The sequence below is a fragment of the Nocardia sp. NPDC050799 genome (assembly GCF_040654015.1).
Taxonomy (GTDB): Bacteria; Actinomycetota; Actinomycetes; order Mycobacteriales; family Mycobacteriaceae; genus Nocardia.
The window spans coordinates 114,957-171,285 of record NZ_JBFAHF010000009.1; the positions used below are offsets into that span (position 1 = coordinate 114,957).

Consider the following 56,329-nt stretch of genomic DNA (forward strand, 5'->3'; position numbering starts at 1 on the left):
GAGCGAAGGTATCGAACTGCCGTCGCTGTACTACGCGCACCGGCGCCCGGTGGTGCAGCGCGACGGCATGCTGCTGGCGCACACCAGGTTCCTGGCCCTGCTCGACGGCGAGGAACCCCAGGAGGCGCTGGTGCGCTTCCGCACCGTGGGTGATGCCACCTGCACCGGCTGTGTGGAATCGACCGCCGCCACCCCCGCCGAGGTCGTCGAGGAAGTGGCGACCGCGCGGGTCACCGAACGCGGCGCGACCCGTGCCGACGACCGGATCTCCGAGGCCGGGATGGAAGACCGTAAACGAGAGGGCTACTTCTGATGAGCACCCTGCTGCGCCTGGCCACCGCGGGCAGCGTCGACGACGGTAAGTCCACGCTGATCGGACGGCTCCTCTTCGATTCCAAGACCCTGTTCACCGACCAGCTCGACGCGGTGGAACGCACCAGCCGTGAACGCGGCCAGGACTACCCCGATCTCGCACTGCTCACCGACGGACTGCGCGCCGAACGCGAACAGGGCATCACCATCGATGTCGCGCACCGTTATTTCGCGACACCACGGCGCAAATTCATCATCGCCGACACCCCGGGGCATGTGCAGTACACCCGCAATATGGTCACCGGCGCCTCCACCGCCGACCTCGCGCTCATCCTGGTCGACGCCCGGCACGGGGTGGTCGAACAGACCCGGCGGCACGCGTTCCTGGCCGCACTGCTGGGCGTCCCGCACCTGGTGCTGTGTGTGAACAAGATGGACCTGGTGGACTACTCGGCGCAGCGGTTCGCCGAGATCCGGGAGGAATTCGCCGGTTTCGCCTCCCGGCTGCAGATCGCGGACCTGACCTTCATCCCGATGTCGGCGCTGCACGGCGACAATATCGTGCACCGCAGCGCCACCATGGACTGGTATGAGGGCACTCCGCTGCTGCACCACCTCGAAGAGGTGCATATCGCCTCGGACCGTAATCTCATCGACGCGCGACTGCCGGTGCAGTATGTGATCCGCAGCCACACACCGGATTTCCGCGGGTACGCGGGCACCGTCGCCAGCGGCGTCTGGTCGGCCGGCGACGAGATCACCGTGCTGCCCTCGGGTCTCACGACCACGGTCACCGGGATCTGGGGTCCGGGCGGCGTACCGCTCGAGCAGGCGTTCCCCCCGCAGGCGGTCACGGTCGCCCTCGCCGACCAGCTCGATATCGGCCGCGGCGATATGCTCTGCCGTCCTGCCAACCGCCCGCAGGTCGGCCGTGATCTGGACACCATGGTGTGCTGGTTCAGCGATGAGGCCCAGCTGCGCCCCGGCGCGTCCTATACCGTTCGCCACACCACCCGCAGTATGCCCGCGCAGATCCGCTCGCTGGACTACCGCCTCGATGTGAACACGCTGCACCGGGACGAGGACGCGACCGCACTGTCGCTCAACGAGATCGGCCGAGTGCAGTTGCGCACCCGGCAGCCGCTGCAGTTCGACCCGTATCGCCGCAATCGCACCACGGGCAGTTTCCTGCTGGTCGACGACACCACCGGCGATACCGTGGGCGCCGGGATGATCACCGGGCCGAGCCTGCCCTCGTCCCGGGTGGTGTGGCATGCGAGCGCGGTCGAGCGGTCCGAGCGCGCCACCCGGGGACTGACCGTCTGGCTCACCGGACTGTCGGGGTCCGGGAAATCCTCGGTGGCGGTGGAGCTCGAGCGCCGCCTGGTGGCCGCGGGGCGTCCGGCGTTCCTGCTCGACGGCGACAATCTGCGCCACGGCCTGAACTCGGATCTGGGCTTCGGCGCGGCCGATCGCACCGAGAACATCCGCCGGGTGGGCGAGGTCGCCCGCCTGTTCGCCGAATCCGGGACCATTGCCATCGTCTCGCTCATCAGCCCCTACCGGGCCGATCGCGACCGCGCCCACGCGACCCACGACACGGCCGGCATCCCCTTCGTCGAGGTCTTCGTGGACACCCCGTTGGAGGTGTGCGAGGCCCGCGACCCCAAGGGCCTCTACGCGAAGGCCCGGGCCGGGGAGGTTCGTGGTTTCACCGGTATCGACGACCCCTACGAGGCGCCCACAGCACCGGCGCTGGTGCTGCGCCCGGCGGACGGCGATCCGGCCGCGATGGCCGCCGCGATCCTGGCGCTGCTCGCCCGGGCGGACAGCGCCTGACGCATACCGACGGCGGACGCAGCCGGATCAGCGTCCGCCGGCCGACGACACCCTCGGCCGTCAGGTGGCGACCGATAGCATGCCCGATGTCGGCGTCGAGAAGCTGCACAGCATCATTTCCACTCGAATCGTTGCTGGTAGTCGGCGATGAACCGGCACTCCGACGCGTGAGAATCAGTTCGAGAGATTGATGGTTTCGGCCGATTTCTCCAGCGATATGGGGCACGACGGTCCCGAAGCCGGATCATTCGACCGGCACGGCCACCAGCAGCGCCGGACCCGCGGTATCGGCGATCTCCCGGAGTCGCTCCGCGGGGGTACCCAATCGGCTGAGCTGGATGAGCCCCTGGGCCATCACCACCACACCGGCGCAGTGTGCGGAGAGGGTCGCCGCGTCGATATCGATCCCCGGACGCGCCGCGAGCCCTTCGGCGACGCCGGCCTCCATGGCCGCGGTCGTGCGACTGCCGATGGCGACGACCTCCGGCATCCGCCGGCCCAATTGCGCGATGCTGTTGAGCATCAGGCAACCGCGCCGGTCCGGCTGCCCGGCGCAGTCGTCGATCACCGCGTGCAGCAGCGCGCGGACCGCGTCGCGGGCGGAACCGGGGGCGGCGACGATCGCGTCGCGGACGAACCGGGCCCGCCGGTCGCAGTACTGCTCGAACGCCGCGAGGAATAGCCCGCGTTTGCTGCCGTAGGCCGCGTAGATGCTCCCGTTGCCGACGCCGGTCGCCCCCGAGACGTCGCCCACCGAGGTGTCGTCGAACCCCCGCGACCAGAACAGTTCCGTGGCCGCTTCCAGGAGGCGCGGCTCGTCGAACTGTCGCGGCCGTCCCATGCGCTCACCGTACCAATCGTGCTGCGAGATCGCCCACATCCCTTGTTCTGGAGTCGTGGCTCCATAATACTCACGCCCATGGTTCCTGACGCGGCGGACTCCCCTCGGAGGCGTATATGCATGCTGGTCTTCGACGGGGTGAAAGCCCTCGACTTCGTGGGTCCGGCGGAGGTGTTCATCGAAGCCGACCAGGCCGTGCCCGGGTACGAGGTGGTACTGGTCTCCCCGGACGGCGAGAGCGTGCAGACCTCGCTGGGCGCGCGGATCGAGGTGAGCGCCGCGGCCGCCGACGCCGGCCGCTTCGACACCGTGGTCATCCCCGGTAGCGAACTTCCGCCGTCGAGGTTCGTGACGCCCGAGGTGCTCACGGCGGCCCGCCGACTGTCCTGGCACACCCGGCGCCTCGCCTCCATCTGCAGCGGCGCCTTCGTGCTGGCCGAACTCGGGGTTCTCGATGGCCGCCGGGCCACCACCCACTGGAAGTACACGGCCGATCTGGCCCGGCGATATCCCGCGGCCACGGTGGAACCGGACGCGATCTTCGTCCGCGACGGGAATATGTACAGCTCGGCCGGCGTCGCGGCGGGTATCGATCTGGCGCTGGCGCTCGTGGAGGAGGACCACGGCGCGGATATCGCCCGCCGGATCGCCCAGCTCATGGTGGTACCGATGCAGCGCGCGGGCGGCCAATCGCAGTTCTCGGCCTCACTCAGCGGGCCGCTGCCCCGAAGTCCACTGGTGCGCACCGTCGTCGACCTGATCTGCGCGGATCCTGCCTTCCCGCACACCGTCCGCACCCTGGCCGGCCACGCCCGGGTCAGCGTCCGCCACCTGACCCGGCTCTTCCGCGCCGAACTCGAGCACTCCCCCGCCGAATACGTGGCCTTCATCCGGTTCGGGATGGCGCGAGATATGTTGCACGCCGGCCATACGGTCACCGAGGCCGCCATGGCTGCGGGTTACGGCAGCAGCGAGGCCCTGCGGCGCGCGTTCATCGCCCGCCTCGGCATCTCGCCGCGCAAATACCAGCAGCAGTTCCGGTCCACGGGAGCGATCGCGCCCGCAGCGCCCGAGCTCGTCGCGGCCGCGTCCTGATCGGGGGGTTTCACGGCCGGTAGCGAGGGGCGCGAACCGGGTCCTCCGGACGAAGCTCGATACGGCGCACACGCTCGGCGCCCTCACCGCGACAGAGAGAACCCCCGATGTCCCTCGCACCGACCATCGTCCTCGTGCACGGCGCCTTCGCCGACGCGTCCAGCTGGCATCCGGTCATCGAGCGATTGCTCACCGACGGCCACCGGGTCTGCGCCCCGCCGGTGGCCGGACGCAGCCTGGCCGCCGACGCGGACGCGGTCCGCGGTTTCGTCGAACGGATCGACGGGCCGGTCCTGCTGGCGGGGCACTCCTACGGCGGCGCCGTCATCACGGTCGCGGGGACGGCCGACAACGTCATCGGCCTGGTCTATGTCTCCGGGTACGCCCTCGAAGAAGGGGAGAGCCTCGGGCAGTTGCAGGGCGGTTTCCCCGATTCCGCGCTGGCCGCCCATCTCGTCTACACCCCCGCACCGGCCGAACCCGGCACGGAACCGGGTACCGATGTGTGGGTCGATCCCGCTGCCTTCCCGGAGATCTTCGCGGCGGGCGTGGACTTCCGCACCGCGCAGGCGCTGGCGGTTTCCCAGCGTCCGCTGTCGGCGGCCGCGTTCGGCGAGCCGGCCACCGTCGCCGCCTGGAAGACCACACCGGGCTGGGGCATCGTCTCCGCGGCCGACCACACCATCAATCCCGAGGTCGAACGATTCGGGTACCGCCGCGCCGCGCTGCGCTCGGTCGTGGAGATCGACGCACCGCATCTGGTCATGCACACCCATCCCGCCGAGGTGGCCGCCGTCCTCACCGGCGCGCTTGCCGAACTGTCCTGACTCCCGCACCGCTCCATCGATCGAAAGGTATGCCCACCATGGCCGGAAACCCGCTGAACATCTCCCTCGAGCAGGCCGCGCAGGAATTCGTCGACGCGACCTCGGAGCCGCCGTTCCTCTACCAGTTGCCGCCGGAGGAGGGACGTAAGGCCGTCGATTCGGTACAGGATTCACCGATCGACAAACCCGAGGTCGACGAGGAGTGGATCACCGTCGAGGGCGGGCCGACCGGTTCGGTGCGCGCCCGGATCGTCACCCCGCCCGGTACGACCGGCCCCCTGCCCGTGATCGTCTACACGCACGGCGCCGGGTGGGTCTTCGGGGACGCCCACACCCACGACCGCCTCGTCCGCGATCTCGCCGTCGGGGTGGGCGCGGCCGTCGTCTTCCCCGAATACGACCGTTCCCCCGATGTGCGCTATCCGGTCGCCAACGAGCAGTCCTACCGGGTCGCCCAGTGGGTGAGCACACACGGCGCGGAGAAGGGCCTCGACCCCGCACGGATCGCGATCGCCGGCGATTCGGTCGGCGGGAACATGGCCATCGCACTGACCCTGATGGCCAAGGAACGCGGGGATATCTCCTTCGTCCAGCAGGTGCTGTTCTATCCCGTCACCGATGCCGCGTTCGATACCGGTTCCTACCGGCAGTTCGCCGAGGGCTACTTCCTCACCCGCGAGGGTATGAAGTGGTTCTGGGACCAGTACACCACCAGCGAGGCCGACCGGGCGCAGGTCACCGCCTCACCGTTGCGCGCCACCCGCGAGCAGCTCACCGGATTGCCGCCCGCCCTGGTGATCACCGCCGAGGCCGATGTCCTGCGCGACGAGGGCGAGGCCTTCGCGGGCAAGCTCCGGGACGCGGGGGTTCCGGTGACCCAGACCCGCTACGGCGGCATCGTGCACGACTTCGTCATGGTCAACTCGATGCACGGGACCCAGGCCGCCCGGGCCGCGGTCGCCCAGGCCGTCTCGGTCCTGCGCGACGCGCTGGGCACCGCCTGAGCGCACCGCGGCGTAGGAAGAACCCGGCCGTCGGGCCGCTGGATCCGTCACCGGAGCCGGAGCGCCCGGCTCCCGAGTCCCGTCGAGACGACTCAAAAGTCCGGGGCGGGGTGACCTCGACACCCCGCACCGGCCGGGCAGGCGGCTCGCCGGTCGTCTCCCGACCGTGCCGCCCTGCTCCCGGACGGCCCGGGGCGGAGACCGGCGTCCGGGCAGGCCCACGGTTTCGAGCTCACACCCGGCCGGGGTCACTACCCTCGACCCCATCCGGCGGCACTGCCGAGGCGCAGATCCGCCGACGGTGACTTCTGCCGGTATTTGATACTCTGACGAGAATCTGTACCGAAAGGGTGGTTATGCGGTCTACTCTGCTGTCCCGGCGCGACCTCGAGTTCCTGCTCTACGAATGGCTCGCAGTCGAGGATCTGACCCGGCGGCCGCGCTTCTCCGACCATTCGCGCCAGACCTTCGACGCCGTCCTCGAGCTGAGCGAGCAACTGGCCACCAGATACTTCGCCACCCACAACAAGCTCAACGACGCCCACGAACCCACCTTCGACGGCGAGACGGTCACCATCATCCCGGAGGTGCGCACCGCGCTCACCGCGTTCGCCGACGCGGGGATGGTCGGAGCCACCATGGACGCCGAGCTGGGCGGCGCGCAACTGCCGGCCGCGGTGGCCCAGGCGGCCTTCGCGTGGTTCCACGCCGCCAACCCCGGTACCAGCGCCTACCCGCTGCTCACCATCGGTAACGCCAATCTGCTCATCGCGCACGCCGACGAAGAACTGGTCCGGCGGTTCGTCCAGCCGATGCTGGAAGGCCGCTACTTCGGCACCATGTGCCTGTCCGAACCCCAGGCCGGGTCCTCGCTCGCCGATATCGTGACCCGGGCCGAACCACGCGACGACGGCACCTACCGGGTGTTCGGCACCAAGATGTGGATTTCCGGTGGTGATCACGAACTCGGGGACAACATCGTGCACCTGGTGCTGGCCAAGATCCCCGGCGGGCCGGCGGGCACGAAGGGCATCTCGCTGTTCGTGGTGCCCCGCTACCTCGTGGACGAGGACGGTTCCCGCGGCGAACGCAACGATGTGGCGCTGGCCGGGCTCAACCACAAGATGGGTTTCCGCGGCACCGTCAACACGGTGCTCAACTTCGGCGAGGGCCGCTGGACGCCCGCCGGCTCCCCCGGCGCGATCGGCTATCTGGTCGGCGCGCCACACCAGGGGCTGAAGTACATGTTCCACATGATGAACGAGGCCCGCAGCGGAGTCGGGCTGGTCGCCGCGGCGCTCGGCTACACCGGCTACCTCGAATCGCTCGAGTACGCCCGCGACCGCCCTCAGGGCCGCACCAAGGGCGCGGCCGACCCGGCCGCCCCACAGCGCCCGATCATCGAACACGCCGATGTGAAACGGATGCTGCTGGCGCAGAAGAGTTACGCCGAGGGGGGTCTGGCGCTGGTGCTGTACTGCGCCCGGCTCATCGACGAACAGCGGACCGCCGAGTCCGACGACGAACGCCGCGCGCTCACCCTGCTGCTGGACATCCTCACCCCCATCGCCAAGAGCTGGCCCTCCCAGTGGTGCCTGACCGCCAACGATCTCGCCATCCAGGTCCTCGGCGGTTACGGCTACACCCGCGAGTACAACGTCGAACAGCACTACCGCGACAACCGGCTCAACCCGATCCACGAGGGTACCCACGGCATCCAGGGCCTGGACCTGCTGGGCCGCAAGGTGACCCAGCAGTCGGGCGCGAGCCTGCGCGAACTCGACACCAGGATCCGGGAAACCCTCGCGGCCGCCCGGAAACTCGGCGGCGAGACCGCCGCCCTCGCCGACCGGCTCGACAAATCCTGGAGCCGGCTGGTCACGGTCACCGGCGGTCTGTTCGCGGCCGGCGATATCGAGGTCGCGCTGGCCAACAGCTCGGTCTATCTGGAGGCGTTCGGCCATCACGTGGTGGCCTGGATCTGGCTGGCGCAGACGGTCGCCGCGCACGGCCGCGACGGCGACTTCTACGACGGTAAACGGCATGCCGCCCGCTACTTCTTCCGCCACGAACTGCCCCGGACCGGACCGCAGCTGGACCTGCTCTCCGACCTCGACACCACCACCCTCGATATGCGCGAGAACTGGTTCTGAGGCCGGGCGGGCCGTCCCGCGGATCCGGCCACCGATTTCGCCGTGTACCGGCGCGGGATACGGCCGGTGGACGCGGCGGTGGCCAAGTTCGCACTCGACCACCGCTGTCGTCATCCCAACGGGACCGAGTACAGCCTGCGCTGGGTGTATCTGCATCTCATCGAGGAATACGCCCGCCACAACGGGCACGCGGACCTGCTCCGCGAGCGGATCGACGGGCGCACCGGGGACTGAGCCCCGCCGGTGTCAGGCGGGGCTTCCGGCCGCGCGCAGCACCGCCGCCACCCCGGCCGATTCCACCGAATCGCCGTGCGCACAGGACCATCCGGTCCGCCCGCCGCGCCGGTACTCGAGGTAGGCGATCGCCTGACCGGCGACGGGGTGCCCGGTCAGGCTCAGCACCTCGATCTCCCGCCCGGCCGCCGCAAGGGCCGCGACCACGGCGGCCAACCGGTCGGCACCCGCGTGCTCGCTGTCGTGGGCCCGCCCGCCGACCACCAGACCGACCGCGACGGCCTGCCCACCGTCCGCACCCGCCACGCGCAGATCCTTCAGTTGCACATCCGGCGGCTCGACGGCGTCGATGTAGGCCTCGTCGAACAGGGTGCGCAGCTCGGTGGCCGTGACCTCACCCCCGGTGCCGTCGGCATGGCCCTGTACCCGGCCGGCGAAATCGATCTGCAGCCGGCGCGGCAGGTTCAGCCCGTGTTCGGTGGCGAGCAGATAGGCGATACCGCCTTTACCGGACTGCGAGTTGACCCGGACCACGGCGTCGTAGCTGCGGCCGATATCGGCCGGATCGATGGGCAGATACGGCACCCGCCATTCGATCTCGTGTTCGGAGCGCCCGGTGGCGGCCGCCCGGGCCCGGTGCTCGGCGAAGCCCTTCTTGATCGCGTCCTGGTGAGTACCGGAGAACGCGGTGTGCACCAGATCGCCCACATAGGGGTGGCGCGGATGGACCGGCAGCCGGGTGCAGTACTCGACCGTGCGGCGGATCTCGTCGATATCGGAGAAATCGATCATGGGGTCCACGCCCTGGGCGTGCAGATTCAACGCGAGCGTAGCGATATCGACATTCCCGGTGCGCTCACCGTTGCCGAACACGCAGCCCTCCACCCGCTGTGCGCCGGCCAGCACCGCCAGTTCGGCACACGCGACACCGGTACCGCGATCGTTGTGCGGGTGCACCGACAGAATCACGCTGTCGCGGCGGGCGAGAGAGCGGTGCATGTACTCGATCTGGTCGGCGTACACATTGGGTGTCGCGATCTCCACGGTGGCCGGCAGGTTCAGGGTCACCGGCCGCCGCGGGGTGGCCTCCCACAGTTCGGTGACACTGTCGCAGATCTCGAGCACGTATCCGGGTTCGGTCTGGTTGAACACCTCCGGGGAGAACTGGAATCGCACGCGGGGCAGGTCGGCGGCGAATTCGAGCACATCCCGCGCCCCGGCCAGGATCAGCTGGCGGACGGCGCGAGCGTCCTTGCCGAGCACGGTGTCGCGCCACATCGGCGCGGTGGCGGTGTAGAGGTGGATCACCACCTCGTTGTCCATCCCGCGTACCGAGTCGACGGTGCGCGCGATGAGATCGCGCCGGGCGGGGGTGAACACCACCGGGGTCACGTCCGGCGGCACCGCGCCGGTATCGGCGAGCATCCGGACGAAATCGAAATCGGCCTTGGAGGCCGAGGGATAGCCGACCTCGATCTCCTTGTAGCCCATGGCGACGAGCATGGTGAAGAACCGCATCTTGCGTTCCGGGTCCATCGGCTCGGCCAGGGCCTGATTACCGTCGCGCAGGTCCACCGGGACCCACAGCGGCGCGCACTCGATCCGGGCCTGCGGCCAACGGCGTTCGGTGGCGGGTACGTCCACCCGGTCGTAGATATCGCGGTACCGGTACGAGGGCAGCCGGGAGTGCCGCTGCCGGTACCACTCCGGCGCGTCGCCGGGAACCGCTCCGGCGGGGGTGTCGATGAAGGAATGGGTCTGCGTGGTCATGGGGTGTTCCCCGGTCTTCCTGTGCGTACGGCCGTTCCGTGACGGTGACCGGCCGACGACAACCCCACGGCGGGGCGGCCGATCGTTCAGGCCCCGCCGTGGCGGTCGAGGAGAAGCTCCGGGTGCGACATATGGCAGACTGTACACGGCTCCTCAGACAAGTAGCGAGGCTCGATATGGTTTCCCAGGTACGACGGCACCCGCTGGCCGAACAGACGGCCGATCTGCTGCTGGCGCGGATCCGGGCCGGCGAGTGGCCGCTCGGCCACCGGCTGCCCGGCGAGACCACCCTCGCGGCCCAGCTCGGAGTGGGACGTTCGACGCTGCGCGAGGCGATTCGCGAACTCGCGGGCCGCGGCGTGCTCGCCAGCCGGCAGGGCGCCGGCGTGTTCGTCACCGCTCTGGATATCACCGAGGACTGGGATATCGTCGTCCGGCGCGCGACCATCGCCGCGGTGGTGGAAGCCCGGATGGCCATCGAGACCGAGGCCGCCGCCCTGGCCGCCCACCGGCGCACCCCCGCCGACCTGCGAACGATCCGCCGCACCCTGGCAGGCCGCGCGGCACCGGGCCTCTCGGTCCCCGAATACGTCGATGCCGATACGGCCTTCCACCGGGCCGTGATCGTGGCCGCGCACAACGACATACTGATCCAGCTGTTCGATACCTTCCTGCCCCGGCTGCGGATCGCGATGATCGATATGCTGCACATCCGCCCGCTGCCCTCGCCGCCCGCCGACCACGCGGCGCACGAGCGGCTCGCCGCCGCCATCGCCGCCCGCGACCCGGACGCCGCGGCCGCACTCAGTCGCGATCATCTGCGCGCCATCAAGGAGGCCTTCTCGTGACCACACCCGTTCTGGAGCTGACCGATGTCACCTTCCGGCGCGACGGCAACCAGATCATCGACGGCATCTCGCTGACGGTGCGCGCCGGTGAGCACTGGGCCCTGCTGGGCCCCAATGGCGCGGGCAAGAGCACGCTGCTGGGTTTCTGCGGCGCCGTGACCCACCCGACCACCGGCACCGTCCGGGTGCTCGGCGAGCAGCTCGGCCGGGTCGAACTGCAGCGGCTGCGGCGCTCGATCGGCCATGTCGACCCGCGGCATCCGCTGCGCTCACCGCTGCCGGTGCGCGATGTGGTGCTGACCGGACTCACCGGGACGGTGGACACCCCGCTACGCTGGACACCGACCACCACCCAGATCGAGGCGGCGACGGTCGCACTCGACGCGGTGGGAATGGCCGCGAAAGCCGAACGCTCCTGGTTCACTCTCTCCCAAGGAGAACGCGGCCGGACCCTCATCGCTCGCGCGCTGATCACCGCACCGCGTTTGCTACTGCTCGACGAACCGACCACCGGGCTGGATGTGGCCGCCCGGGAACAGTTGCTGCATACGATCGACGCGCTGGACCGGACCTACCCCGGACTCGCCTCCGTCCTGGTGACCCACCATCTCGAGGAATTGCCGACGACGACCGGCCATGCGCTGCTTATCGCGGACGGGCGGACGGTCGCGGCCGGCCCGGCGGCCGAAACCATCACCACCGCAAACATTTCCGCCGCGTTCGATCATCCGGTGCAGGTCGCCCGGGAGGGCGGCCGGTGGTCGGCGCGGTCCCCGCTGGCCCAGCCGGTCCGACCCGCTCTACACTCGATACCCACCGACCAGGTCGTCCACCGTTTTTAGATACACGAAACAATGTGTGTACCATAACGTGGTGACCACCGCGAGCCGCACTTCCAGACCACCCGGCCGCCCGGCCTCGGCCACCCGCGAAGAAGTCGTAGCGTTGGCCCGGCAGGCATTCCTGGCCGGGGAACGCGTCGATATCCAGGCGATCGCCGCCCAGCTCAAACTCAGCCGCGCCTCCATCTACCGCTGGTTCGGTTCCCGCGACGGCGTGCTCGGCGCCGTGCTGGCCGGGGAATTCGAATCCCTCATCGAACGCGCGGACGCCCGCCGGCGCGATTCGGGTGCCCGGCGCATCCTCAGCGTGCTCGACCGGGTCAACCGCTGGATGGCCGGCAACGAACCGTTCCGCCAGTACTTCGAGAACGAGCCGCTGGCGGGCCTGCGCATCCTCACCTCGAGCGACGGCCCGGTCCAGCCACGCATCCTCGTCGCGGTGGAACAACTCATCACCCGGGCCGAGGAGCAGGACGGCTATACACCCCAGCTGGAACGGTCGCTGCTCGCCTACTCGCTGGTGCGCCTGGGCGAGGCATTCCTCTACCAGGACAACGTGACCGGGCTGCGCGGTGATGTGGACCGGCTGCACCAGGTGCAGACGGCCCTGCTGGGTATCGATCCCCCCGGCAACTGATCATCGGCGATGATCTCGGCATGGATCACGTAGCCACACGGATCGACGCCGCGGGACTGGTACTCGCCGCGGGCGCCGGCCGGCGTTTCGGAAAGCCCAAAGCCGAGGTGCTGTTCGAGGGCGAACGACTGGTCGACCGGGCCGTGCGCCTGTTGCGCGACGGGGGTTGCGCCCGGGTGGTCGTGGTATCCGGCGCGGTGGCGCTGCGGGTGCGCGGGGCCACGGTGGTGCACAATCCGCGGTGGGCGACCGGGATGGGTTCCTCGCTGACGACCGGCCTGGCGGCAGTCCACGAAACCGCGGCGGTGGTCGTCCCCGTCGATATGCCATGGCTCGGCGCCGAAGCTGTCCGCCGACTGCTCGCCTGTGGCGCCCGCCTGGCGACCGCCACCTACGACGGCCGTCCCGGACATCCGGTGCTGCTCGGCGCCGAGTACTTCGCGGCGGTGGCGGCCGAAGCGGTCGGTGATATCGGCGCGCGACGATTCCTGGCCGCCAATTCCGAACTGGTTCAGCAGGTGCCGTGTGACGGAACCGGCTCGCCCGACGACGTCGACACCCCGCAGGATCTGGCGCGGTGATCGGCGGTGGGCACCGGATCGGATTCCCCTGGTCCCGGCCCGACGGTGTGGATCGGCCGCTGGGTGCCCGATAGCGCGCGCGCCGACCCGCCGTGGCGCAGCGCGACGATCTCCGCGCCGATGGCCAGGGCGGTCTCCTCCGGGGTCCGCCCGCCCAGCTGCAGCCCGATCGGTGACCGCAACCGCGCGAGCCGATCCTCGGTGACGCCGGCCTCGCGCAGCTGGGCACGCCGTTCGGCGTCGGCGCGGCGCGAACCCATGGCGCCGATATAGGCGACCGGTTGCCGTAACGCCTCGACCAGCACCGGAATATCGAATTTCGGATCGTGGGTGAGCACGCACAGGACGGTCCGGGAATCCACCGCGGTGGCCCGGAGATAGCGGTGCGGCCAGTCGATGACCACCTCGTCGGCCTCCGGGAGCCGGGCGCGGTCGGCGAAGGCGACCCGCCCCTCGCAGACCGTGACGTGATAGCCCAGCAGTTTCCCGACCCGGCAGAGCGCTGCCGCGAAGATATTCGCGCCGAACACGATCATCCGCGGGGGCGTGGTCAATGCGGCGACGAAGATTTCCCGGGCCACCGGGCCGCAACCGACCGTCCGCAGATCGCTCATGCCCTGATGAAGTAGCGCGCGGGCCTGCTCCACCACCGGATCGGGCCAGTCCCCGCCGTCGGTGATCACCGTCTCGGCGGTCACCGCCGCCAGTGCCGCGGTGGTGAGGTCGCGAACCAGCGCCACCGGCCGGGACGGGTCGAGTGCGGCCTCGACGACCGGATACTGCGGGGGCGCGATCCGCTGCACGAAGACATCGAGTTCGCCCCCACAGGTCAAACCGACCGCGAACGCGTCGGAGTCGCGGTAGCCGAAGGTCTGCCGCGCCGGCTCTCCCGTGGCCAGGACCTGCGTGCACAATTCGTACACCGCGCCTTCGACGCAGCCTCCCGACAGACTGCCGCGCACCGCGCCCGCCCCGTCGACCGCCATCGCCGCCCCCAGCGGCAGCGGCGCGCTCCCCCGGACCGCCACCACGGTCGCCACCGCGTAGGCGACACCCTCGGCGTGCCATCGGATCAGATCCGCAGCCAGATCGCGCATCGCTCCACCTCCGCACCGCTACGTTGCCGTAAAACCAGGGACAACATGCGAGAATACCACTTCCGCAAATCGACATTGCAATTCTTGAAGACGGCATATCCTGTATTGACACTGCCGGAACGCCGATGCTAAACAAGTGCTCAGCATCGGCGTGCCGCAACCCGGGCGCCCCCGTTGCCGGTGCCCGTGACATCCCGCGAACGGAGGAACGGCCGGATGGGTCGAACCAGGCTGCCTCGCAGCGCCCCACACCACATCCCGACGCGACGGAGCCGACGATGAGCACCACCGAGAAGACGACGGCCGTCGGCGCCCGGGTACCCCGGATCGAAGACCTGCGGCTGCTGACCGGCACCGGAACCTTCGTCGACGACATCACCCGTCCCGGCATGGTGCACGCCTGCTTCGTCCGCAGCCCACTGCCCCGGGCCCGGATCACCGCGATCGACACCGCCGAGGCCGCCGCGCTCGAAGGGGTCGTCGCCGTCTACACCGCCGCGGATCTCAACCCGCGGGTCAGCGAGATCTCCTACGCCCTGGACACCCCCGGCTTCCCGGAGGTGCCCCGCCCGCCACTGGCCGAGGGCGAGGTGCGCTTCGTCGGCGACCCGGTGGTGCTGGTCCTGGCGACCGATCGGTACATCGCCGAGGACGCCGCCGAACTGGTGATCGTCGATTATGACCCGCTCGAACCCGTGGTCGACTACGAAACCGCCGCCACCGCAGGCGAACTCGTGCACGCCGGCCACGCCGGCAATTCGGCCGGCGGCCTGGCCGGGCGGGCTCCCGCCGACCTGGCCGCCGTCATGGACGCCGCCCCGCACGTGGTCCGCCAGACCATCCATCAGCAGGCCTACGCGCCGGTACCGCTGGAAACCCGCGGCGTGGTTGCGGAATGGACCGCCCCCACCGGGGAGATGACGATCTGGACCTCTACCCAGTCACCGCACGAGGTGCGCGGCTTCTGTTCCCGGCTGCTCGGGATCGACGAGCACCGGGTCCGGGTCATCGTGCGCGACACCGGTGGCGGTTTCGGCCAGAAGGTGGCGCCGCAGCGCGAGGAGACCTGCGTGATGCTGGCCGCCCGCACCGTCCGGCACGCGGTGAAATGGATCGAGGACCGGCAGGAAAGCCTGATGGCGGCCGGTATGGCCCGCCACGAGCACGGCGAGGTCGCCATGGCCTTCGACGAGGAGGGCCGTATTCTCGCCGCCACCATCGAACACGTCCAGAACGTCGGGGCCTATCCGATTCCGTCGCCGCTCACCTCCTCGATCGCGGTCGGCATGCTCTTCCCCGGGCCCTACCGGGTACCGGAAGCCGGTTTCAGCACCGCGTCCTACTACTCGAACACGGTGGGCCGGGTGGCCTATCGCGGCCCATGGCAGTTCGAATCGGTCTCCCGGGAACTCCTGCTGGACAATGCCGCCCGCCGCCTCGGCCTCGATCCGGTCGAGCTGCGGCGCCGGAATATGCTCGGCCACAACGAGCTGCCGGTGGTCAACCCGAACGGGATGCCCTACTCCGACGCCTCACCGCGGGAGACCTTCGAGCAGGCGCTGCAAATCCTCGACTACGACGCCTTCCGGGCCGAACAGGCCGCCGCCCGCGCCGAAGGCCGCTACCTCGGCGTCGGCACCTGCACCTATGTGGAACCCACCACCGGTGCCACCCCGTTCCTGAGCACCGAGGGCGCCACCATCCGGATCGCGCCGACCGGCAAGGTGAACGTCTACCTGTCGGGCGGGTCGGCCGGCAACAGCCTGGAGACCACCGCGGTCCAGCTCACCGCGGACGCGCTCGGTATCGATATCGCCGAGGTGCAAACCATCCAGGGCGATACCGCCGTCGCCCCGCAGGGCGGCGGAACCAACGGCAGCCGCTCGGGTTCGATGGCGGCGGGCGCCATCCGGCAGACCGCGCAGGTGCTGCGCGAACGGGTCGTCGCGATCGCGGCGAAGCAGCTCGGCGTCACCGTCGAGGAGGTCGAGTTCGCCCACGGCCGGGCCGGTGTGCCGGATTCGGAGAAGTCCCTGTCGCTGGCCGAGATCGCGCAGATCGCCTACTACCAAACCGAATTGCTCCCGCCCGGCGTACCACCGGGTCTGGAGGCCACCGGCCGCCACCGCGCCGACCAGCTGATGATCTGGGCCAACGCCACCCACGTGTGCACCTGCGAGGTCGATATCGAGACCGGGCACGTGACCCTGTTGCGCTTCGTGGTCAGCGAGGACGTCGGGCCGATGATCAACCCGAATGTCGTGGCGGGCCAGATCTACGGCGGTACCGTCCAGGGCATCGGCGGCGCACTCTACGAGCACCTCGCCTACGACGACGACGGCAATCCCGTGGCGACCACATTCCTGGACTATCTGCTGCCCACCGCCACCGAGGTGCCCGAGATCGAACTCGGCCATATCGAGACCCCGAGTACCGGGCCGGGCGGGTTCAAGGGTGTCGGTGAGGGTGGCGCCATCGGCGCGACGCCCGCGGTACTCAACGCCGTCGCCGACGCGCTGGCACCGTTCGGTGTCGAGATCGACCGGCTTCCCCTCTCCCCCGCCCGCATCGTCGCGATGATCGAGGCGAGCGGCACACCGGAGGTCACCGCATGAAACCCGCCGCCTTCGAATACCACGCGCCCGCCACCGCGGACGAGGCCGTGGCCCTGCTCGCCGATCTCGGTGACGAAGCCAAAATCATCGCGGGCGGCCAGAGCCTGGTGCCGATGCTGGCCCTGCGGCTCGCCGTCTTCGACCATCTGGTCGACCTGCGGAAATTGGATGAGTTACGCGGTATCCGAACCCGCGGTGACACCGTGTGGATCGGGGCGGGCACCACGCACGCCGCGGTCGGCCGCGACGCCGGGATCCGCCGCGACGTGCCGCTGCTGCACCGGGCGACTCCGCTGATCGGCCATTTCCAGATCCGCAATCGCGGCACTATCGGCGGGGCGATCGCGCACGCCGACGCCGCCGGCGAGTACCCGGCCGTGGCGCTCACTCTCGATGCGCAGATGCACACCCTGTCCCCGCGCGGGGAGCGCACGATTCCGGCCGCGAAGTACTTCACCGGTATGTGGAGCACGGCCATGGAATCCGACGAACTGCTCACCGGGGTCACCTTCCCGGTGTGGCGGGGACGGACCGGCTTCGCGATCGAGGAGTTCGCCCGCCGCGCGGGCGATTTCGCCATGGCGGGGGCGGTGGTCGCGGTGCGGCTGGACGCCGATTCCCGGATCGAACAGGCCGCCCTGGGGCTCATCGGCCTGGCGCCCACCCCGCTACGGGCCACCGCGACCGAGGCCGAGCTGGTCGGCCGCCCGGCCGCCGCGGTCGACGCCACCGAACTCGGGCGTGCGGTGACCACGGAGCTGAATTCGGTACCGGCCGATATCCATGGCTCCGCCGATTATCGGCGCCGGATCGGGGCGGTCATGGTCGCGCGGGCCTGGCACCGCGCGGTAGAGGAGGCGAGCAATGACTGATATCGAGATCTCGGTGGTCGTGAACGGGGTGAAACGCCGCGACCGGATACCCCCGCGCCGCACCCTGGCCGACTATCTCCGCGAGACCTGTGGCCTCACCGGCACCCACCTGGGTTGCGAACACGGTGTCTGCGGTGCCTGTTCGGTACTGCTCGACGGGGCGGCGGTGCGCGCGTGCCTGGTCTTCGCGGTCCAGGCCGACGGGGCCGAGGTGACGACCGTGGAGGGCCTGGCCGATACCGACGGCACCCTCTCCCCCGTCCAGCAGGCCTTCCGCGACCATCACGGCCTCCAGTGCGGTTTCTGCACGCCGGGTTTCGTCGTCTCCGCGACCGCCTTCCTGCGGGAGACACCCGATCCCGGAGACGACGAGATCCGGGAAGCGCTGTCCGGCAACATCTGCCGCTGCACCGGCTACCAGGGCATCATCCGCGCCGTACGCGACGCCGCCACCACCCTCAGTACCGAAGCACCCGCGACCCCGCAGGCCAGAGCCGGCACCGACGCCAAGGACCGCGTATGAAACTAGAGAACACCTTTCAGATCCCCGTCCCCGCCGCGGACGCCTGGCCCGTACTGCTGGATCTCGAGCGCATCGCGCCCTGTGTACCGGGCGCCGTACTCACCTCCCGCGACGGCGACGATTTCCACGGCAAGATCAAGGTCAAACTGGGTCCGGTGGGGCTTACCTACAACGGCATCATCAAGGTGGTCTCCCAGGACGAGTCCGCCAAGGTCGCAGTGCTCGAGGGCGGCGGCCGCGAGACCCGCGGCAACGGCACCGCCAAGGCCGTGATCACCTGCCGGCTGGTCGAATCGGACGGGATCACCGACGTATTCGTCGATACGGATCTGGCGATCACCGGTAAACCGGCCCAGTTCGGTCGCGGCGCCCTCGCCGATGTGGCGGGCAGCCTCATCGGTACCTTCGCCGACAATCTCGCCGCCGAGATCACCGCCACGGCGCCGGGCAACGGGCGGGCCGTAGCGTCCGCCCCGGCGGCATCCGAGGAAGCCGCGCCGGAGCCACGGCCCGCACCGGTCACCCGCATCGCGCCCCGCCCATCCGCCGAACCCATCGATTTGATGGCCGCCGCCGGGGTCACCGCCGAGCGGCAACTGCTGCTGGGCCTGGGCGCGGCGGTGGTGGTGCTCCTGCTGCTGCTTGTCCGGCGCCGCCGCCCCGCATGAGGTCGCGGGGCCGATAGGCGTGGTCCGGCCGAGGCGATGGCATGGGCTCCCCACCCGCGAGACCCGGCGCGGCCAGACCGGCGCGACCAGACCGGCGCGACCAGACCGGCGCGACCAGACCGGCGCGACCAGACCGGCGCGACCAGACCGGCGCGACCAGACCGGCGCGACCAGACCGGCCACCTGGCCTGGGCGGCCCCGGGTGGCCGAAATCACTGCCGGCCCACCGCACCCCGCAATTGTGTACCTTTGTCCATGTACAAAAGTACACAATGGGAGGTATCGGTCATGTCGCTGGCACTGCTCGGAGCGGCCATCGTCGCGGAACTCGTGGGCACCAGCCTGCTCAAGGCCACCGAGGGATTCACCAGGCTGTGGCCGACTATCGCCTCGCTGTCCGCCTACGCGCTCGCCTTCGTCCTGCTCGCCCAGGCCATTGCGCGCGGGATGAACGTGGGCTTCGCGTACGCGGTGTGGTCCGGCCTGGGCACCACTCTGATCGTCATCATCGGCGCGCTGTTCCTCGGCGAATCGCTCAATGCCGCCAAGATCGCCGGTGTCGCCCTCGTGGTCGCCGGAGTGGTCACCCTCAATCTCGCGGGCGCCCATTGACCCCCCGCGACCCGCATCGCCGCCAGCGCATCCTCGATGCCGCCCGTGCCCTGATACCGGTGCACGGGATCGCCGGCCTCACCCACCGCCTGGTCGCCGCGGAGGCCGGGGTACCGGTCGGCTCGACGACCTACTACTTCGCCGATCTGGCCGACCTCACCGAGGCCGCGCTCGCCGATACCGCGGCGGCCACCCGCGAGGCGCTCCGGGGCTGGTCGGCGGCGCTCGACAGCAGTAAAGAGCTGCCCGCGACCCTGGCCGCGCTCACCGCGGACTATCTGGCCCGGCCCGAACAGTTGCTCACCGTGAACGAGCTCTACCTCGCCGCGGCCAGGCTCCCCGAACTGCGCCCGCTTGCGCGGGTCTGGTTCGACGGCCTTGTCGATATCCTCACCCCGCATACCGGGCCCGTCGCCGCCCGCGCGGTCGCGATCTACCTCGACGGCGTTCTGCTGCACGCGCTGACGGCCGACGCGGTCCCGGATACCACCGCGCTCATCACGCCGATCGCCGCACTCACCGGACTCGCCCCGGAGACCGCTCGCTGATCCGCGCGCGCGGCTCGCGGTGCCGTGGCCTCGCGGTTCCGTACGGCCTCGCGGTGTGGTCGAGCGTTCGCTGTCCTGCGGGACCGAAGGTCCGGCGCGCGTGTGGACACACCCACCGGACCGCCCGGTGTCAGCCGTTCAGCAGTGCCCGCATCTGCTGGATCTCCGCCTGCTGGGCATCGATGATCTGCCGCGCCAGCGCCTTGGCGTCGGGGTAGGCACCCTCGGCCAGCTCGGTACCGGCCATCTGCACCGCGCCCTCGTGGTGGGCGATCATCATGGTGAGCCACATCCGGTCGAATTCCGGGCCCCGGGCCGCCGCGAGCTGCACCATCTGCTCGTGGGTCATCATGCCCGGCATATTTCCGTGCTCCATTCCGCCGTGCCCACTGCCCTCGGGTATCGCGACGCCCCAGTCCCGCAGCCACCCGGTCATGGTGGTGATCTCCGGGCCCTGCGCCGACTCGATACGCGCGGCCAGATCGATCACCGCCGGATCGCTCGAATGGGACGGCACCAGCCCGGCCATCTCCACGGCCTGGCGATGATGCGGGATCATCTCCTCGGCGAAACGGATATCGGCCTGGTTGTGGTCACCGGCCGCTTGCTCGGTCGCCGTACCGGTGACGGCCGGCGCCGAGGTCGCCGGGGCGGTGTTGTCGTCACCGTTGCCGCATCCGGTCAGGACGACCGCGGTGGTGAGGATGGCGAGCGCGGTCCCGGTGCGTGATTTTCCGATCATTGGTGCTCCTGAGAGTTCGGGTGTGTTGCGTGCGACGAAGCAGCGCCGCGACCCGGAGAAACCGGGTCCGGCGGGCGTCGATCACAACCGCAACACGCCCAGGACCGCCAGGCGCTGCGATATCGGAACAGGCGGCGGCCGGGCCACGGCCCGCGGCCGCAGCGCGACCGCGCGCATCGATTCCCTCGCGAACAGGTACCGCCGCAGCGCCGCGAAGAGCAGTACCGAGGCCAGCGCCGCCACCAGGACGGCCAGGCACAGGTGCAGCAGATCGTGCCCCGTGCCGTGACCGGCCGGGGCGTCGTCGCGCGGTGCCGGTGCGAGGACGCCGGACGGAGCCGGACAGCAAGAATCCGCGCGCGCTCGCCCCGGATCCGGGGCGAGCGACGCGGCGACGAGCGCATGGGAGCCGGGCACCGGATGGTGCGTCACACCGCCGTCTCGGGCGGGCAGGTGGTGCATACCCGAAACGGCCACCGCCAGCACCACCGGTAGCAACCAGCGCACCAACGTGCCCGCGAGACCGGAGTACACAGCCCGAATGTAACACCGCGCCGCCGGGCGGACCCCCACCGCTCGCTCTCGCCGCACCGCGCCCCTCGACGGAGCCGCCGATGCGTCCGAGGCACCCTCGCCCGGACGGCGGAACTCGGCGGGAGTTAGCCCATGATCGCGTTCATGATCGTCCCCGCGCTGGTCGCCACCGTGCCGCCGGCCATGGCGCCGGCGATCTGCTTGGGCGCCGTCAGCGGACCACCGTTCCACTTCTCCCAGGCGAGCCTGCTGCCGCCGAAGACTATCGAGGTGACACCGGACAACAGAACGAACCAGGTGAGGTACCTGGTCATCTGGACGACCTTGTCCGACAGCGGGGGCGCTTCCGGGCTGGGATCGCCCAGCTGGGCGAGTACGGCGTAGTGGTCGTGCAGGACCGGAAGGCCGTCGTGCAGTGCGGTGAGGATCGTGCTCATCTGGTCGTGCCCCTCTCGGATGCCGGTAGATGCGGTGGCGGCGAATGCCGATTCCGTAAAGCCGAACCCGAACGGTTATTGAAGCGCAAATCGGAGCACAATGGGGTGAGACTCACCGATTTTCTCTGGTTGGGCCGGTGGGCGGCGGCGTGTCGTATGTGCGACACGCGCCTGATGGAGTTTCCCGCTATCGATCGGCATCCGATTCCGCTGGTCAGCCGGGCGGCTCCCCGCCTGTCACCGCACTGTCACAACACGGCCTCGACACGCCCGCCGTCCGGTGCGCTGTCCCGACGCCGGACCGCTCCGCCGGGCCTGGGGCGCGGCGGATCCGCACTCACCCGAATACGAAGTACAGCAGGATCGCCGCCGGCGGCAGTGCATGCAGTGGGTACCCAGCACTCCGTGCTCCGCGGCACCGTCGCTGAGCGAGGCCGCGATCCGGTCGGCCGCCTATGTGGGTATCGCCATCCTGTTCGGGTCGGGCTCATCCCGGCCCCCGCCGGCAATCGTTCTGCGCCGGCCGTAAGGACCGGATCAGGGCCAGGGTCGGGCGGCCGTCCGCACGCCGAGCAGTTCCATGAGATCGCCGAAGGTCCGGGCGGCGGCGACCTGCTGCCCGGGCAGCTCGAGCCCGTACTCCTTCTCGACCAGCACGATGATCGACAGGACGGTCAGCGAATCCACCTCGAGATCGTCGAGCGTGGCCTCGGGCGCGATCTCGTCGAAGTCCAGATCGCAGTGGGTATGCAGGAATTCCGCGACATAGTCCCGGATCGGCACGGCATCGGGCATCGCGATCGACCTTTCCACTGTCGGCCACCGGCACGCCGAGTGAACGGCGCTGACCACCCGGCCTCCGCAGCATGGACCCCGGATACGACATCGGGATGTTCGGTGTCCGAACGGATTTCGTCGCGGAGATGTCCGGGCACCGAACACGGTCGGTCGACTACCAGGTGAGCACCGGTTTAATCACCGCCCCCGCATGCTGCGCGGCCAGGGCCTTGTCGATCTCGGTGTAGGGGAAGCGGGTCACCAGCCGGTCCACCGGGAGCAACCCGCGGGTGTGCAGCTCGAGCAGGTGCGGGATGAAGGTGGCCGGTTCGGCGTCGCCTTCGAGGCAACCGCGAACCGTTTTGCCGCTCAACACCAGATCGCGCACATCGATTTGCGGGACTCCCGCACCCAGCCCGACCGCGACCACGGTGGCGCCGGTGCCCAGCGCCGCGAACGCGTCGGCCAGTACCTTCGGCGACCCGGTGGTGTCCAGGGCATGCGTCGCACCGCCGCCGGTGAGTTCACCGATCGCGGCGACGGTATCGGCCGCGGCCGGATCCAGCACCTCGTCGGCACCCAGTTCCCGGGCCAGCTGCCGGCGGGCCGCCGCCGTCTCCACCACGACCGTCCGGACCCCGGGCACCGTGCGGGCGGCCAGCAGCGCGGCCGACCCCACCGCGCCGGCGCCGTAGATCGCCAGCCAGGCCCCCGATTCCGGCCGTAACGCGTTCAGCACCGCGCCCGCGCCGGTTTGGAAACCGCAGCCGAACGAGGCGGCGACGGCCAGGTCGGCCGCCGGGTCGACGACGATCGTATTGTCCGCGGTGGCCAGCGCGTACCCGGCGAAACTGGATTGCCCGAAGAAACCGTCCCGGACCGGTAGGCCCGCGACCGTGATCCGCGGGCTGCGGTCCGGCCGGCGGCCGAAATGGTTGAGCGCGGTGGAGTTCCGGCAGTAGGCCGGCCGCCCTGCCGCACAGTTCGGACAGGCGCCGCAGTGCCGGAAGGTGAGGACCACATGGTCGCCCGGCGCCACCGAGGTCACCGCCGACCCGACCGATTCGACGATCCCGGCACCCTCGTGGCCGAGCAGGACCGGCTGGTCCGGTTTGCCCAGCACCCGATTGACCAGGTCGGTGTGACAGATACCGGCGGCGACAATACGCACCAGGATCTCGTCGTCGCGGGGCTCGTCGAGATCCACCGTTTCCACCGAGAACGATGCCGCCGGATCGCGGGACAGGACCGCCGTCGTCTGCATCGCTACGCCCGTTCCAGCAGGAAGTAGAAGAACTGGCCGTCGGCGAGCACCAGCTCCGGGCGGCCGTTCATGATGCCCATCAGCGTGGTGTCGTCGAGCCATTTGAAGTGGTCGAATACGGCGCGGCCGTCGTAGACCATAGTGGCGGTCACCTCACCGCGGAATTCGATGTTCCACAGCGTCGCCTCGCCCTGGCCGAGTTCGACATTCGAGAAGAGAGTGCCGTCCTCAGCACGGCAGATCAGCGGTTCGGCGTCGCCGAGCGAATGGAAGGTCTTGCCGTACCAGCGGCTCTTGGGCAGCGCCCGGCACAGCGGATGACCGGTCTGGAAGGCGTCACCGCGCCACCGGCCGAGGATCTCCTCGGCGCGGGCGGGCCGCAATCGCCCCCACAGATCGTCGAGCTCCGCCACCGAAACGCCTTCGGTCAGCTCCCGCAGTTGCTGCCACCGTGGTTTCTCCGCGCTCATATCTGTCCCCTCGACTGGATTCGGCGAACCATCTGGTTCGGCAACGACGATAGTTCCGAACCATCTGGTTCGGCAAGATAGGATTCGGGGTATGCGCGCGGCAGGCCAGGCAACCCGGGACCGGATTCTCGCTGCCGCCAAAGCGGAATTCGCCGAATACGGCACGGCCGGCGCCCGGATCAATCGCATCGCCGCGGCCGCGCACGCCAGCAAAGATCGCCTCTACGCCTATTTCCCCGGCAAATCGGAGCTGTACGCCGCGGTCACCGAGCAATGGACCCGGCAGACCACGGCCGAGACCGCGCTGCGCGCCGACGATCTCCCCGGCTACGTGGGGCGCCTCTTCGATCACTTCCTGGCCCACCCGGAAAATGCCCGGCTCCAGGCCTGGGCCGAGCTGGAACCCGCCGACGAGCGGATCGACCAGGTGCTGCGCCGCACCGTCGATCCCAAACTCGCCGAGATCCGCCGCGGCCAGCGGGAGGGCCTGGTCACCACCGATATCGCGGCGCCCATGCTCCTGCGCATGCTTACCGAGCTGGCCCGCAGCACCGCCGTGCACGCGAGCGCCGGACAGCCGGCGCGGATCGGCGCCCAGCGCTCGGCCGTGGTACTCGCGGCACGGCGCCTGGTCGAGCGGGTGCCGGCCGAACTATCGGACCGTCGCGCCGGCCGCGATCAGACCGTCGCGGCCGGGCCACCCCCGGCGGGGGCGTCCCCGTAGACCACCAGCCAGATGGACCGGCCCAGCGCGGCCGCCAGCTCCGCATCACTGATCCCGGTTCGCACCGCGAACGCGGTGGTGATGGAGCGCTCCACCATGGCGGCCAGCACCAGCGCGGTCGCCGCGGGTTCCAGTTCGGGCGCGACCCGGCCTGCCGCACGATCGGCTTCCAGCCGAACGCGGACCAGGTCGACGAAGGTGGCCACCCGGGCCCGCCAATAGGCGCCCACATCCCGGTCGTAGGCCGCGACTTCACTCAGCGCCAGCAGCAGGTAGCGGTGGCGGCGGAATCCGGCGATCATCGCGCTCATCGCCCGCCGCACCCCCGCTTCCCGGTCGGTGTGTTCGGCGCCCCACCACCGCTCGGCGGCCTCGAACAGATCGGCCGTGGCCAGGTCGGCGGTCCGGATCAACAGCTGGCTCTTGTCGGGGAAATACCGGTAGAAGGTGGAGCGCGCCATCTGCGCGGTGGCGGCGATCTTCTGGACCGCGATCTCGGTGAACGGAGTGCCGTCGGCCAGCAGATCCTCGACCGCCCGTAACACCCGCTGCTCGAACTCGGCCCGGCGGTCCTCGTCCGGTTTCCGGGCGGACCGCGGGGTGCGGGTCAGCGAGGGCATCCGGCGCCCGCCGGCTCGATCGCGCGGTGCAGTGGGTATCGGCTCGCAAGGTGCATGGGAACATTGTGCCCGCCTTCGTACCCGCAAGCCGGTTCCCGCCGTCACATCATGGGGACTCGACCCGGTCCTCGAGACGGCCGAGCCGATCCGTCGCAGCATACGGAAAACTGTGCGGGACAGTCCGGCTCGGACAGTTGACAATCGCGCCGGCGCACCGCACCATCAATCGGACATAGTGTCCGAGACTCTATGACCGAGGACGGTACCCATGGCCGACTCCCCCAGCGCGGTCGAGCACGCCGATACCGTGGTCGTCGGCGCCCGGTGTGCGGGTTCCGCCACCGCGGCCACCCTCGCCCGGGCGGGCCGCCGGGTCGTCGTACTGGACAGCGCACGCTTTCCCTCCGACACGCTGTCCACCCATCTGCTGTGGCCGGCCGGAGTCGCCGAACTGTCCCGGCTGGGCGCACTCGAGGCCGTCGAGGAACTGGGCGCGCCGCGACTCACCCGGGCCTACGCCGCCGCGGCGGGATATGCGATCGCCAGCGAATTCCCGCAGGTCGACGGGATCAACTACACCCTGTGTGTACGCCGCACCGGCCTCGATCACGCCCTGGTGCGCACCGCCCGCGCGGCCGGGGCCGAGATCCGCGAGAAATGCCGGGTGACCGAACTCGTCTGGGACGGTGGGCGGTGTGCCGGTGTGCGCTACACCGACCCCGGCGGCCGGCTCGTCGAGATCCGTGCCGCACTCGTGGTCGGCGCCGACGGCCGCCGCAGCACCGTGGCGAAACTGGCCGGGGCCCTGACACCGTACGAATCCGCGCCCAGCGGGCGCGACTGCTACTTCGCCTACTGGCGGGACCCTTCCGGCGACGGGCGTGATATCGCCGCACAGTGGCGGGCGGGCGCCGACCTCGGCACCGCCTTCCCCTGCGACGACGACCTGCTGTTGAGCCTGGTCCAGCCGCCCGCCGTAGCGGGCCCGCTACGTCCCGGCGACGCCGAACAACGCTATGCCGCCGCGCTCGACCGCATCCCCCCGCTACGGGAGCGCCTGCGCGACTGCGAGAAGGTGGGGCGGGTCCGGTCGGCCACCGATATCGCCTCCTATTTCCGCCGTTCCAGCGGGCCGGGCTGGGCGCTCCCCGGCGACTCCGGTCATTTCAAGGATCCGGTCACCGCCCAGGGCATCCGCGATGCCCTGCACTACGGACGCCTGCTGGCCGAAGCGGTCGAACCGGTCCTCGACGACCCCGTCCGGCTGGACCGCGCCGTCGCCGCGTGGGAGCGGCGGCGGGTACGCGAATGCCGCGAAATCTACCACTGGACCAACCGGCTCGCCCGCGGCACCGCGATGAGCCCACTCGAAATCGAGCTGTACCGCACCGCGACCGGTGACCGGGCCCTGGCAGCCATCACCACCGGCGTCTTCTCCCGCACCCGGCGTCCCGCCGAGCTCTACACCCCGGCCCGCATGGCGCGTCTCACCGCCGGGGCGCTGTGGCACCACCGCGGCGACCCGAGGCCGGTACTGGCCGATATCGCACGTGAGCTCCGCTGGGCCGCAGGCGAATTCCGCACCTCGTGCACCACCCTGCGCGGCGCGCCGCCCGCCGCGCCCCCGTTCTCCCCCGGTACCACCACCGCTTGACCAGGAGTTCACCATGTCGGATCAGCTGCCGAAGAAGTCAGCCTCGATCGACCGCCGCACCGCCCTGCGCGGTGCCCTCGCCGGCGCCGCGATCCTCGCGGCGGGATCGGCGGCGAGTGGTACCGCGCGCGCCGCCGCCCCCCGCCGCCGGACCCCGGGCCTACGCACCGGCGGAAAAGAGGTCGCCGTCTTCGGCGGCGGGATGGCCGGTCTCTCCGCCGCGCACGAACTCGCCGAGCGCGGGTTCCGGGTAACCGTCTACGAACCCGCCTTCCTGGGCGGCAAGGCACGCAGTATGCCGGTTCCCGGCACCGGAGCCGGCGGGCGGGCGGACCTGCCCGGCGAACACGGCTTCCGCTTCTTTCCGGGTTGCTACCAAAACATTCCCGATACCATGCGACGCATCCCGTTCCCCGGTAACCCGAACGGTGTGCTCGACAATCTGATCCGCGTCGAGGGGACGGTGGCGGGATTCCGCGACAAACCGCCGATCTTCGCGCCGGTAGAAGTGGGTGCGCTCGACCAGCTCACCCCGGAACGCCTGCAGAACAGCATTATCGGCGCGTTCGGCTTCATCCCGGAACTACCGCCGCACGAATTGGCCTTCTTCGCCAAACAGATGCTCATGTGGTTCACCTCCAGCACCGAACGGCGGTTCGGACAGTGGGAGTATCTGACCTGGGAACAGATCATGCGCGCCGACGGCAAATCCCCGGCCTACCGTTCCTATCTGGTCAACGCGCTCACCCGGATCACCGTCGCGGCGAAACCGCATCTCAGTTCGGCGCGCACCATCGGCACCATCGGTGAAGCCCTGGTGCTGGCGGGAACCGGCCTGATTCCCGAATTCTCCGGTGGTGTGGACCGGATCCTGAACCGCCCGACCAACGCGGCCTGGATCGATCCGTGGGTGACCTATCTGCGCAGCCGCGGCGTGCAGTTCGTCATGGGGCAGCGCGCGAGCCGGTTGAACTACGGGAACGGCCGGATCGAGTCGGTCACCGTCACCGACGGGGGCGGCGCCGCGAATTCCGTGGTCGCCGATCACTACGTCTGCGCCATGCCGGTCGAGAAGACCGTCCCGCTGCTCGCCGATCCGATTCTGTCCGCTGATCCCCGGCTGGCCGGTATGCGCGAACTGCTCACCGATTGGATGGTCGGTATCCAATTCTATCTGCGCCGCCCCACCGAAATTCCGGAGGGCCATATCGCGGCGCTGGGATCACCCTGGGCCCTGACCGCGTTGCGGCAGGCCCCGATGTGGGTCGGGGATTTCGCTGCCCAATACGGCGACGGCTCGGTCGCCGAATGCTTCTCGGTGGATATCTCCGATTGGGATACTCCCGGAATTCTCCATCACCGGCCCGCGAAACAATGCAGCGCGCAGGAAATCGCGAACGAGGTCTGGGTACAGCTGAAGTTGTGGCTGAACAACGGCACCGGCTGGCTACGCGACGAGGATATCCACTCCTGGCATCTCGATCCGGGGGTCAGCTGGTCCGGTGGCACCACCCATAATGAAACCCCACTGCTGGTCAATACCGTAGGTTCCTACGATCATCGGCCGACCGCGCACTGCGCCATCCCGAATCTGTTCTTCGGCGGAGATCATGTGCGCAGCCATATCGATCTGGCGACCATGGAGAGCGCCAACGAATCCGGCCGGTCCGTGGCCAATGCGATCATCGACGCCGCGGACGATCCCGCGCCGCACGCACCGGTGTTCCCGCTGGTCGCCCTGCCCGCGTTCGAGGCGGCGAAAAGCATCGACGCAGACCGGTTCCGGGCCGGACTCCCCCACATCCTGGACGTGTAGTGGGGAGGCGCGCGGGTGGCACGGCGGCGTCGTGCCACCCCCGCGCACTGTCCGGAAAGCGAAACCGCCTCCGCCGCCGAACTCCCACGCCACGCCGCGGCGACAGCCGGATCATGCGCGGCGCGGCCGAATTCACTGCGGCGCCGATTCGCGGAAAGCATTGTCGCCCCGATCTTGTTCCGTGAGAATGGTTTCCGAGCCGAAATCCGGCTTCTTGGGGACCGTCGGCGCTGGGGCGCCGGCAGAACAAGTGGGGAACACCATGAGAATCAAGCAACTCGCCGCCACCGCGCTGATCTCGATCGGCGCCCTCGGCGTCGCCGCGGGTACGGCGCAGGCGCAGCCCGTGGCCACGGAGATCGCCGTGCGCGGCGCCGAGCAGGGTATCGGCTATGTCGTGGCACCGAACGAGGCGGGCACCGCGATCGTCACGACTCTCGACGCCGGCCGCTTCGCCCGCACCGCCGACGGCGCGGCCGTCACCCTGTCGGATCCGGCGGGCCGCGTGCTCACCACGCTGCCGCTGGGCGTCGCGGCCGCCGGGCAGACCGCGCCGCTGGCGTCGGCCATCTCGGCCGACGGCCGCACCCTCACCCTGACACCGGATGCGTCCACACCGGCGGGGCAGCACGTGGCCCAGCTCGTGGCCGACCCGGACACCGAGTCCCGCAAACTGCACAATGCCGGGATCGGCGCCCTGATCGGCGGCGGAATCGGTGCCGTACTCGGCTTCTTCCTGGGCGGAGTGGGCGCCCTGATCACCATTCCGATCGGCGCGGGGGTCGGCGCGCTGATCGGCTACTCCACCCCCTGATCGACGAACTCGGCTGCGGCCCATCGGAACCGGTGGGCCGGGCCGGGCTCGCCGCCCGGCGCCGGCGTCGGAATCGTTGCGCCGGAACGAATATTCTCCGTACGGCCCCGGCCCGCGCAGGTGCCGCGAGGCCGTTTTCTGTCGGACCCCCCACGTAGAATCATGCAGGTAGGACACAGTCGGAGGGGTAATATGCGGCCGGCGGACCGGCCGCACCGCAAGCCTCTCCGGCGCTTCGGAACCGGGGGTTCTGTGATGAGTGAAATCGGACAGGAACGATTGCTGCCGCCGCGTCAGCACGGGACGTCGTGGCGCGAATCGGAATACCGGGCCATCGCCGCGGAACTGCGGGCGGGTAAGGGGTTGCCCGAGATCGCCGCGGAACTCGGCCGCACGCCGTCGGCCGTCCAGGCGGCACTGCGCAACTTCGTACCACCGGAGGAGAAAGTACGCGCGAACGACCGGGCCGGCTGGATCCAGGACCGGATGGCGGCCGATCCGCGGTGGGACTGGTGGGCTGTCGTACTGGACCATCATCGGCACGGCCCGTCCGCGCTCTGGCTCACCGAACACGAGCACATCGCGCGCGGTGCCTGGCGTGACCGCACACCCATGCCGGTCCTGGCCCAGCGGCTCGATACCGCCGAAATCGAGGTGGCCGCCTTCCTGCGCGCGCTCGGGCTCGCGGAGAACCTGGCCGAGGTCGCCGATCGGCTCGGCGCGACCCCGGGTCAGGCGCTGGCCAAACGCGTCAACGCGGCCCGCGATCAGGAGCAGTTCGCCACCTGGATCCTGGTGGTCGACGGTGCCGCGGGCACCGTGAAGCCGCGCAGTGCGCCCGTGCGCCGGCATGTCTCGGTGCACGAGAGCCGAGCCGCCGCCGAAGCGGGCCGGGATCGGGTCCTGCGCTGGCACCGCCGGACCGCCGGCGACAGCACCACGCCGGTCTGGTGGACGATCGCTCAGCGCGGAGTCGGCGACTCCGCCGGCCGCACCTACTGCGGCGTTTTCACTCCGCGCCTGATCGACAGCGGGGTCCGCGCCGACGCGCTCGCGGTCGGGGACCGAATCCTGATCGCCGGATCGGATGGCAATCCCCAGGAGGCCCTGGTCGAATCGATCGCTCAGCGCGGCGAGGTCGTCGTCGCCGATCTGGGGCCGGTCGGCGACTCCCGGGTCCACCAGGTGATCGAATTCGATGCCGGGGAGCGGGTGGAGGTGCTCACCGCCCGGGAGTGACGGTTCGCTGCTGCCCGGCCGCTTCCCCGCGGCCGGGCATCAGCGCGGAGGCGACCACGATGGCCACGGCCATCACGGCCACCGCCACGAACACCAGATGCACCCCCTCGGCCAGCGCCGCCGGCGAGGGGGTGCCGGTATCGCCCACCCGCGAATTCACGAGTGCGCCGAATACGGCCACACCTACGGCACTCCCGATGGACCGGGCGAACATATTGGCCGAGGTCACCACCCCACGTTCGCCCCAGGTGGCGCTGGTCTGAGCGGCGATCAAGGTCGGACTCGCCACCAGCCCCATGCCGAGGCCGATGACGAAACAGGTGGCCGCGACCTGCGCGATGGAGGTCGCGGGTCCGATGAACAGGGTGCCGACGGCGCCGACCGCGGCCGTGACGCCGCCGATGAGTGCGGTGCGCCGGAAACCGATCCGCAGATACACCCGGCCGGACTGGGAAGCCGAGACCGGCCAGCCCAGGGTCAGCGCGCCGACCGTCAGCCCGCCCACCGTCGCCCCGGCGCCCAGGACGCCCTGGGCGAAGGTCGGCACATAGGACGTGAGACCGAGCAGCAGCGCACCCACCAGCGCGGAGATCGCCGAACTGGCAACCACGACGCGCCGGGTGAAAAGCCACAGCGGCAGCACCGGATCGGCGGCCCGGCGTTCCACGAGGACGAACAACACCAGCACCGCGGCACCACCGGCGAAGATCGCGATACTGATCGGCGCGTCCCAGGCCCAGGCGCGGCCGCCCTCGAGCAACCCGAGAATGAGCGCACCCGCCCCGGAGGTCAGCAGCACCGCGCCGGCGTAGTCCACCCGCCGGCGTTGCCGGGCCGGGGTCTCGGTGAAGTGACGCAGCAGCATCCATCCGGCCCACGCCGACAGCGGCAGGTTGACCAGGAAAATCCATCGCCAGCCGACGTATTCGGCGAAGACGCCACCCAGCAGCGGACCCGATACCGAAGAGAAGGCCCAGACGCCCGCGAGATAACCCTGCACCTTCGCCCGCTCGGCCAGGGTGTACAGGTCACCGGCGATGGTCATGGTCATGGGCTGGATGGCCCCCGCGCCGATACCCTGCACGGCCCGGAACACGATCAGCCACAGCATGCTGCCCGCGAGCCCGCACAGCAGCGAGCCGATAGCGAAGACGGCGATGCCGAACAGGAGCACCGGTTTACGGCCCACCGTATCGGCGATCTTGCCGTACACCGGCACCGTGACGGCCTGGGCGAGCAGATAAACGGAGAACAACCACGGGAACTGGGCGAAACCGCCCAGGCTCTCGGTGATGGTGAGCACCGCGGTCGCGATGATGGTGGAATCGAGTGCGATCAGACCGGTGGCCAGCATGAGCGATCCGAGGATCGGGCCACGTTCGGAGCGGAGCCCTACTTCGGTTCGCACCGTCTCCGCCACCACTGCCGCACCTCTTTCTCCGGACCGGACACCTCGACACGATCGCCGGGTCACCGTATTCCCACGCCACCGCGAGCGCCGCCGCATTTCCACATGATGAGACGGGAGTGTCCCTTTGTGCAGCCGGGCAACGCTGGTTCCCGAGCCGCTGTGAGCCCGCACAGAGCGGCTGTGGCGCAGCGGGATCGGTGGATAGCATCCGCGCCATGAGTGCCCTGCTACGTTCGCTCCGCCCCGGCGTCTCCGGCCGAATCCTGCTCGGTGGGCCGGCCGCCGCCGTCGCGATTCTCACCGCCGGCTGTGGCGGCGCGACGGAACCCACGGATCCCGCGGCGATCTGGGATCCGTGTGGTCTCCCCGCCGGTCTGCTCACCGAATCGGGGTTCGCGCCCGGTTCGATCCGGCGCGATGTGGCCACCGAACCGGGCTGGGCGGGCTGCGGGTGGAGCAGCGAGCAAGCCGCGCTGCGCGTGCTGTTCTCCGCCGACGGTTCGCCGGACGAAGTCGCCGGTGACGGCGATACCCGCACCGAGGTCACTCTCGCGCACCGCACCGGCCGGCTACTGCACACCGGCGCCTCCGATACCGCGACGACGTGTACCGTCGCCCTGCCCACCACGGGCGGCGGCGTGGTGCGGGTGCGGGTCGACAGTGCCCCGGCCGCGGCCGAGAACGCCTGTACCCGAGCCGAGCGTGCGGCAAGCACCCTTGCACCCGCATTTCCGGTCTGATCAGCGGGTTCGACCACAACTCGCACCACTGTGACCGGTCACAAGCCGGAAGGTTGGTGCCTGCACGGTCGTCCAGTCGAGTTCGCAAAGCCGCCCGGAATACGACACATGATCATTACTGTGGAGCCGCAGTCTCGCCACCCAGGGGTAGAAGGAGTCAGCAGCATGACCGTCGACACGACCAGAACCAAGCTGACGCTATCCGGCCAGCCCATGTCCGCGCCACTACAGGACGTGCGCAAACTGTCCCGCCATATGGTGGGCCATTTCGTGGAGAACGTGGTCCCCTGCGGCACGCTGCCGGGCGATGCGATCCACGGCGATGTCACCACCATCACCCGGACCTGCCTCGAACTCGCCGTCAGCATGCTCGACGGTAAGGACATTCCGGAGAAGACCCGCCGGCTGGAGAACGCCGCCGCCGGCTGGGCGCGCGAAGGCGTCCCGATCGACACCATCCACCACGCCGTGCACGAGGGTTTCCGGCTCGGCCTGGACCTGGTGGTGTCCAATGCGACCGTCACCGACTATTCGGCGCTGGTCGACGGGGCCAAGCTGGTCGTCGAAATGCTGGACACGATGACCGTCTGTATCTCCATGGCCTACGTCCGCGAACTGCGGTCGGTGGTGAGCGAGCACCACACCGCCGTGCACACCCTGACCTCCGCGCTGCTGGGTGGGCACAGCACCTCCACCATGGCCCGCGAATGCGGGATCGAGATCGCCCCCGCCTACACCGTGCTGGCGATGGCCATTCCGGCCCATCCGGACGAAGCGATCCCGGCGCTCGACGGCAAGGTGGTGGCGCGGCGCAAACTGCGCCGGGTCCAGGCCGAACTGGCGACCCGCTGCGAGGATTCGGCGCTGTCGCTGCTGAGCGTCGACGGAGGCACGGTGCTGCTGCCCGCCGACATCTTGACCGGTGAGCAGCTCGACGAACTGGTCGCGCAGCTGTCGCGGGCGGCCCAGGTGCCGGTCAGCGCCGCGGTGGTGGAGGCCCCCACCGCGGAGGTGCCCTCGGCGGCGGATCAGGCGCACGAACTGCTGGATATGGTCCAGCGGCTCGACTGTGTTCCCGGACTGTACCGGTTCGACGATATGGCGCTGGAATACCAGCTGACCCGGCCCGGCCCCGGCCGCGAGTACCTGGGGTCGCTCCTGGATCCGCTCGATGATCATCCGGAACTGCTGGAGACCCTGCAGCGCCATATCAGCAACAATCTGAACCGGCAGCGCACCGCGCGTCTCATGCATATCCACACCAACACGATCGACTATCGACTCAAACGGGTCGCCCAGCTGACCGGCTTCGATCCCACGCAGCCGTCGGGCCTGTGGTATTTGCGGTCCGCGCTGGTCGCCCGCAGCTACCGGGCGAACTGACCCCTACCCCCGCTCCCGACCATTGCGTACCTGCGCCACATAGGCGCGCGACACCGCCGCGGTGAGCGTATCGAGCACATCGACGACGAAACATCCGTCCACACTCCCGGCCGCGGCGTCCAGAGGCCGGCGCGCCGCCGAACTACGCAGGCCCAAACCACTTTTCACCCCTTCGTGCAGGGCATGCTGAATGATCTCGAGCGGCACCTCCTCGCGCGCCCAGCGCGCGGCGGCCACCTCGAGCCGGGCCAGGACCTGACGTCCGGACGGATCCGAATCGTCGAGCAGTGCCAGCGCCATGCCCAGCCCCACCCGGAATACCGTCCCGAAATCCGACCCCGGCCGTTCGCGCGCCGCCGGGCGGGCGCTGTCGGCCGACCAGATCCGCATCAGCTCCGCCGGCTCCGGCACCTCGAACGTCTGCCCGGCCTCCTCCGGCTCACGGTCGTACTGCTCACCCGTGCACATACGTGCTCCCTCCACCAGCGACCGGCAACCGATATGGACAAACGTATAGTTACCCACCCTTCTCCGGCCGACACATCGCCCTGACTTCGGTCCACCTCGGAATTCGGGTCGGCAAAGATAGTGAGACGTCCCATCAACAGATACTTCGGTTTCGTGCCGTCGCCCACCGGCGCCGTCCGGCCGCCGGGTCCGGCCCACGACGCGCGCCCCGCCGCGCTCCCCGGTTAAGGTGCGGCGGTGGATACCGGTGATCTGATAGACCGCAGCAGTTCCATCGTGGAACGGCTCACGACGACCCAGGCGGCACCGCCGTCGTGGCTGGTACTCGCCACCGCCGTGGCGGCGCTGGTACTGGTGGCCTACGGCCCGCTGTGGCGGATCACCCGCAACGTGGTCACCATCGCGCACGAGGGCGGACACGCGCTGGTGGCGCTGCTGAGCGGACGCCGGCTCAATGCCATCACCCTGCATTCGGACACGTCGGGACTCACGGTGTCCAGCGGAAAACCCTACGGGCTCGGCATGATCCTGACCGCGCTGGCCGGCTACCCGGCCCCTCCCCTGGTGGGACTGGGATTCGCCGCGCTCCTGGGCGCCGGGCGCATCACCCTCATGCTGTGGACCGCGATCGCCGCGCTGGCCGTGATGCTCGTGATGATCCGGAACGTGTACGGCGTCATCTCCGTGGTGAGTACCGGCGCACTGGTTTTCGCGGTGTCGTGGTTCGGTTCCGATGCGCTGCAGGCCGGATTCGCCTACCTCGCGACCTGGCTGCTGTTGCTGGCCGGCAGCCGCCCGGTACTGGAACTGCAGCGCACCCGCTCCCGGATGCGCGACGGCACCACCGACGCCGATCAGCTGGCCCGGCTCACCCGGCTGCCGGGCGTGCTCTGGGTCGCCGTCTTCCTGGTCGTCGCCCTCGGCGCACTCGTGGCCGGGGCGGGCCTGCTGCTGTCGGCGACCGCGGGGATCTGCCTGCCGGTCCCCAACGGCGCGGACTGCCCGGCGAACTGATCCCGCCGGGCCGCGCTCAGCCGGGGCTCTCGGCCTCGGCGAGTTCCTTCTTCCAGACCCGGAAGCTCTCCTCGGTCCGGCCCCGGCGCCAGTATCCGGAAATGGAGGCGAACTCCGCGGAGACACCGCGTTCCTTACGGATGTAGGAGCGCAGGTTGTGCATCACGGCCTGCGCCTCCCCGTGGATGAAAACCTGTGCCCGGCCCGGCAACCACGGTGCCGCACGGACCGCGCCGATCAGGGGTGCGTTGTCGCCGGCGCGATCGTCGCCGACCTCGTGCGCGCCGCCGCCGCGGTGCACCCAGGTGACGTCCACCAGCGCCTTGGTGGTCAGGGTGATCTCGTCGGCCGGGTCGGCGATCTCGATGAACACCTTCGCGGGCGCCCCCTCGGGCAGTGCCTCGACGGCGGCGGAGATGGCGGGCAGGGCCGCCTCGTCACCGGCGAGCAGATGCCAGTCGGCGTCCGCGCGCGGCGCATAGGCCCCGCCGGGCCCGAAGAACGTGACCCGCTCGCCGGGCTGTACCGCGGCGGCCCACGGGCCCGCGATCCCCTCGTCGCCGTGCACCACGAAGTCGATGGCGATCTCGCGGGCCGCGGTGTCCACCGAACGGACCGTGTACGTGCGCATCACTTCGCCGTCGGGCCGGTCGAACAGCAGTTTCACGTACGCGTCGGTGTACTCGCTCGCGTCGAAATCGTCGAATCCGGGATCACCCAGATACACCCGCACGATATGGGGGCCGAGCCACTCCGTCCGGGCGACGGTCATGGTCGTGCGCTTTCTGGCCATCCGGCCTCCTTCATTAATTAGGCTTACCTAAGCGAACGTACCAGCCGGGTCGGGCGGGTTGTGTAGCGTCCGTCTCGTACTGACCGAAATATCCGGCAAGGAACCGCTTTTGGGTTAACCTCACACAAACTTCCGGACGAAGGCACCAATCATGACCGCGGCAACCGTCATCCGCCCGCTGGCGCCCAGCGAACAGATCTTCGCATTCAGCGAGGTCTTCGTCGGATACTGCGCCCGAATGTCCGGGCGGGTCGACCTCAGCGCGCTGGCCGCCGCCTTCGAAGTGCTGGTCACGGCCAATCCCATCCTCGGAGCCCAGCTCGCGCCCACCGAGCCGGTCGGACACACCCTGGTCACTTCCGGTCCGCCCGAGATCGTGCTGACCGTCGCCGACGGTGACCCCGAACAGCTGCTCACCGGCGCCGAACCGGATCAGCGACGAGCACTGGGCACACTGCACGTGGTGCGCTCGGGAGATACCGCGAGCGTCACGCTGCTGGTGCATCACAGCATTGCCGACGCCACCCATGCCCTGCACCTGCTCGAGCAGCTGTGGCACTGCTACGTGGCCGCCGCGGCCGGACGGGCACCCGCGCTCCCGCCCACCAGACAACCGATGCCGGTGGAGGACCTGCTCGCCGGCCGGGGAGTCGTACGCCGGCCCGTCCCGGGCGGTACCGAGCCGCCGCGGGCCGCACCGCCGCTGCCCTCGGCGGATGCGCTGAACGCGAACGAACACCCCTACCCGCCCTTGCGGACCACTCGCTGCCGGCTGAGCCGGGAGCAGACCGGCGCGCTCGTCACGTATGGGCACCGGGCGGGGGTGACGGTGCACAGCCTGGTGGCGGCCGCCCTGCTGCTCACCGAATCCGAGGCCCGGCAGCTGCCGGTCGGCGAACTGCAGTGTTCGTATTCGGTGGATCTGCGCCGCCGGGTCCGGCCTCCCATCGGCCCGGCCGAGGGAACGAATGTGCTGGGCTTCGCCGGTTACCGGCCCGGTCCCGGTACCGAGGCCACCCTCCCGGCCCTGGCACACGGAGTTTTCCACGCCTTGCGCACCGACCTCACCTCCGGCTACATCCAGCAGACCCCTCTCCAGCTCCCCGACACCCTGGCCGCGCCCCCCGCCAACCCGTTCGACACGGTGATGACCACGAATTGGGGCCGATTACCCCGGCTGTCGGTGCCCACGCTCCGGATCCACGACTTCCGCACCACCATGATCGCCAAACCCGATCCGACCGGACGCCGCCCCCCGCAGGCCGGAGGCGGTACCAGCATCATCACCACCTTCGACGACCGTCTCAGCGTCGAGATCCACCATCCCCCCGAGTTCACTCCGGTGCAGACACCCCGGATAGAACGGCTGCAGAATCTGCTCACCCGACTCTGACCCCGCCGCTGCACTGCCGGTTCAGACTCCCTGGAGCGAGGCCAGCTCGAGCACCGTGATATCCGACGGGGCCGCCACCCGCACCGGCGGACCCCAGGCGCCGGCGCCGCGGGTCACATACAACGCGGTCGCCCCGTGCAGCTCCAGCCCCGCCACGGTCGGGTTGGGCAGACGCGCGATCAGATTGCCCGGCCACAGCTGTCCGCCGTGGGTGTGCCCGGACAATTGCAGGTCGACCCCGTAGGCCACCGATTCGTGGACCACGACCGGCTGGTGGGCCAGCAGCACACAGGCCCGGCCGGTGTCCCGGCCGTCGAGAGCCGCCGCGAAATCGGGTCCCCGGCCGATGGCGGTCCCCCTCGGATCGTCGACCCCGGCGAGATCGAAGTCCGGCAGCGACACCCGATCGTTGAGGAGCACCTTCATCCCCAGTTCACCGGCCCGGGCAAGCCACGCGTCGGCGTCGGCGAAGTATTCGTGGTTGCCCGGTACGTAGTAGACGCCCAGGGGCGCGGTGAGACCGGCCAGCGGGTCGGTTTCGGCTCGCAGATCGTCTACTGTGCCGTCGGCGAGATCGCCGACGACCGCGATGAGGTCGGGACGGGTGCCGTTCACCGTGCGCACCACCCGTTCGCAGAACGCGCGGCCCAGCGCCGGGCCCAAGTGCAGATCGCTGACCAGGGCGATCCGCAGTCCATGGGCCTGTGCGGGCAGTTTCGCCAGCGGTACGGTGACCCGCCGGACCACCGGCCCGTTCAGGACCCCGTAGGTACCGGTCCCCACGATCGCGCCGGCCGCGATCACGGTGGCCCCGGCGGCCAGCCGGGAGACCAGTAGTCGTCGCGACAGCGGGCGCGATACCGGTGGCGGCGCCTCGCCGGATACCGCGGCGCCGGGGTCCGTCCCGGTGGGGGCCGCCGGGCCGGGGCGTACCGGCCGGGGGGTGCTCGTACCGGGCGATTCTCCCACCGCAGCGCCGACCGGCTGCGGTGTCACGCCGGATTCGACGGCTGCGGGCGCCGCGTCCGCCGCGGTGGAGGTTTCGCCCCCGCCGGCCGGTGCGGCGGTGTCGGCGTCACGCCGGACCAGGCCCCGCAGCAGCAGCGGCCGGACGACCTCTCCGGCCAGGACGCCGAGCAGCAGGTAGAGGAACAATGCGGCCCACAGGAATCCGGGCCAGGTCAGCCAGCGCCAGTCGGCCCGGTCCACCTTCGCGAACATCACGGCGAAGGCGCCACACATCGCTATCGCGCCCGCCCCGAGGACGATACCGCCGGGTATCCGCCAGCGAGATTTGTCCCGCGTGGTGTCGCGAACGAGCCGCCGCCACAGGTACCAGTGCAGGCCGGCGATGAACCACGCCACAGCCAGTCCGGTGAGCACGGAAACTACTACCACGGAGGATGCCTCTCCCGACCGATTGATTGTGCGGCTGATGAATCTACCCCTCGCCGCCCGGCCCACCGTGGCCCCCGCACCCGTTACCCCGCCCGGCGGCGGCGCGCACCTCCGCGCGACCCATCCGGCAACCATGGATAACTCCATGTTGCCGTGATCATCGGGTGGCTCAGCATCACACCGGCATTCGCGCCGCGGCGCGGACACCGCCCGCGGCCGCCGTCACACCGACCCGGTGACCCCCAGCCCGCCCAGACCGGACGGTGGGAGTTCCCCGTCCTGTCGCCCGGCGAGCAGCCATTTCAAAATCTTCCCCGTTTCCCCGCGCGGCAGCGCCGACATGAACGTGACGTCCCGGGGCACCGAGAACCGGCTCAGCCGATGCCGGATATAGGTGCGCACCATATCCGAATCCAATCCTGCCCCTTCATGTTTCACCACGAATGCCGCGAGTCGCTGGCCGAATTCGGGGTCCGGGACGCCCACCACGGCAACTTCGCTGACCTGGGGCAGATGCGCCAGGGCCTCCTCCACCGGCCGCGGGAAGACGTTCTCGCCCCCGGAGATGATCATCTCGTCGTCCCGGCCGGCGATGAACAACCGGCCGTTGACGTCGAAGTATCCGAGGTCACCGGTGTCGAGCATGCCGTGCGCCTCGTCGGGGGGCGCGGAGTTGACGTAGCCGTCGAACAGCATGTGGTTGCCGACGAAGATATGCCCGGTGGCGCCGACCGGCACCGGTTTGTGGTCGGGTCCGAGCACCGATACGCGGGTGCCCAGCGGCGGCTGCCCGGCGGTGGTGGGCGCGAAGCGCAGATCGGCGGGGGTGGCGATGGTCGCCCACGAGACCTCGGTGGATCCGTAGACGTTGTAGAGAATATCGCCATAGGCGTCCATGAATCGCAGCACCGTCGCGCCGGCCAGCGGCGCCCCGCAACTGATCACCTGGCGCAGACTGGACGTGTCGTAGCGGTCCCGCACCGCCGGGGGCAGATCGAGGATTCGATTCACCATGGTGGGCACCACGATCACGGTGGTCACCCGGTGTTCGGCGACCGCGCGCAGGCAGTCCTCGGCATCGAAACGTTCCGGCAGCACCACCGTGCACCGCAGCGCGGTACTGAGCTGCAACCCGGCCAGCCCCCAGGTGTGGAACAGCGGTGCCGGGATCAGCATCGTCGATTCCATCTCCATCGGGATTCGCGACAGCAGCGCGGCGATGGTGCCGAATCCCTTGGGATGCGGCCGGCGCGCGCCCTTCGGTATTCCGCTGGTACCCGAGGTGAGTACGATCAACCGGCCGGGATGGGCGGGCCGACGAAACTCCGTCTCCCCCCTCTCGATCAGATCCTCGAGGGTGTACCGGCCGGGGAACGGCGGCCGCAGGTCGGTATTGAACCGGGGCAGGTCGTCGTGCAGATATTGCACCAGTGGTTCGAGGTCGCCGTCGACGAACAGGGCCGAGAGCCGGTGCCGCTGCACGATCTGTTCGATGGTGCGCGCAGACAGGCCCGCATTGAGCAGTGCGACGTCCACCCCGAGTTTTCCTGCGGCCACCATGGTTTCGACCATGCCGGCGTGATTGCGGGACAGCAGCCCGATCGCGTCACCCGCGCCGAGTCCCACGGCCGCCATCGCACCGGCCAGGGCGGTGCTGCGCCGGTCCATCTCGGCGAACGTCCGGGACCCCTGATCGTCGACCACGGCGAGCCGGGCCGGAGCGTAGGCGGCGCCGGCCGCATAACCCCCCGCCAGGTTGAAACCCCATTTGTTCAATGACAGCAGCTGTTTCATCACCGCGTTGGGCCGGGTCCGCACCACACCGCTGACGGTGACCTGACGCAGCACCTCGAGCTGGCGGCGGACCAGCGAGCCTTCCCCGTTGACCACCGTGGACGTCCGCGCACCGCGCAGGATATCGGCGATCCGGCGCAGACCCTTGGCGGTCCAGTCCTGGATCGCCGAATTCGACAGCTCGGTGAGGTGCCGATGCACCCGCCCCGGCGCGAAGAAAGTGATCGATACGGTGCTGCGGTCGCCTTCTCCGTACATACGCAACGCCGCGAAACTACCGATCTCCGGCGCGTGTAGTTCCAGGCTCTCGTACCAGCGGCCGGTGACCACGCGCACGCGCAGCACCCGGATACCGGCCTCCGGCGTACCGAGCCGGAATTCGAATACCGGCTCCGCCCCGGGCAGGTCCAGCCTGGAGCAGGCACCGATACCGGTGAACACCCGCGGATAGGTCTGCGGGTCGAGGAGCAGCTCCCAGACAGCGGCACGCGCTGCGGGGATCTCCGCGACCATATCGATGACGTCGGTAACCAACTCCCGCTTCTTCTCGTCGGCCCGCAACGATCAACTGGGCCGGCGGGGTAACCCATCTGTAATGTCTCTCACAATAGCTCGGCGCCGCAGTTGTTACCAGCGAGTAGCAACGGTCTGTGACAGGTCACGAAGCCGTTTGCCCGGCGTTCACCACAGGTGCCGAAATGGCCGTTGGAGCTTGTCCAAGCCCGCCGCTCGCCCCGGTGTGAGAACTCCCAGCGACAGCTCACTCCGCCCGTACAGCTGTTGAGCGCGAACTACATTCGGCCGCATACCACTCGTTTGCGATCCGGAGGACCACGATGCACCAGACCCGACGCCGGGTGGCCATCACCCAAATCGACGAGATACTAGATTATTTCGGCAAATGCGCATCCTGCGGATATCCGGCCCGCGCCGAATCCACCCGGCGCGTATTCGATAACGGCGAGATCGAAGCCCTCGTCATCGCCAGCTGCTCACTGCCCTGCGGCTGGTCCGATCGGGTATCGCCCACGCGGATGACCGGCCCGGCCGCCTGACCCACCGGCAAGCCGCCCGCGGCCGCCGCCGGACCGGTGCGGCACGATGAGGTCTATGGAACTGCGAATCTTCACCGAACCACAGCAGGGCGCCGACTACCCGACACTACTGAGCGTGGCCCGCGCCGCCGAGGACCTCGGCTTCGGGGCATTCTTCCGTTCCGACCACTATCTGCACATGGGCTCGGTCGACGGCCTGCCCGGCCCCACCGATGCCTGGCTCACGCTGGCCGGCCTGGCCCGGGAGACCAGCCGGATCCGCCTCGGCACACTGGTCACCGCCGCCACCTTCCGGCTGCCGGGCCCGCTGGCGATCCAGGTGGCCCAGGTCGATCAGATGTCGGGCGGCCGGGTGGAACTCGGACTCGGCACCGGCTGGTTCGCCGACGAGCACACCGCGTACGGGATACCTTTCCCGGCCGATAAATTCGGCCGCTTCGAAGAACAGCTGGCCGTGATCACCGGGCTCTGGGAGACCCGGCTCGGTGACACCTTCGATTTCACCGGCAAGTACTACGAGCTGGTGAAATCGCCCGCCCTGCCGAAGCCGGTGCAGCAGCCGGTACCGGTGATCGTCGGCGGCCAGGGGCCGAAACGTACCCCGCGGCTCGCCGCGCGGTACGCGACCGAGTTCAATGCCCCGTTCGTCTCGGTGGACGACAGCGCCGCCCAGTTCGACCGGGTGCGCGCCGCGGTCGCCGCGGCGGGCCGGGCGGCCGACAGCATGGTGTACTCCAATGCGCTGGTCGCCTGCGTGGGATCCGGTGAGGCGGACATCGCGCGCCGCGCCGCCGCGATCGGCCGCGAGGTCGACGAACTCCGGGCCAACGGATTGGCCGGCTCCCCCGCGGAAGTGGTCGACAAGATCGGGCGTTACCGCGAGATCGGCACCCAGCGGATCTACCTGCAGATCCTGGACCTGACCGATCTGGACCATCTCGCGCTCATCGCCGACGAAGTCGCCACACAGTTGTGAACCCCGAGGGGCGGACGGGACCGCGGGCTCCGTCCGCCCGGACGCCGATTCACCGGTACGCGGCGGCCACCCCGTCGATCAGATGCTCGAGGGTCTCGTAGGCGGGGACATCCACGATATCGACCAGATCCGGGGACACCGGTACGTCATGTTCGGTGACCACTTCGTCGAAGCGGGCGACATCCCCGGTCCGGAAACCGTGCTCGGCGGCCAGCGACTGCAACTCGGCGTCGTTGTGCAGCAGCGCGCCGATCTCCTCGCCCTCCGGGGTGAGGGGGACGACGGTGTGCCGGGACAGCACAGTGGGCGACGGGTACAGCAACACCGAATCGGGCCGCAAGCGTCCCTCGACCGCGGCCGCCACGTACTGTGCCTCGTAGATCCAGGTCATCGGGGTCGGCCCCATCCCCGCGGTCAGGTACTCCTCGAACGGCCCCGCGCTGGAGCCCTCGGTGTAGCCCTGTGCGAGAAACAGGCGCTGCAGGGTGGGCAGCACATGCTGTTCGGCGGTGGCGCCGCGCACCACCGCGTGATCGTTGACGACATAGCTGGCCACCGCGAGGTACATGGCCGCCGAATTCGAGGTCCGGGCGTCGGTGGTGCTGACCAGGATGTTTTTCCCCACCCGGTAGGCGGTGTTGCCGGCCAGTTCGTCCCACTGCACACCGCGCTGCACGAGCTCGATATAGGCGGAGAAATCCAGGCTGGGCGCCGGACCGTCGAACTTCACCACTCCGGCCGCGTCCAGCAGCTGCACGATGGGGGTGAACGTGGCGATCGCCATCGGCGAATAGAACGGTACGAACTGGGTGCTCACCCCTACCTCGCGTTTGAGCCGCTCGGCCGCGGGAAGACTGGACGGGAACGCGAACGCCCGGCCGTCCAGATCCACCGAGGTGGAGATCTCCCTCGACCCGGCCGCCTCGACCCGCACGTCGTAGCCGTGCGCGGCGAACACTCCGGCGACCCGCTCGTCGGCGAAGAAGGCGGCCTTCTCCGAACCGACCACCCCGGTGACCTTCCTCAACGGCGCTCCCGCGACCGGCGCCACCGGGGCGGGAGCCGAATCGGGTCGCGACACCGCCCATGCCGTAACGCCCACCGCCGCCACACCCGCGGCGCCCGCCAGCGCGAACAGCCCGCGGCGGTCGGTCCGCAGCGGGCGTTCGGTATCGGCCGGTTCGGTCGCGGTGGCCGGTGCGCCCTTGTGCACCGAAACGGGCGCGACGCCGGAGGTGGTGACCGCCGTGGCGGCACCGGCCTCCTCGGCGGATTCGAACTCCCGGCGCACCACCCGCTCCACCAGAATGGGAACGAAGTCGCGCACCGCACTCGCGGCGAACCGTTCGTGCGCCGTCCGGATCGCGATGTCCACCTCGTCGGGTGAGCGATCCTCGGAATAGGCGGCGGACAACCGGCCCGCGAGTTCGCGTATCGCTTTCTGCTCACGAGCCACTTTGTCCTCGGAGACCCTGCTCTTTGGGACGGTATCGAGTGCCACGTATATCTCCTCGGCGCCGGACATGGAATCGAAACGACCCGCGGGGCCGATCCACAGCCGACAACGCTACCGCCACAAAGTATTCGGATACTCCCACCAGTGAGCGTGACCGCCGATTCTCCGACCAGAATTCACCCGGCATTTCCCGGCCGCTGGGCGGCGGTTTCCTCGAGGACGGCCATGGCCGCATTGTGCCCGCCGATTCCGCTCACCCCGCCCCCACGCACCGCACCCGCTCCGCAGCGCAATACATTCGCGTGGCCGGTCTCCACGCCCCAGCGTTGCGCGGGCGTGTCCCCGGGCCCGGTCCGGTAGGGGAACGACAGATCACCGTGGAAGATGTGCCCGCCGGGCAGTCGCAGCGCACGTTCCAGATCCACCGGTGTGGCGGCCTCCAGACACGGCGCACCGTGCGCATCGCGGGCCAGGCACTCCCGGACGGATTCGGCCAGTACGCTGTCGAGCGCGTCGAGGCTCGCGGTGACCGCGGCCTGTTTTGCGGCTTCCGGGTCGGATTCGAACAGCCTTGCCGGAGTGTGCAACCCGAAAAGTGTGAGGGTGTGCCGCGTCGAACCGGCCGCGATACCGGGATCGGTCAGGGTGTGACAGTAGATCTCCGCGGGCGGGATCGCCGGCAGCCGGCCGGCCGCCGCCTCCCGGTATGCCTGCGCCAGCTGTTCATAGGTTTCGGCGATATGGAACGTCCCGGCGAACGCGTCGCGCGCGGTCACCGCGGGGTCACGGAGTCGCGGCAGCCGGTCCAGCACCATATTGATCTTCAGCTGGGCGCCTTCGGGTTTCCCGTCGGCGGATTCGCCCAGGAGCCGGGCCGCCTCGGCAGGCGAGGCGTTGACGAGCACAAACCGGGCCGCCACGGTCCCGGTCACCGCCCCGGCGAAATCCACCGCCGCGGTGCGCCCGTCGGTCGACACTGCGGTCACCTCCGTACCGGTCACCAGTTCCGCCTCCGCGGCCCGGGCCGCGTCGGCCAGCGCGTCGGTCAACGCACCCATACCGCCCACCGGCACATCCCAGTCGCCGGTACCGCCGCCGATCACGTGATAGAGGAAACAGCGGTTCTGGGCCAGCGACGGATCGTGCGCGTGGGTGAACGTGCCGATGAGAGCATCGGTGAACACCACCCCGCGCACCACATCGTCGGCGAAATACTCCTCGATCGTCTCGCCGAGGGGTCGCTCGAACAGTTCCGCCCACACCCGGCCGCCCACCCGCCGCCGCAGCCGGTCGGCGGTCGGCAGCGGTTCGGTGAGTGTCGGGAAAACCGCCCGTGCCACCTCCCCTGTCATCGCGTAGAACCGCTGCCATGCCGTGAACTCACGCTCCGATCCGGTGACCCGCACGAAACTGTCCCGGGTGGCCGCCGGTGACCGGTTGTCGACCAGCAGACCCGACGATCCGGCCGGCGTATAGGAGGAGATCCGCCGCTTGCGCGTCCGGAACCGCAGGCCCAGATCGCCGACGATCCGGTCCGGCAGCAAACCGACCAGGTACGAATACCGGGACAACCGGACATCGACTCCGTCGAACACCCGCGCCGAGACGGCCGCGCCGCCGGTCGCCGCCGCCTGCTCCAACACCAGCACCGATTGTCCCGCGCGGGCCAGATACGCCGCCGCGACGAGGCCGTTGTGCCCGCCGCCCACGATCACTACGTCGTACCGGGACCGCATCACCATAGGACGTCGATACCACACCGGCGCCGCGGCGGCGGTGAGGCTAACCGAGCAGACCGCCCAGCAGGCCGCCGCTCTGCCCGGCCTCCTGTCCGCCACCGGTCCCGCCGAGCATGCCGCCGGGCGGCAGCTCCGAGGGCTGCACGATCACGAAACCCCGGCCGGAGAACGACAGGGTGATGCCTTCCCCGGTGCTGCGGCCGATAAGCCGGCCCAGCCCGAAGGAGTCGTTGCGTTTCACGCTCGTCTGCAGGCTCGAGGACCAGGCGATGGCCGCCTGCGGATCGGCATAGGTGGGCTGATCGACATTGAGTACGACCGGGCCGCCGTGACTGGTGATGGCGATCCGGCCACGGCCGGTGAACACGCAGTTGAACAGGCCGGCGTTACTGGCGAACCCGGCCGCGCCCTGCACCATCCGGATGTCGTAACCCAGGCCGGGATCGAAGGCGAGCACATTGGACCCGTTGATGGTGAGCCCGTCGGTGCCGTCCAGATCGATGATGTGCACATCGGCCGCCCCGTTGGCGACGAACAGATCACCGCGCCCGGACACCTTCATCAGCGGCACGCCCTCGCCGGTGAGCCGCTGCTGGATCGCCCGGCCGATCCCGCCGGAACCGAGCGCCTGGAAATGCAGATCCCCCTGGTAGGCGACCATGGATCCGGAGCGGACCAGCGTTTCGCCGTTCACGCCGACCTTGATCATCTTGCTGCCCTGCTTCTGGATGCCCATCCCGGACACTTCGGCATGACGCGGGTCGAACAGCTCGCTGTGCATCGGCTGAGCTCCTTGCTGGGAAGAATATGCGGGGGGCTGGTGCGCGGGGACGGGCGGCGCCGGATGGGCCGGCCCGGGTGGATACGGCTGCTGCGGCGGATAACCGGGCGCCGGCGGATATCCGGCAACCGGCGGCGCGGCGGGGTACCCGGGCGGCGGCACCGGCGGCGGGCCGGGGTGCTGCGGGTACTGCGGCGCCTGATACGAGGGTGCCTGATGCTGCGGCGCCTGAGATTGCGGAGCCGGATATGGTTGCGCTGCCGCAGGATTGGCGACCATAGTGGGATCGGTACGGGAGGCGGGCGGTACGGGCGGGGCCGGCGCCGGCGGAACCGGCTCGTCGTCGACGTTCACCCCGAAATCGGTGGCGATGCCCGCCAGGCCGTTGTCGTATCCCTGTCCGACCGCGCGTACCTTCCATGCGCCTGCCCGGCGATAGATCTCCACGCAGACCACCGCCGTCTCGGTGCTCAGTTTCGACACCGCGAAGGTGAGCGTGCCCTGCTGCCCGGTCACCGTCGCGGTGAGCGACCCCACCGAACCGAACGTGGGCGGCCCGCTGCCGTCCAGGCTCGCGGTGACCACGACCCTCTCGATATCGCCGGGCAGGCCCGGGGTCTGCACATCGACGACATCGCCGGCGCCCTGCCCGTGCCGGTAGGTCACCCCCGGCCCGGCCGGCTGGTTGAAGAAAACGAAATCGCCATCGGACCTGACCTTTCCATTCGCGGCGAGCAGCAGCGCCGAAACGTCCACCGGCGCGGAACAGGTCACCGTAACCGTCAACCGGTCACCCGGCGCGGGCCGGTTCTCCCCCGGAGCGAGCGCGGTCACCTCGTACCCCGACCCGATACGTACCGGACCGGGTACTCCCCGGTCTCCCGGGTGGCCCGGCCCCCGGCCGCCCACCCGTATGACTTCTGATCCACACCGACGAGTCTGACCGATAGCGCCCGCGCCGCGCCACCGCAGTATTCGACACGCCGCCCGCGGGCACGCCACCTGCGCCGAAACGCCACCGCGCCCGACGACGATGTCTCCGGTGACCGCCGGCGAACCTGAGAACTTTCACAGCCGCAGCACAGCCAACGGCCAGGCCACGGCGGCATCCTGGAATCGGACGAGCGGAACTCGGCATCAGGGAGGAACCCATGGTGGACTTCGAGATCACCGGCACCACCGTCACTGTTCACGTCCGCGGCGCACACCGAGTGCTGTCGCTGTGCGACCACATCACCTTCGACCTCACCAATATCGTGGCCGTCGAACCGGCCGAAATCGACCGCCGGCCCCCCTGGGTTCGCGCCCCCGGCGTGTTCTTCCCCGGCGCGATCGCCGCGGGCACCTTCCGCGGCAAGGGCCGGAAAGAATACTGGGACACCCTCTTCGGCGGCAACGCCGTCCGCATCGACCTGCGGGGCCACGATTACACCCGCCTGGTCGTCGACGTGGACAATGTCGGCACCGCGATAGGTTCCCTCCGCCACGCCGCCGCAGCCTGAGGGCGGCCCACCGATCCGCCGATCGACCTCCTCGCCGCGAGGCCGATCGGCGGATTTCTGTTCATCTGCCCCGTCTCCGGCGGGGCCGGATACCTGGTCGACGGCGGCGACACCGCTCTTATCCGATCTCCGGGCCTACTCGTCGGCGGTATCGGGTTCCGGTTTCGGCTGCCGGGTGACGATCCGCAGCACCGGTTCCACCACGCGCGCCACGATCGGGCCGACCGAGGCCATCAGCAGCACGTAAGTCGTAGCGAGAGCGGCGAACTCGTCGGGTACCGCACCCGCGGCCACCGCCAGGCCGGCGATGACGATGGAGAATTCGCCGCGCGCCACCAGTGCCGCACCGGCGCGGGCGCGGCCCAGCCGCGAGGAGCCGGCGTGCGCGGCGGCCCACCAGCCGGTGGCGATCTTGGTGACCGTGGTGATCACCGCGAGCAGCACCGCCCACCCCAGCACCGGCGGAATACTGCGCGGATCGGTGGTCAGGCCGAAGAGTACGAAGAACATGGCGGCGAACAGATCCCGCAGCGGTTCGAGGATCTTGGTCGCGTTGTGCGCGGTGGTGTCGGAGATCGCGATCCCCAACAGGAACGCCCCGACCGCCGCCGACACCTGCAGCGCGGAGGCCACCCCGGCCACGAGCAGCGCCGCACCGAGCAGTTTGAGCAGGAAGATCTCGCGATCGTCGCTGGCCACCACCGCGGAAACGTATTTGCCGTAGCGGAACGCGACCACGAGCACGACGGTCACCGCGAGCAGTGCGATGCCCAGCGATTGCAGGCCCGCCACGAATCCGAGGCCGGCCAGGACCGCGGTCAGCACCGGTAGATAGGCGGCCATCGCGAGGTCCTCGAAGACCAGGATCGACAGGATCACCGGGGTTTCCCGGTTACCGAGCCGGCCGAGATCGTTCAGTACCTTCGCGATGATCCCGGACGACGAGATATAGGTGACACCGGCCATCGCCAGTGCCCCGGTGGGACCCAGCCCCAGGAGCAATGCGACCACCACACCGGGTGTGGTGTTGAGAACCAGGTCCAGCAGGCCGGCCATCCAGGATCTTCGCATCCCGGTGAACAATTCGGCCGCACTGTATTCCAGGCCCAGCAGCAACAGCAGCAGGACCACGCCGATCTCGCTGGCGAGATGGATGAACTCGTCGGCCTCGTGCAGTCCGAAGAAACCTCCTTCCCCGAACACCAATCCACCCACCAGATACAACGGAATGGGGGACATGCCGATCCGGGCTGCGATGCGTCCGAGCACTCCGAGCCCGAAGAACACCGCCCCCAGCTGGATCATCGCCAGCGTGGTCGCATTCATCGCTACAGGTTCAGCCGTCTTTCAGAATATCCGCGGCGCTGTCCAGCCCCTCCGAGGTGCCCACCACGATCAGCACGTCACCACCGGTGAACACGAAGTCCGGCCCCGGGGCCGGCATCGCCTGCCCGGCCCGCATCACCGCCACGATGGAGGCCTTGGTCCGGCTCCGCATCCGGGTCTCACCCAGGGTCCGCCCGTCGTAGGGCGAGTTCTCACTGACCGGCAACTGCCGGGTGTTCACGCCGTCCATGTCCCGGTGCTCGTTACGCAGCTGGCCCACCAGCTGGGGGGCGCCCAGCAGGTTGGCCAGGGTGCCCGCCTCGGCCTCGGTCATCGGAATCTGCGTGGTGGCGTCGGGATCGCCGATCCTGGTGAAGATCAGATCGATCGTCCCGTCCTTGTGATCGACGACCCCGATCCGCCGGCGTACAGCGGTAAGCGGAAAATCCTTGCGGACGCCTATTCCCGGCAAGGGTGTCACTTCGACGTTCACGATGTCACCTTAACTCGACTGCGAGTGCGGACCGATAGCCGCACACACAGTAGCCCTACCCCGTCGGGCCCGGCCCCGAACCTCCACGACAGCCCGGGCAGCGTCGGCGGCGGCAGTCCGCGGCGCGGATCACCGCGCCCGTTCGGCGGCGAGCACGACATGGCGCATGAGCAGCGCGGTCGTCACCGGGCCCACCCCGCCCGGCACCGGGCTCAGCCCGCCCGCGATACCCCGGACCGACTCCGCGTCGACATCGCCCACGATCTTCCCGTCGGCGGCCTCGTTGGTGCCGACATCGATCACCACAGCCCCCTCCCGCACATTCGCGCCGTTCACCAGCCCGATCCGGCCCGCGGCGGCGACGACCACATCGGCGGCCGCGGTCACCTGGGGCAGGTTCGCGGTGCGGGAATGGCAGATCGTGACCGTCGCGTTCTCCGCCAGCAGCAGCTGTGCCAGCGGTTTGCCGACGACGTTCGACCGTCCCACGACGGCCACGTGCCGACCGGCCAGTTCGATGCCGTGATGTTTCAGCAACTCCACCACCGCTTCGGCGGTGGCGGGCGCGAACCCGGCCGATCCGGCGGTGAGCAGTCCGAGCGACAGCGGGCTCACCCCGTCGACATCCTTGGTGGCCACGATCGCCGGGGACACCTCGTCGAGCGTCACGCCGGCCGGCAGCGGCGTCTGCAGCATGATGGCGTCGGTCTCGGGGTCGGCGCTACGTACGGCGAGTTCGGTACGCAGGGCGTCGAGGGAGGCGTCCGCACCGAGATCCACGGTGGCGCAATCGATTCCGCGGTTGGCGGCCGACTTCTTCAGCGAGTTCACGTACCAGGCACTGGCCGGATCGGAGTTGGCGACGACCAGCGCCAGCCGCGGGGCCCGGCCCACCTGCTCGGTCAGCGCCTGCGCCCGCGCGGTGGTATCGGCGTTGATGGCGGCAGCGAGGTCTTTCCCGGTCAGCGATGCGGTATCCACGGATGTTCACCCTATCGGTTGGGGGCCGATGGGACCCCACCCGCAGTCCCGCATGCGGCCGGATATTAGAGTGCCGTTGGCACCGATACGCCCCACAGAGCTGTAGCCAGGGGTTTCACGGGACATGTCCCGGATCGGACAGCCGCAAATACCGGGTTCCGGCCGACACCGGACCTATGGTGGGTTGCCACATACCGCACCCGGATTTCATCGAACGAATCATCTGCGAGAACCCCGCTCCACCCGTGGAAAGGTGTCACCGTAGTGCACAGTCGAAGAGGTTTGCAGTACCTGGTGGCGGCCGCGGCCGCCGCGACGAGTATCGCGCTCGCCGGGTTCACCGGCGCGCCGGCCCAGGCCAGCCCTGAAACAGACGCCCTGTACAACTCCGCTCAGCGCCATTTCACCGACGGCGATTCCGTCGCCGGCCGGGCCGCGCTGCACGATTTGATCGGGCGGGATCCCACCGATGCCGAGGCGCTCTCCCTGCAGGCGATCTGGTCCCATTACGCGGGCGATATCCCGGCCCTCCACGATGCGATGGGCCGCCTGCGCGCCGTCGACAGCGCGATGGCCGCCGGCACCGACGGCGTCCTGCACGCGGTCGGTGCGGGTATCGCCACCCTCCCGAACCCACTTCCGGCCCTGGTCGGGCCGCAGACCGGGATCGTGGTCTTCGGTTTCGGGCTGCTCCCCGACGGTACGCCGCGCCCCGAACTCGTCGAACGCCTACAGGCCGCCTGGCTGCAGGCCATCGTCTCGCCGTTCTCGCCGATCGTCGTCAGCGGCAACAATCCGAGCAACGGGATCACCGAGGCCCAGGCCATGGCCGGCTGGCTGATCCACCGGGGTATTCCGGCCGAACGGATCCATGTGGAGAACCGAGCCGGTTCGACGGTCCAGAACGCGCTGTTCAGTGCCGATATTCTGCACAGTCTGGGCGCCCGGACCGCGGTGGCGGTGACCTCACCGAACCATATCCGGCGCGCGGTCGCCGATCTGTACGTCGCCGGAATTCCGGTGGTGGGCGCTACCACCTCGTTGAACCAGCTGGTCTCCCAGCTCCCCCCGCCCGGCAAACAGGCTCAGTACAGCATCTACCTCGACGCGACGCGCACGTTCCAGCTCAGCACCAGCCGCTGACGGTCGCATCAGCACCGCCCCTCGGTTCGGCGAGCCGAGGGGCGGTCTCCTGCTACCCGCCTGGTCCGGCCGGGACCTGAGCAATCAGACCGACGCCACGGCCGCCCGGATCCGGGCGGCGGCCGCATCGGGCGGGATATCGGCGATGAACGCGCCCATCGCCGATTCGGAACCGGCCAGGTATTTGATCTTGTCCGCACCGCGCCGGATCGAGGTCAGCTGGAGATGCAGGCGGACGGTATCGCGGCCGGTGTGGACGGGCGCCTGATGCCACGCGGCGATATAGGGGGTCGGATCGTCGTAGAGGGCGTCGATCCCGCGTAACAGGCGCAGGTACAGGGTGGCGAGTTCGTCGCGTTCCGCCTCGTCGGTGGCCGCGAAGTCCGGGATCTGCCGATGCGGGAGCAGATGTACCTCGATCGGCCACCGGGCCGCGAACGGAACGAAGGCCGTCCACCGCTCCCCGGCCAGGACGACGCGTCCGCCCGCGCGTTCACCGTCCAGGATGCGCTGGAACAGGTCCGGCCCCAGTCGTCGCACGGATTCGAGTACCCGGGCGGTCCGCGGCGTCACATAGGGGTAGGCGTAGATCTGGCCGTGGGGATGCGGCAGGGTGACGCCGATGGCTTCGCCGCGGTTCTCGAACGGGAACACCTGCCCGACCCCGGGCAACGCGGACAGTTCGGCGGTGCGATCGGCCCAGGCCTCGATCACCGTGCGGGCCCGGCCAGGGGTGAGATCGCCGAAGGACCCCTCGGGCGCCGGGCTGAAGCACACGACTTCGCAGCGTCCGACCGCCACGCGTTCCCGGTCGAACCCGAGGGCGGCCATATCGTCGGGTCCGGCCGGGACCGGCGGGGTCCCGGCCGGCGCGTTCGCCGGCGCGGGGCCGAAGGACGGGGATCGGTTCTCGAATACCGCGACGTCGTACTGATCGGGTATCTCCGACGGGTTGCCCGGAGTCTGCGGAGCGAGCGGGTCACGATCGGCCGGCGGTAGCACCACCCGGCTCTGCCGGGCCGCGGCGATGGAGATCCATTCGCCGGTGAGGACGTCCTGGCGCATCACCGCGGTCGGCGGTCTGGGTTCCAGCCGGCGGGTGTCGATACGGCGTTCGGGCCCGAGACGGGTATCGGCGTCGTCGTAGTAGATGAGATCCCGGCCGTCGGCCAGTTTCGCGGTGCGCTTCACGATGCGGCTGGGCACCCGTTCACGATAACGAGCCGCGCGCACCGACCGGCCGTCCGTGGTATCGGCGGGTCGGAGGCGGTGGCGCGGCGCAGTGGACCGAGGTTCGCTCACTTTTCCATCCAGCCCGGGTGCGCCCATATCCGCGTACTCACTTCCCGAATCTCGAGAGAATAGCATTCTCTAATACAAGAATGGCAATACCTCGCGGATCGGGCCGCGCGACGGATACGGCAGTATGGGTGCTGTGGACCAATCGGCGGTATCGGTGGATGTCGTGGCGTTGCGGTTCTGGGCCGACGACGCCGCGGCCACCTTCGGAATTGCGGCACGCCCACACGAGCCCTTCACCGGGCACGTCGCGTTACCCGGTGTCCTGCTGGGGCGCGGCGAACGCCTCGCCGAGGCGGCGCGCCGGGCCGTGCACACCAAACTCGGCGTACCCGACAGCGCCATCGGCCCGGTCGGTCAGCTGATCACCTTCGACGAGCCCACTCGCGATCCCCGCGGCCCCACGCTGTCGATCGTCATGTGGGCGGTGGCCGCACCGCACGACGGCCCCGCCCAGTGGGCGTCGTTCGACGACGCCCCGGCCCTCGCCTTCGATCACGACAGCATCGTGGCCGCGGCGCGCGGCCTGCTGTCGGGACTACTCTGCAAAGATCTGTCGCTGACCCGGGCCCTGCTCGGCGACGAGTTCCCGGCGACCCGTGCGGTCGACCTCACGACCTCCCTGCTGGGCGCCCGGCCTGATGCGGCGAACCTGAACCGCACGCTCGCCGGTATACCGGGGCTGCACAAGACCGACGAACGCCGACGTACCAAGGCCACCGGCCGACCGGCCGCCGTCTGGTCCTTCGCCGACCGGTAGCCGGTCGCCACACTCGGGCACGCACCGGTATTTCCGGTGCGCACGACGTACGGAGCCGACAGACTGTGCCCATGACCGCTTTCGACACCGCCGAGATCACCCGGCGGCTCCGTGCCGCCGGCTGCGTGTTCGCGGAGGAGGAAGCGCGGTTACTGTGCGAAGCCGCGACCTCGGACGAGGAACTGGCGGCCCTGCTGACCCGCCGGATCGCGGGCACTCCGCTGGAGCATCTGCTCGGGTGGGTGCAGTTCCGCGACCTCCGGATCGGCGTCCGGGACGGAGTGTTCGTCCCGCGGCAACGCTCGGCCCTGCTCGTGGACGAGGCACTGACGCTGGCCGCGGACCACCCGGTACGCACGGTGGTGGACCTGTGCTGCGGCTCGGGAGCCCTGGGCCTGGCCCTGCGTACCGGACTCGGCCCGCAGCCGGTGGAACTGGTGGCCGCCGATATCGACCCCGTGGCGGTGGCCTGCGCCCGCGACAATCTCGGGGCGGTCGACGGCCGGGTCCATCAAGGCGATCTCTTCGACGCGCTACCGGAAGAACTGCGCGGCCGGATCGATATCCTGCTCGCCAACACCCCGTATGTTCCGTCCGGCCTGATCGCGCGGCTGCCACCGGAAGCCCGCGAACACGAACCCCAGGTGGCCCTCGACGGCGGACCCGACGGTCTGACGCTGGCCCGGCGCACCGCGGCGGCGGCGGCCGGATGGCTGGCACCGGGCGGGTCGCTACTGATCGAGATCGGTAGCGATCAGGTGCCGGCCGCCACGGACCTGCTCACCGCCGGTGGGCTCACCGCCCGGATCGTGCGCTCGCCGGACCTCGACGCCACCGTGGCCGTGGGCCGGCGTCCGGCGGCTACTTCCGGCCGGTGAACTCGTCCATCGAGTGGTAGACGCCGACGGTGTTCAGGAACAGATCCCGGAGTTTGAGCGGCAGCACACCGGACAGCGCCTTGTTCAGGCGAGAGGTCCACGGCAGGATCACCAGCGGCGTGCCCTTCTTCATCTCGGTCCAGGACGTATCGATAACCTTGTGCTGGTCCAGGATCGGGGTGAGCCAAAACCCCTTGGCGCCCTCGAACATTCCGGTATCGATATAGGTCGGGCATACGGTGGTGACCTTGACATGGTCGTGACCGGCCTGTTCGAGTTCGATGCGCACCGAATCCGACCAGCCCAGCGCCGCCCATTTCGATGCCGCGTACACACTCATCCGGGGGTTGTGCACCAGCCCGGCCGAGGAGGCGATGGTGAGCACCCGGGCCTCGGTGGTCCCGGCGACCATCGCCGGCAGGAATTCCAGGGTCACATACATCGGCGCCAGCGAATTGATCGCCATGGTCTTGTCGATATCGTTGCGGTCCTTCATTTCCCAGAAGTAGGTGTTCCCGCGGACGATCCCGGCATTGT

General features: G+C 69.6%; 54 protein-coding genes and 1 pseudogene (2 of these 55 only partly in view). 32 read left to right on the top strand and 23 right to left on the bottom strand.

The window, feature by feature from the left end:
- Together cysD and cysC are read left to right on the top strand one after the other, a co-directional pair.
- On the top strand, positions 1 to 313 hold the final stretch of the coding sequence (gene cysD / locus AB0H42_RS11915; protein WP_357053663.1) for a sulfate adenylyltransferase subunit CysD. Its footprint begins 620 nt before the window's first position; the window shows 313 of its 933 coding nt (coding positions 621-933); its start codon lies off the left edge, out of view; the stop codon is at positions 311 to 313.
- A complete protein-coding gene (cysC, locus tag AB0H42_RS11920; protein WP_357053666.1) occupies positions 313 to 2,151 on the top strand; it encodes an adenylyl-sulfate kinase in 1,839 nt (612 codons plus the stop codon). The genes cysD and cysC overlap by 1 nt, the downstream gene beginning before the upstream one ends.
- Positions 2,152 to 2,395: 244 nt before the next feature.
- Here cysC and AB0H42_RS11925 read toward each other — a convergent pair whose 3' ends face one another.
- A complete protein-coding gene (locus AB0H42_RS11925; protein WP_357053669.1) occupies positions 2,396 to 2,992 on the bottom strand; it encodes a TetR/AcrR family transcriptional regulator in 597 nt (198 codons plus the stop codon).
- Between the two features lie 120 nt (positions 2,993 to 3,112).
- Between AB0H42_RS11925 and AB0H42_RS11930 the strand changes: the two genes are divergently transcribed.
- From AB0H42_RS11930 to AB0H42_RS11950, 5 genes and pseudogenes are all read left to right on the top strand, one after another.
- Entirely contained in the window at positions 3,113 to 4,087 is a 975-nt protein-coding gene (locus AB0H42_RS11930) for a DJ-1/PfpI family protein (RefSeq protein ID WP_357053672.1), read from the top strand.
- Between the two features lie 107 nt (positions 4,088 to 4,194).
- Complete coding sequence (locus AB0H42_RS11935; protein WP_357053675.1) at positions 4,195 to 4,914, top strand: alpha/beta hydrolase; 720 nt, start codon at positions 4,195 to 4,197, stop codon at positions 4,912 to 4,914.
- Between the two features lie 38 nt (positions 4,915 to 4,952).
- Positions 4,953 to 5,918 carry an alpha/beta hydrolase gene (locus tag AB0H42_RS11940; RefSeq protein WP_357053678.1) on the top strand — a complete coding sequence of 322 codons (966 nt, stop codon included), beginning with the start codon at positions 4,953 to 4,955 and terminating at the stop codon, positions 5,916 to 5,918.
- Between the two features lie 356 nt (positions 5,919 to 6,274).
- Positions 6,275 to 8,071: an acyl-CoA dehydrogenase gene (locus AB0H42_RS11945; protein ID WP_357053681.1), complete on the top strand. Its 1,797-nt coding sequence runs from the start codon at positions 6,275 to 6,277 to the stop codon at positions 8,069 to 8,071.
- An 18-nt stretch (positions 8,072 to 8,089) separates the two neighbouring features.
- A pseudogene (locus AB0H42_RS11950) lies at positions 8,090 to 8,305 on the top strand (DUF664 domain-containing protein); the annotation flags it as partial.
- 12 nt (positions 8,306 to 8,317) lie between these two features.
- On the opposite strand, the gene AB0H42_RS11955 reads toward AB0H42_RS11950, so the two are convergent.
- On the bottom strand, positions 8,318 to 10,075 hold the full coding sequence (locus AB0H42_RS11955; RefSeq protein WP_357053684.1) for a 2-isopropylmalate synthase: 1,758 nt from the start codon (positions 10,073 to 10,075) through the stop codon (positions 8,318 to 8,320).
- Positions 10,076 to 10,251: 176 nt separating this feature from the next.
- Here AB0H42_RS11955 and AB0H42_RS11960 point away from each other — a divergent pair, with 176 nt between their 5' ends.
- The 4 genes from AB0H42_RS11960 to AB0H42_RS11975 are packed head-to-tail and all read left to right on the top strand — an operon-like array spanning position 10,252 to position 12,983.
- Positions 10,252 to 10,923, top strand: coding sequence for an FCD domain-containing protein (locus AB0H42_RS11960; RefSeq protein WP_357053687.1), 672 nt, complete (start codon positions 10,252 to 10,254; stop codon positions 10,921 to 10,923).
- Entirely contained in the window at positions 10,920 to 11,765 is an 846-nt protein-coding gene (locus AB0H42_RS11965) for an ATP-binding cassette domain-containing protein (protein ID WP_357053689.1), read from the top strand. Before AB0H42_RS11960 ends, AB0H42_RS11965 begins: the two co-directional genes overlap by 4 nt.
- Before the next feature lie 31 nt (positions 11,766 to 11,796).
- Positions 11,797 to 12,402, top strand: a complete 606-nt coding sequence (locus tag AB0H42_RS11970; protein WP_357053691.1) for a QsdR family transcriptional regulator — start codon at positions 11,797 to 11,799, stop codon at positions 12,400 to 12,402.
- A 20-nt stretch (positions 12,403 to 12,422) separates the two neighbouring features.
- Entirely contained in the window at positions 12,423 to 12,983 is a 561-nt protein-coding gene (locus AB0H42_RS11975; protein ID WP_357053694.1) for a nucleotidyltransferase family protein, read from the top strand.
- Here the strand turns inward: AB0H42_RS11975 and AB0H42_RS11980 are convergent.
- Positions 12,914 to 14,080 carry an XdhC/CoxI family protein gene (locus tag AB0H42_RS11980; protein WP_357053697.1) on the bottom strand — a complete coding sequence of 389 codons (1,167 nt, stop codon included), beginning with the start codon at positions 14,078 to 14,080 and terminating at the stop codon, positions 12,914 to 12,916. The genes AB0H42_RS11975 and AB0H42_RS11980 overlap by 70 nt on opposite strands.
- A 278-nt stretch (positions 14,081 to 14,358) precedes the next feature.
- On the opposite strand from AB0H42_RS11980, the gene AB0H42_RS11985 reads away from it, so the two are divergent.
- The 6 genes from AB0H42_RS11985 to AB0H42_RS12010 all read left to right on the top strand — a co-directional run bounded on the left by AB0H42_RS11985 (position 14,359) and on the right by AB0H42_RS12010 (position 19,918).
- Positions 14,359 to 16,695, top strand: coding sequence for a xanthine dehydrogenase family protein molybdopterin-binding subunit (locus AB0H42_RS11985; RefSeq protein WP_357053700.1), 2,337 nt, complete (start codon positions 14,359 to 14,361; stop codon positions 16,693 to 16,695).
- On the top strand, positions 16,692 to 17,567 hold the full coding sequence (locus AB0H42_RS11990) for a xanthine dehydrogenase family protein subunit M (protein ID WP_357053703.1): 876 nt from the start codon (positions 16,692 to 16,694) through the stop codon (positions 17,565 to 17,567). The genes AB0H42_RS11985 and AB0H42_RS11990 overlap by 4 nt, the downstream gene beginning before the upstream one ends.
- The gene (locus tag AB0H42_RS11995; RefSeq protein WP_357053706.1) at positions 17,560 to 18,090 is read left to right on the top strand and encodes a (2Fe-2S)-binding protein; all 531 of its coding nucleotides are present in this window, start codon (positions 17,560 to 17,562) and stop codon (positions 18,088 to 18,090) included. Before AB0H42_RS11990 ends, AB0H42_RS11995 begins: the two co-directional genes overlap by 8 nt.
- Positions 18,087 to 18,758 (top strand): SRPBCC family protein, encoded by a 672-nt coding sequence (locus tag AB0H42_RS12000; RefSeq protein WP_357053709.1) that lies wholly within the window; start codon positions 18,087 to 18,089, stop codon positions 18,756 to 18,758. The genes AB0H42_RS11995 and AB0H42_RS12000 overlap by 4 nt, the downstream gene beginning before the upstream one ends.
- A gap of 288 nt (positions 18,759 to 19,046) precedes the next feature.
- On the top strand, positions 19,047 to 19,370 hold the full coding sequence (locus tag AB0H42_RS12005) for a multidrug efflux SMR transporter (protein WP_357053712.1): 324 nt from the start codon (positions 19,047 to 19,049) through the stop codon (positions 19,368 to 19,370).
- Positions 19,367 to 19,918 (top strand): TetR family transcriptional regulator, encoded by a 552-nt coding sequence (locus tag AB0H42_RS12010; RefSeq protein WP_357053715.1) that lies wholly within the window; start codon positions 19,367 to 19,369, stop codon positions 19,916 to 19,918. The genes AB0H42_RS12005 and AB0H42_RS12010 overlap by 4 nt, the downstream gene beginning before the upstream one ends.
- Positions 19,919 to 20,048: 130 nt before the next feature.
- On the opposite strand, the gene AB0H42_RS12015 is transcribed toward AB0H42_RS12010, so the two are convergent.
- The 6 genes from AB0H42_RS12015 to AB0H42_RS12040 form a co-directional block, all read right to left on the bottom strand.
- A complete protein-coding gene (locus tag AB0H42_RS12015; protein WP_357053718.1) occupies positions 20,049 to 20,660 on the bottom strand; it encodes a DUF305 domain-containing protein in 612 nt (203 codons plus the stop codon).
- 81 nt (positions 20,661 to 20,741) lie between these two features.
- A complete protein-coding gene (locus AB0H42_RS12020) occupies positions 20,742 to 21,194 on the bottom strand; it encodes a hypothetical protein (protein WP_357053721.1) in 453 nt (150 codons plus the stop codon).
- Between the two features lie 125 nt (positions 21,195 to 21,319).
- Positions 21,320 to 21,631: a hypothetical protein gene (locus AB0H42_RS12025; RefSeq protein ID WP_357053724.1), complete on the bottom strand. Its 312-nt coding sequence runs from the start codon at positions 21,629 to 21,631 to the stop codon at positions 21,320 to 21,322.
- A gap of 537 nt (positions 21,632 to 22,168) precedes the next feature.
- Positions 22,169 to 22,426: a phosphopantetheine-binding protein gene (locus AB0H42_RS12030; protein WP_357053727.1), complete on the bottom strand. Its 258-nt coding sequence runs from the start codon at positions 22,424 to 22,426 to the stop codon at positions 22,169 to 22,171.
- Between the two features lie 157 nt (positions 22,427 to 22,583).
- On the bottom strand, positions 22,584 to 23,672 hold the full coding sequence (locus tag AB0H42_RS12035; RefSeq protein ID WP_357053730.1) for an NAD(P)-dependent alcohol dehydrogenase: 1,089 nt from the start codon (positions 23,670 to 23,672) through the stop codon (positions 22,584 to 22,586).
- A gap of 2 nt (positions 23,673 to 23,674) precedes the next feature.
- Positions 23,675 to 24,142 carry a DUF4334 domain-containing protein gene (locus AB0H42_RS12040; RefSeq protein ID WP_357053733.1) on the bottom strand — a complete coding sequence of 156 codons (468 nt, stop codon included), beginning with the start codon at positions 24,140 to 24,142 and terminating at the stop codon, positions 23,675 to 23,677.
- Between the two features lie 91 nt (positions 24,143 to 24,233).
- Here AB0H42_RS12040 and AB0H42_RS12045 point away from each other — a divergent pair, with 91 nt between their 5' ends.
- Entirely contained in the window at positions 24,234 to 24,866 is a 633-nt protein-coding gene (locus AB0H42_RS12045) for a TetR family transcriptional regulator (protein ID WP_357053736.1), read from the top strand.
- Here the strand turns inward: AB0H42_RS12045 and AB0H42_RS12050 are convergent.
- On the bottom strand, positions 24,821 to 25,486 hold the full coding sequence (locus AB0H42_RS12050) for a TetR/AcrR family transcriptional regulator (RefSeq protein WP_357053739.1): 666 nt from the start codon (positions 25,484 to 25,486) through the stop codon (positions 24,821 to 24,823). The two genes, AB0H42_RS12045 and AB0H42_RS12050, sit on opposite strands and share 46 nt — an antisense overlap.
- Before the next feature lie 268 nt (positions 25,487 to 25,754).
- Between AB0H42_RS12050 and AB0H42_RS12055 the strand changes: the two genes are divergently transcribed.
- From AB0H42_RS12055 to AB0H42_RS12070, 4 genes are all read left to right on the top strand, one after another.
- Positions 25,755 to 27,140 carry an NAD(P)/FAD-dependent oxidoreductase gene (locus tag AB0H42_RS12055; RefSeq protein WP_357053741.1) on the top strand — a complete coding sequence of 462 codons (1,386 nt, stop codon included), beginning with the start codon at positions 25,755 to 25,757 and terminating at the stop codon, positions 27,138 to 27,140.
- A 13-nt stretch (positions 27,141 to 27,153) separates the two neighbouring features.
- Positions 27,154 to 28,956: an FAD-dependent oxidoreductase gene (locus AB0H42_RS12060; protein ID WP_357053744.1), complete on the top strand. Its 1,803-nt coding sequence runs from the start codon at positions 27,154 to 27,156 to the stop codon at positions 28,954 to 28,956.
- A gap of 262 nt (positions 28,957 to 29,218) precedes the next feature.
- Positions 29,219 to 29,770: a hypothetical protein gene (locus tag AB0H42_RS12065; protein WP_357053748.1), complete on the top strand. Its 552-nt coding sequence runs from the start codon at positions 29,219 to 29,221 to the stop codon at positions 29,768 to 29,770.
- Positions 29,771 to 30,025: 255 nt separating this feature from the next.
- A complete protein-coding gene (locus AB0H42_RS12070; protein ID WP_357053751.1) occupies positions 30,026 to 31,009 on the top strand; it encodes a hypothetical protein in 984 nt (327 codons plus the stop codon).
- Here the strand turns inward: AB0H42_RS12070 and AB0H42_RS12075 are convergent.
- Positions 30,993 to 32,432: an MDR family MFS transporter gene (locus tag AB0H42_RS12075; protein WP_357053754.1), complete on the bottom strand. Its 1,440-nt coding sequence runs from the start codon at positions 32,430 to 32,432 to the stop codon at positions 30,993 to 30,995. The two genes, AB0H42_RS12070 and AB0H42_RS12075, sit on opposite strands and share 17 nt — an antisense overlap.
- Positions 32,433 to 32,635: 203 nt before the next feature.
- Between AB0H42_RS12075 and AB0H42_RS12080 the strand changes: the two genes are divergently transcribed.
- Positions 32,636 to 33,160, top strand: a complete 525-nt coding sequence (locus tag AB0H42_RS12080) for a DUF3558 family protein (protein ID WP_357053757.1) — start codon at positions 32,636 to 32,638, stop codon at positions 33,158 to 33,160.
- A 165-nt stretch (positions 33,161 to 33,325) separates the two neighbouring features.
- Positions 33,326 to 34,543 carry a helix-turn-helix domain-containing protein gene (locus AB0H42_RS12085; protein ID WP_357053760.1) on the top strand — a complete coding sequence of 406 codons (1,218 nt, stop codon included), beginning with the start codon at positions 33,326 to 33,328 and terminating at the stop codon, positions 34,541 to 34,543.
- 3 nt (positions 34,544 to 34,546) lie between these two features.
- On the opposite strand, the gene AB0H42_RS12090 is transcribed toward AB0H42_RS12085, so the two are convergent.
- Positions 34,547 to 35,011 carry a hypothetical protein gene (locus AB0H42_RS12090; RefSeq protein WP_357053763.1) on the bottom strand — a complete coding sequence of 155 codons (465 nt, stop codon included), beginning with the start codon at positions 35,009 to 35,011 and terminating at the stop codon, positions 34,547 to 34,549.
- 237 nt (positions 35,012 to 35,248) lie between these two features.
- Here AB0H42_RS12090 and AB0H42_RS12095 point away from each other — a divergent pair, with 237 nt between their 5' ends.
- Positions 35,249 to 36,025 (top strand): M50 family metallopeptidase, encoded by a 777-nt coding sequence (locus AB0H42_RS12095; RefSeq protein ID WP_357053766.1) that lies wholly within the window; start codon positions 35,249 to 35,251, stop codon positions 36,023 to 36,025.
- Between the two features lie 16 nt (positions 36,026 to 36,041).
- Here the strand turns inward: AB0H42_RS12095 and AB0H42_RS12100 are convergent, their stop codons facing one another.
- Complete coding sequence (locus AB0H42_RS12100) at positions 36,042 to 36,818, bottom strand: siderophore-interacting protein (protein WP_357053769.1); 777 nt, start codon at positions 36,816 to 36,818, stop codon at positions 36,042 to 36,044.
- A 151-nt stretch (positions 36,819 to 36,969) separates the two neighbouring features.
- Here AB0H42_RS12100 and AB0H42_RS12105 point away from each other — a divergent pair, with 151 nt between their 5' ends.
- A complete protein-coding gene (locus AB0H42_RS12105) occupies positions 36,970 to 38,211 on the top strand; it encodes a hypothetical protein (protein ID WP_357053772.1) in 1,242 nt (413 codons plus the stop codon).
- Positions 38,212 to 38,232: 21 nt separating this feature from the next.
- On the opposite strand, the gene AB0H42_RS12110 is transcribed toward AB0H42_RS12105, so the two are convergent.
- The gene (locus AB0H42_RS12110; protein ID WP_357053774.1) at positions 38,233 to 39,609 is read right to left on the bottom strand and encodes a metallophosphoesterase; all 1,377 of its coding nucleotides are present in this window, start codon (positions 39,607 to 39,609) and stop codon (positions 38,233 to 38,235) included.
- Between the two features lie 222 nt (positions 39,610 to 39,831).
- Entirely contained in the window at positions 39,832 to 41,916 is a 2,085-nt protein-coding gene (locus tag AB0H42_RS12115) for an AMP-binding protein (protein ID WP_357053949.1), read from the bottom strand.
- 323 nt (positions 41,917 to 42,239) lie between these two features.
- Here AB0H42_RS12115 and AB0H42_RS12120 point away from each other — a divergent pair, with 323 nt between their 5' ends.
- Positions 42,240 to 42,458: a hypothetical protein gene (locus AB0H42_RS12120; RefSeq protein ID WP_357053777.1), complete on the top strand. Its 219-nt coding sequence runs from the start codon at positions 42,240 to 42,242 to the stop codon at positions 42,456 to 42,458.
- 55 nt (positions 42,459 to 42,513) lie between these two features.
- Positions 42,514 to 43,434 (top strand): LLM class F420-dependent oxidoreductase, encoded by a 921-nt coding sequence (locus AB0H42_RS12125; RefSeq protein WP_357053780.1) that lies wholly within the window; start codon positions 42,514 to 42,516, stop codon positions 43,432 to 43,434.
- 49 nt (positions 43,435 to 43,483) lie between these two features.
- Here the strand turns inward: AB0H42_RS12125 and AB0H42_RS12130 are convergent, their stop codons facing one another.
- The 3 genes from AB0H42_RS12130 to AB0H42_RS12140 all read right to left on the bottom strand — a co-directional run bounded on the left by AB0H42_RS12130 (position 43,484) and on the right by AB0H42_RS12140 (position 48,244).
- Entirely contained in the window at positions 43,484 to 44,935 is a 1,452-nt protein-coding gene (locus AB0H42_RS12130; protein ID WP_357053783.1) for a three-helix bundle dimerization domain-containing protein, read from the bottom strand.
- Positions 44,936 to 45,066: 131 nt separating this feature from the next.
- On the bottom strand, positions 45,067 to 46,632 hold the full coding sequence (locus tag AB0H42_RS12135) for an NAD(P)/FAD-dependent oxidoreductase (RefSeq protein ID WP_357053785.1): 1,566 nt from the start codon (positions 46,630 to 46,632) through the stop codon (positions 45,067 to 45,069).
- A gap of 40 nt (positions 46,633 to 46,672) precedes the next feature.
- Positions 46,673 to 48,244: an AIM24 family protein gene (locus tag AB0H42_RS12140; protein ID WP_357053787.1), complete on the bottom strand. Its 1,572-nt coding sequence runs from the start codon at positions 48,242 to 48,244 to the stop codon at positions 46,673 to 46,675.
- Positions 48,245 to 48,561: 317 nt separating this feature from the next.
- Between AB0H42_RS12140 and AB0H42_RS12145 the strand changes: the two genes are divergently transcribed.
- Entirely contained in the window at positions 48,562 to 48,912 is a 351-nt protein-coding gene (locus tag AB0H42_RS12145; RefSeq protein WP_357053789.1) for a hypothetical protein, read from the top strand.
- A 135-nt stretch (positions 48,913 to 49,047) separates the two neighbouring features.
- On the opposite strand, the gene AB0H42_RS12150 is transcribed toward AB0H42_RS12145, so the two are convergent.
- The 3 genes from AB0H42_RS12150 to AB0H42_RS12160 form a co-directional block, all read right to left on the bottom strand.
- Complete coding sequence (locus tag AB0H42_RS12150) at positions 49,048 to 50,238, bottom strand: cation:proton antiporter (RefSeq protein ID WP_357053791.1); 1,191 nt, start codon at positions 50,236 to 50,238, stop codon at positions 49,048 to 49,050.
- Between the two features lie 10 nt (positions 50,239 to 50,248).
- Positions 50,249 to 50,731, bottom strand: a complete 483-nt coding sequence (locus tag AB0H42_RS12155; RefSeq protein ID WP_357053794.1) for a TrkA C-terminal domain-containing protein — start codon at positions 50,729 to 50,731, stop codon at positions 50,249 to 50,251.
- Positions 50,732 to 50,860: 129 nt separating this feature from the next.
- Positions 50,861 to 51,712, bottom strand: coding sequence for a bifunctional 5,10-methylenetetrahydrofolate dehydrogenase/5,10-methenyltetrahydrofolate cyclohydrolase (locus AB0H42_RS12160; RefSeq protein ID WP_357053797.1), 852 nt, complete (start codon positions 51,710 to 51,712; stop codon positions 50,861 to 50,863).
- 264 nt (positions 51,713 to 51,976) lie between these two features.
- Here AB0H42_RS12160 and AB0H42_RS12165 point away from each other — a divergent pair, with 264 nt between their 5' ends.
- Positions 51,977 to 52,855: a YdcF family protein gene (locus AB0H42_RS12165; RefSeq protein ID WP_357053799.1), complete on the top strand. Its 879-nt coding sequence runs from the start codon at positions 51,977 to 51,979 to the stop codon at positions 52,853 to 52,855.
- Positions 52,856 to 52,939: 84 nt separating this feature from the next.
- Here AB0H42_RS12165 and galT read toward each other — a convergent pair whose 3' ends face one another.
- Positions 52,940 to 54,061: a galactose-1-phosphate uridylyltransferase gene (gene galT / locus AB0H42_RS12170; RefSeq protein WP_357053802.1), complete on the bottom strand. Its 1,122-nt coding sequence runs from the start codon at positions 54,059 to 54,061 to the stop codon at positions 52,940 to 52,942.
- Between the two features lie 229 nt (positions 54,062 to 54,290).
- Between galT and AB0H42_RS12175 the strand changes: the two genes are divergently transcribed.
- Together AB0H42_RS12175 and AB0H42_RS12180 are read left to right on the top strand one after the other, a co-directional pair.
- Complete coding sequence (locus tag AB0H42_RS12175) at positions 54,291 to 54,914, top strand: NUDIX hydrolase (RefSeq protein WP_357053952.1); 624 nt, start codon at positions 54,291 to 54,293, stop codon at positions 54,912 to 54,914.
- Between the two features lie 71 nt (positions 54,915 to 54,985).
- Positions 54,986 to 55,792, top strand: coding sequence for a putative protein N(5)-glutamine methyltransferase (locus tag AB0H42_RS12180; protein ID WP_357053806.1), 807 nt, complete (start codon positions 54,986 to 54,988; stop codon positions 55,790 to 55,792).
- Here AB0H42_RS12180 and AB0H42_RS12185 read toward each other — a convergent pair.
- A protein-coding gene (locus AB0H42_RS12185; protein WP_357053809.1) for an SDR family NAD(P)-dependent oxidoreductase crosses the window boundary here: on the bottom strand, positions 55,776 to 56,329 show its 3' portion. 274 nt of this gene lie beyond the right edge of the window; the window shows 554 of its 828 coding nt (coding positions 275-828); the start codon falls outside the window, past its right edge; the stop codon is at positions 55,776 to 55,778. The genes AB0H42_RS12180 and AB0H42_RS12185 overlap by 17 nt on opposite strands.

What these genes read in the sequence shown, in the direction of transcription:
- cysC (WP_357053666.1), top strand. Translation starts at nt 313, where the DNA reads ATGAGCACCCTGCTGCGCCTGGCCACCGCGGGCAGCGTCGACGACGGT.
- AB0H42_RS11925 (WP_357053669.1), bottom strand. Translation starts at nt 2,992, where the DNA reads ATGGGACGGCCGCGACAGTTCGACGAGCCGCGCCTCCTGGAAGCGGCC.
- AB0H42_RS11930 (WP_357053672.1), top strand. Translation starts at nt 3,113, where the DNA reads ATGCTGGTCTTCGACGGGGTGAAAGCCCTCGACTTCGTGGGTCCGGCG.
- AB0H42_RS11935 (WP_357053675.1), top strand. Translation starts at nt 4,195, where the DNA reads ATGTCCCTCGCACCGACCATCGTCCTCGTGCACGGCGCCTTCGCCGAC.
- AB0H42_RS11940 (WP_357053678.1), top strand. Translation starts at nt 4,953, where the DNA reads ATGGCCGGAAACCCGCTGAACATCTCCCTCGAGCAGGCCGCGCAGGAA.
- AB0H42_RS11945 (WP_357053681.1), top strand. Translation starts at nt 6,275, where the DNA reads ATGCGGTCTACTCTGCTGTCCCGGCGCGACCTCGAGTTCCTGCTCTAC.
- AB0H42_RS11955 (WP_357053684.1), bottom strand. Translation starts at nt 10,075, where the DNA reads ATGACCACGCAGACCCATTCCTTCATCGACACCCCCGCCGGAGCGGTT.
- AB0H42_RS11960 (WP_357053687.1), top strand. Translation starts at nt 10,252, where the DNA reads ATGGTTTCCCAGGTACGACGGCACCCGCTGGCCGAACAGACGGCCGAT.
- AB0H42_RS11975 (WP_357053694.1), top strand. Translation starts at nt 12,423, where the DNA reads ATGGATCACGTAGCCACACGGATCGACGCCGCGGGACTGGTACTCGCC.
- AB0H42_RS11980 (WP_357053697.1), bottom strand. Translation starts at nt 14,080, where the DNA reads ATGCGCGATCTGGCTGCGGATCTGATCCGATGGCACGCCGAGGGTGTC.
- AB0H42_RS11985 (WP_357053700.1), top strand. Translation starts at nt 14,359, where the DNA reads ATGAGCACCACCGAGAAGACGACGGCCGTCGGCGCCCGGGTACCCCGG.
- AB0H42_RS11990 (WP_357053703.1), top strand. Translation starts at nt 16,692, where the DNA reads ATGAAACCCGCCGCCTTCGAATACCACGCGCCCGCCACCGCGGACGAG.
- AB0H42_RS11995 (WP_357053706.1), top strand. Translation starts at nt 17,560, where the DNA reads ATGACTGATATCGAGATCTCGGTGGTCGTGAACGGGGTGAAACGCCGC.
- AB0H42_RS12000 (WP_357053709.1), top strand. Translation starts at nt 18,087, where the DNA reads ATGAAACTAGAGAACACCTTTCAGATCCCCGTCCCCGCCGCGGACGCC.
- AB0H42_RS12005 (WP_357053712.1), top strand. Translation starts at nt 19,047, where the DNA reads ATGTCGCTGGCACTGCTCGGAGCGGCCATCGTCGCGGAACTCGTGGGC.
- AB0H42_RS12015 (WP_357053718.1), bottom strand. Translation starts at nt 20,660, where the DNA reads ATGATCGGAAAATCACGCACCGGGACCGCGCTCGCCATCCTCACCACC.
- AB0H42_RS12025 (WP_357053724.1), bottom strand. Translation starts at nt 21,631, where the DNA reads ATGAGCACGATCCTCACCGCACTGCACGACGGCCTTCCGGTCCTGCAC.
- AB0H42_RS12030 (WP_357053727.1), bottom strand. Translation starts at nt 22,426, where the DNA reads ATGCCCGATGCCGTGCCGATCCGGGACTATGTCGCGGAATTCCTGCAT.
- AB0H42_RS12035 (WP_357053730.1), bottom strand. Translation starts at nt 23,672, where the DNA reads ATGCAGACGACGGCGGTCCTGTCCCGCGATCCGGCGGCATCGTTCTCG.
- AB0H42_RS12040 (WP_357053733.1), bottom strand. Translation starts at nt 24,142, where the DNA reads ATGAGCGCGGAGAAACCACGGTGGCAGCAACTGCGGGAGCTGACCGAA.
- AB0H42_RS12045 (WP_357053736.1), top strand. Translation starts at nt 24,234, where the DNA reads ATGCGCGCGGCAGGCCAGGCAACCCGGGACCGGATTCTCGCTGCCGCC.
- AB0H42_RS12050 (WP_357053739.1), bottom strand. Translation starts at nt 25,486, where the DNA reads ATGCCCTCGCTGACCCGCACCCCGCGGTCCGCCCGGAAACCGGACGAG.
- AB0H42_RS12055 (WP_357053741.1), top strand. Translation starts at nt 25,755, where the DNA reads ATGGCCGACTCCCCCAGCGCGGTCGAGCACGCCGATACCGTGGTCGTC.
- AB0H42_RS12060 (WP_357053744.1), top strand. Translation starts at nt 27,154, where the DNA reads ATGTCGGATCAGCTGCCGAAGAAGTCAGCCTCGATCGACCGCCGCACC.
- AB0H42_RS12065 (WP_357053748.1), top strand. Translation starts at nt 29,219, where the DNA reads ATGAGAATCAAGCAACTCGCCGCCACCGCGCTGATCTCGATCGGCGCC.
- AB0H42_RS12070 (WP_357053751.1), top strand. Translation starts at nt 30,026, where the DNA reads ATGAGTGAAATCGGACAGGAACGATTGCTGCCGCCGCGTCAGCACGGG.
- AB0H42_RS12080 (WP_357053757.1), top strand. Translation starts at nt 32,636, where the DNA reads ATGAGTGCCCTGCTACGTTCGCTCCGCCCCGGCGTCTCCGGCCGAATC.
- AB0H42_RS12085 (WP_357053760.1), top strand. Translation starts at nt 33,326, where the DNA reads ATGACCGTCGACACGACCAGAACCAAGCTGACGCTATCCGGCCAGCCC.
- AB0H42_RS12090 (WP_357053763.1), bottom strand. Translation starts at nt 35,011, where the DNA reads ATGTGCACGGGTGAGCAGTACGACCGTGAGCCGGAGGAGGCCGGGCAG.
- AB0H42_RS12100 (WP_357053769.1), bottom strand. Translation starts at nt 36,818, where the DNA reads ATGGCCAGAAAGCGCACGACCATGACCGTCGCCCGGACGGAGTGGCTC.
- AB0H42_RS12105 (WP_357053772.1), top strand. Translation starts at nt 36,970, where the DNA reads ATGACCGCGGCAACCGTCATCCGCCCGCTGGCGCCCAGCGAACAGATC.
- AB0H42_RS12115 (WP_357053949.1), bottom strand. Translation starts at nt 41,916, where the DNA reads ATGGTCGCGGAGATCCCCGCAGCGCGTGCCGCTGTCTGGGAGCTGCTC.
- AB0H42_RS12120 (WP_357053777.1), top strand. Translation starts at nt 42,240, where the DNA reads ATGCACCAGACCCGACGCCGGGTGGCCATCACCCAAATCGACGAGATA.
- AB0H42_RS12125 (WP_357053780.1), top strand. Translation starts at nt 42,514, where the DNA reads ATGGAACTGCGAATCTTCACCGAACCACAGCAGGGCGCCGACTACCCG.
- AB0H42_RS12135 (WP_357053785.1), bottom strand. Translation starts at nt 46,632, where the DNA reads ATGGTGATGCGGTCCCGGTACGACGTAGTGATCGTGGGCGGCGGGCAC.
- AB0H42_RS12145 (WP_357053789.1), top strand. Translation starts at nt 48,562, where the DNA reads ATGGTGGACTTCGAGATCACCGGCACCACCGTCACTGTTCACGTCCGC.
- AB0H42_RS12150 (WP_357053791.1), bottom strand. Translation starts at nt 50,238, where the DNA reads ATGAATGCGACCACGCTGGCGATGATCCAGCTGGGGGCGGTGTTCTTC.
- AB0H42_RS12180 (WP_357053806.1), top strand. Translation starts at nt 54,986, where the DNA reads ATGACCGCTTTCGACACCGCCGAGATCACCCGGCGGCTCCGTGCCGCC.